Below are 57671 nucleotides of genomic sequence, written 5' to 3'. Positions count from 1 at the left end.
GCTGGACCTTTCGCAGCGTTCTGTCCAAAGAGGAAAAAGATTTCCTGAACACAGGGAAAGAAAAAACGATTCTGGATTGTTACTGATCTCTTTGCCAAATCCAGTATTTACACTCGTATATACCCATTCAATTTACCCATTCAAGACGCCTGAAACAGGGCGTCTTTTTTTCGCTTCCTTCCCGGCAGCCAGGTCAGAAAGGGAGTGAATTGATTTTCATTGACGAAACCAGACCGGGATTTTAAGATGATTTTAAACATATAAGCATTTGCTTAAATGATTAAATAACAGAAAGATAAAGCGTTTAATCCATCTTTCTTTTCTCAGTGGATTCAAATTCCAGAGGCAGATGATCCCCAGTCAGGGCCTGTGTGATTTGCTTCATAAAAGGGAAGAGAAAGAAAAGAAACACAGAAAGGAGACAGTGCTATGGCTTTACAGAACGTGCTTAAAACGTGTTCCGATCCGATTAATCGACAGATTCTGGATCTGCTTCGTGAGCAGTCCATGAACGCCGGAGAAATTGCCCGTCATTTTTCCATTTCCGCAGCAGCCGTTTCCCAGCATCTGAGCGCTTTAAAGACGGCTGGTCTTGTCCGCTGTGAGCGCAGCGGCAAGTTCCTGGTGTATGAACTGAACGCCTCCGTACTGGAAGAAGCGGCGATCTGGATCCAGTCGCTGCTGAATACCGCACCGGCAGAACAGATGGATTCGAATTCGGTTCCCTCCGAAAGTTCCGCTGCGAAAATCTGAATCGGAAAGAGAAAATGGAAAAGGCCAAAATTCCCAAAACGAAACAAAAGGAGCTTCTTTTATGAAAAATGCAAATTCCACTGAACCCCATGCACCGGCTTCGCTTACCCGAGGCAAGATCGCCTTTTCCATCGGCCTCTGTCTTCTTCCTCAGCTTGCTGGCATCTTCTGTCTCTCTTCCATGCCCGCTCAGATCCCCATCCACTTTAACTTTCAGGGAACGCCGGATAACTGGATTTCTTCCTCGCTTTTCTTTTTCGGATTTCCCTGGATGTTTGTCGCAGCGGACGCCTTCTGTCTTGGAACTACGTTCTTCTTCAAAAAAAGGCAGCGCCCAGTCTCCGTCCATCGAAAACCTGCTTCTGCTGACCATTCCGTTTATTGAACTATCGTATATATCGGCATCCTGCTCTTTATGAACACAGACGCCTTTCGGATCACAACCTGGATCAGCGGTCTGATCGGCCTTCTTCTCGTGATTTTGGGAAACCTGATGCCAAAAGCCAGACAGAACAGCTATTTTGGCTTTCGAACGCAAAGTACGCTTTCTTCCAAATCCGTATGGCAGAAAACGAACCGTGCAGCCGGATATGCTCTGACGCAGCTTGGCGTGCTGACGATTTTTGCGGCGTTCACTTACAATGAAGTTCTCATGTTCGCCCTTCTGATCGGCGGAAGTCTGCTCGTAACCATGGGACTGTCGATTTACGCACACCGATTAGCGGACCGGGAAAGCCAGAAAACAGAATAGGCGGCCGTTCCGAAAGAAAAAGATCCTTTTTCTGGCGAATCTGCCTGCAAGCTTCCTTGCTCAAAAAGTCTCTTTGCGTAAGCCGACGGACGAAAACGCATTCTTCGAATCGCCTGCAGTTGTTGATAATGCAAAAGGAGTCAGAATTCTGCATTTGTTTTGTGATAAAATTTCTCTGATGAGAAATATGTAGACAGAGGAGGATTTTCTGCATGTTAAAAGGAATCGCCGCCTCAGCAGGCGTATCTTGCGCAAAAGCGTACAAACTCGTTCAGCCTGTTGTGGTCATTGAAAAACGCACAGACGCTGATCCGGCAGCTGAAATTGAAAAGCTGGATGCGGCTCTTCGCAAAACCGTATCCGATATTGAAGGCGTAAAGGCAAGGGCAGCCAAACGCCTTTCCGATGAGGAACTGGCCGTATTTGATGCCCATCTGATGATGGCAAACGACCCGGAACTCTCCGGACAGATGAAAACGATGATCCAGAACGACAAAGTCAATGCGGAATACGCGGCGGATGTCGTTTCCAAAAATATGATCGCCATGTTCGAAAGCATGGATAACGATTACTTCCGTGAAAGAGCGGCAGACATTAAGGACGTTACGTTCCGTATGCTCTGCAACCTGCTCGGCCTGGAAATCCCGGATCTGAGCAGCATCAGCGAACCGACGATCATCGTTGCACACGATCTGACCCCGTCGGACACTGCACAGCTCAATGAATACGTAAAAGGCTTTGTTACCGAAATCGGCGGCAAAACCAGCCACTCCGCCATCATGGCCAACTCGCTTGAAATCCCAGCTGTTGTCGGAACTGCCGGTGCTCTCGATGCGATTAACAACGGCGACATCATTGGCCTCGACGCCATCGATGGAGAAGTCTTCGTCAATCCGGATGAAGAAACGACCGCTGCACTGAAGAAAAAAGAAACCGAATATCTCGAAGAGAAAAAAGAACTCCAGATTCTGATCAACGCCAAATCGATCACGACCGACGGTCATGAAGTTGAACTGGCTGGAAACATCGGAAACGCAAAGGACGCTGAACAGGTTATTACCAACGGCGGCGAAGGCGTAGGTCTGTTCCGTACCGAGTTCCTGTACATGGACAACGATCACTTCCCAACGGAAGAAGAGCAGTTCCAGGTATACAAACAGGTACTCGAAACGATGAAGGGCAAGAAAGTCGTAGTCCGCACGCTCGATATCGGCGGCGACAAGCGTCTGTCCTACTTCGAATTCCCGGAAGAAATGAACCCGTTCCTGGGCTACCGTGCCATCCGTCTGTGCCTCGATCGCACCGACATCTTCAAAACCCAGCTGCGTGCGCTCTGCCGTGCTTCCGTTTACGGCAAGCTCTGCATCATGTTCCCGATGATCGCTACGATCGGTGAATTCCGCGATGCCAAAGCCATCTTTGAAGAATGCAAAGCCGAACTGCTCACGGAAGGCGTAGCCGTATCGGATGACATCCAGGTCGGCATGATGGTCGAAATCCCGGCAGCTGCTGTACTCGCGGATGAATTCTCCAAATACGCAGACTTCTTCTCGATCGGTACCAACGACCTGATCCAGTACTCCATGGCTGCAGACCGTATGTCCGAAAAGGTTTCCTACCTGTATCAGCCGTTCAACCCCGCCATCCTTCGTCTGGTCAACATGACAATTCAGGGTGCGCACAAAAACGGCAAATGGGTCGGCATGTGCGGTGCCATGGCCGGCGAACCCAACGCCGTTCCAATCCTGCTCGGTCTCGGACTCGATGAATTCTCCATGTCGGCTACCCAGATTCTGAAAGCCCGCAAAATCGTCAACGGCCTTTCCTATAAGGAAATGCAGACGATGGCGCAGAACTGCCTGAATCTCGATACCGCCAACGAAGTTCTCGACTACGTGAAAAAAGAAGTTTCCAAATAAGCTGTACGGTCCGCGTGCTTCAATGCGCCGATTGTACTGAACCCAAATGGAATGTTTTAAGCCCGTTCGGCGATTTTGTAAGATTCGTCCGGACGGGCCTTTTCGTATACTGGTAAGCAGGGACAGTTCGCCAGCGGTTTTTGAACCGATGGGACGTGACCCTGTCCATAAAATGAAAAATGCGCAGAATTCTGCGCAGGAGTTAACTGTATGAACAAAAAAGAAAAAGCAGCCCGGAATGTCCTGATCGGCGGATGCATCGCATCGGTCATCGCCGGAATCGTTCTCTGGCTGACCCTCTCTTTATCGACCGGTCTGATCGTTGCCGGCGCCGGTCTGGTAGCCAGCGGCCTGCTGGCTTCCTTCCTGTTAAAAAGCGCATCCAGAGGCGGCAAGCCGGAAGAGACGAAGCTGGTCGATCGAAAAGTCATCGAAGAAGCGGCGAAAAAAGTTCGTAAGACGTCTCCAAAATCGATGAAAAAGGAAATGCGCGACTTGACGACGCAGTGCGAGCGCATGCTGCAGAAAGCGGAGCTTCTCGACAAAACGCTCAACGAACAGTTTGGCTCTTCCGTAACGACCAAAGCCCGTTTTGCCTCAATCATCAACGGCGTCTATACGCTTTATGCACAAAACGTAAACGACATCATCCATCGCGTGGAAATTTTTGATGAAGACGGCTATGAACAGCTGCATCGCAATCATGAGCAGTATACGGACGCCATTAAACCGTATGCCGAACAGATGGACGCCGTTCGTAAGGAAATTGCCGAAAACGAAGAAATCCTTTCGCGCATCGACCGGCTCCTCGCCGAGCTCAATAAGCTCTCCGGCAGCGACGCTTCCTTAAAGACCCTTCCGGAAATGGAAGAGCTCAGCGATCTGATTGCGCAGACGCCGCTTTACCGCCAGCAGAACTGAGCGGCTGTATGCACAGGTCAGGCGGTTGTCAAAATCGGCATCCGCAGGCGGTATGGATCGGCAGGCAATACCGATCCGTTTGGATTTATGTCACAATACGTTTGGATTTATGTCACAATAATTGATAAGACACACCCGTATGGGACAAAGGAGATATGAAGAATGGCTTTCAGCATGAATGTAGATGAGCTGGATAAGGAAAAAGTCACCGAACAGCTGGATCCGACTCCCGAGCAGAAAACCGCACTTGGCAGCATGGCTGCGGCCAATGCGAGCGAAGTAATGCAGATTAACCTCGATTCTCTGGACGAACGCCGCAGCATCGCGCAGACGATCGAATCGTTTGGCGAAGACGTCGTCGAAAAATCCGCCCAGAAAAACAAGATTCTGGAAACGACGCTCGGCGATCTGGCCAAAACCGGCAGCGAAGGCAGCAAGGTCATGGAATCGCTGGCCATGCTCAACCGGGAAATGAAGGAACTCGATCCGTCCGGCATCAATTTCAATAACAACGGCATTTTCGGCCGCATGTTCAACCCGGTCCGCAACTATTTCCAGCGCTATGAAAAAGCGGACGCGCAGATCGAAGAAATCCTGAAGTCGCTCGATGAAGGCCGCAAAGCGCTCGTCGCCGATAATACGACTCTGGAAATCGAGCAGGTTTCCCTGCGCGATCTGACCGTCAAACTCGGCAAGCAGATCGAACTGGGCATGCAGATGGATGAAGCGATTACCCGCGAACTTGAACAGGCCCAGGTCAACAACGAAGATCCGGAAAAAATCAAATACATTCAGGACGAAGTGCTGTTCCCGCTGCGCCAGAAAGTCATGGATCTGCAGCAGATGCAGGCGGTAAACCAGCAGGGTTATTTCGCCATGGAAATCGTTCGCCGCAACAACAAGGAACTCATCCGTGCAGTCGACCGCGCCAAGCACGTAACGGTATCCGCGCTGCGTACCGCCGTAACCGTAGCTTCCGCTCTGTACAACCAGAAAATTGTTCTCGATAAAGTCAAACTGATCAACCAGACCACCAACGATCTGATCCGCTCGACTTCTGTCATGCTCAAGCAGCAGGGCGCTGATATCCAGCAGCAGGCGATGGAAGCCAACGTATCCGTAGAAACGCTCAAGGAAGCGTTCCGCAATACGTACGAAGCGCTCGATGCGGTGGAAAGCTATCGTGAAAAGGCACTCCCGCAGCTCAAAACGCAGATCGATGCCTTCCGTGAACTCGCCGACGAAGGCGCAAGACGCATGGACCGCATTGAAACCGCGAAATCGTATCGCGAAGGTCTCGAAACCGATCCGAAAATCCAGTCCCTGCCAAAACTTCCGGAATAAGAACAGACGCGGTCAAAACCGAAGACAGAGAAGTTTCTGCATTTCGTTTTGAATCTGCGAAAACGTTTTAAAGACCATCGAAAGCCAGACGTCAGCCGAAAGGGAAGGCGTCTGGCTTTTTACAAGCCGGAATCTGAACAGCGCTGAATCGCGCCAGTGATAATCATCGGCTTTATATAAAGTAAATACTCGCCGGATTCATGCATGTTCAAAAATGAAACCGCAATGAACAGCCGAAGAAAAAGCGAAGGAAAAGGGAATTTCAAATCCAGGCAAGATGGTCTATGTAAACGAATGTAAATCCTGTAACAAAAATGTAACGAAGCATCCGAAAATGAGCGATTCCCATAAAAAGTGCTCAATCTTCTTTACAAGCGAAAGATGGCGGAGTACCATGCAAACCATAAAGAAACCAGCAAACCGATGCGGAAGAGATCAAACAGAAAAAGGGATTAAAGCGAATCCGGGAGGGTGCAAGCCGGAGAATTACCGTTCTGCAAATGGACTTCCAAGGGCGATGTGAATTCAGTAGCAAAGCCGGGCCTTTCCCGTTACAGAAAGTAGAATGTGTTCGCATTCGATGAGAGGGCGTCAGCCAATACAGGTGGTACCGCAGAAAATTATTCTGTCCTGTTTCGAAAGAGGAAAACTCTTTTGGAACAGGACTTTTTGTTTAATACGGGAAGTCCGATTGTCGAATCCAGTCAATCAGGAGGAAATACAGATGAAACGAACAACAACAGCGAAATTTGCGAGTGCTGCCCTCGCGGCGTCCCTGCTTTTTGCAGGCTGCTCCTCTTCCCCAAACAGCGCGTCCAGCAGTGCCAAAGGCTCCAGTACAGCCGCTGCTTCAAACGAAAGCTATCAGATCGGACTGGCGCAGCTGGTCGATCACCCCTCTCTCAATACGATTCGGGAGGCCTTCCTCGATGAGCTTGAAGACGAAGGCTACACCGATGGCGAAAATGTCTCCATCAACTACCAGAACGCGGCCGGAAAGACATCCAGTCTGGATTCCATCATGTCGAGCTACAAAGCCGACGGTTCCGAAGTCATCGTAGCCATCGCTACACCGACGGCCATGAGTGCCCAGAACTACTCCACCGAAATTCCAGTCGTCTTCTCCGCGGTCTCCGATCCCGTCGGCGCAGGCCTTGTCGAATCCCTCGAAAAACCAGGCGGAAACATTACTGGTACAAGCGACGAAGTACAGGTTGAACAGATCGTCGATCTGATACTTGAGCTTTCCCCGGAGATTCATAAAGTCGGCGTTCTCTACAATACCGGCGAAGCCAACTCCGTATCCAATGTGAAGCGCTTCAAGGATTACGCCAGGGAAAAAGGACTCGAAGTGGTTGAACGTACTGGAACCGACAATACGACGATGCAGCAGGCAGCCGTCGAACTCGCTTCTTCTGTCGACGCCATGTTCTCGCCCAACGACAACACGGTTGCAACCGGAATGGCGTCTCTTGGACAGGTTGCTGCCGATGCCGGCATTCCTTACTATGTCGGCGCGGATTCCATGGTACAGACCGGCGGCTTTGCGACGGTCGGCATCGACTATGAAGAACTTGGAAGAGAAACCGCGCGTATGACGATCGATGTTCTCAACGGAAAATCTCCAGCCGACATGCCGGTCAAAGTGTTCAAGGACAATCTGAACATTTACGTTAACGAAGAACTCCTCAATAAGCTTTCCGAAAACGGAAAAACCAAAGTAGCCCTCCCCGAAGATCTTTCCGGCAAGGAAAATCTGAAAATGGTCACTTCCTTCGAATAAAAAAGAAGTCATACTCGCGGCAAAGCGTCTTAACATTCCAGACGACACGCTCGTAAGCTGTCTCGAACAGGAAAAACATTTGTCTCAAAAGGCACGTCTAATAGAAGTACACAGAAATAGAAATACATAGAAATTCAGGAAATCTGCTGACCGCCCGAATCCGGGCGGTTCAGTCTGTAAAGAAAGGAACCTATGACTGCAGATCTTATTCTCAATGCCGTCCAGCTCGGTCTGATCTTCGCCATTCTCTCGCTTGGTGAATACATCACCGTCAACATCATGGACAACCCGGACCTTACGGTAGACGGTTCGTTTGTAACCGGAGCTGCCGCCTGCGCCATGATGACGCTCGCGGGCCATCCAGTCCTCGGTCTATTTGGCGCCCTGATCGCCGGCGCCCTCTGCGGATGCGTCACCGCATTTCTGATGACCAAAATGAAAATCCAGCCCCTTCTGGCCGGCATTCTGACAATGACCGGGCTGTATTCGATCAACCTGCGCATTATGAACGGCTCGCCGACCGTCAACCTGTTTTCCGGCGGCAAACCGGCGCAGACGCTCTTTTCCAACCCGTCGACAAGACTTTATGTTCTGCTTGCGGTTGTCGTTCTGATCATCGTCCTTCTGGCTTTTTTCTTTAAAACCAACCTGGGTCTTATGCTTCGCGCCAGCGGCGACAACGAACAGATGGTCCGCTCGTCCTCGATCAACACCTCCCGTATGAAATTTCTCGGTCTCGGGCTGTCCAACGCGCTCGTCGGTCTTTCCGGCGCCGTGCTCGCGCAGTTCCAGAACTTCGCAGACATTTCCGGCGGTACCGGCATGCTCGTTCTCGGTCTGGCCGGCATCATCATCGGCGAAGCCATTTTCCGTCCGAAAAACGTCACTATGGGTCTGATCGCTTCGGCGATCGGCGCCATTCTGTACCGAATTCTTTACACGATTGCGCTGCGTCTTGGCTTTGCGGCCAGCGACATGAACCTCGTTTCCTCGATTCTGGTTGCTCTGACGATCTCGATTCCAGCGATCCAGAAATACATGAAAGGACGGAAGAAAAATGCTTGAACTTCAGGACGTTTCGGTTCTGTTTAACGAAGGAACCACACTGGAAAAGAAAGCGCTCGATCACGTGAGCGTCACCATTCATCCCGGCGAATTCGTCACGATTCTGGGCAGCAACGGGGCCGGAAAGTCGACATTCTTCAATGTGATCAGCGGCAATGCGCCGGCGAAAACCGGAAAAATTCTGCTCGACGGAAAAGATCTGACGAACGAACCGGAATACGTTCGCTCCCGCAGCATCGGCCGTCTTTTTCAGGATCCGAAGCAGGGAACGGCACCGCATCTGACGGTGGAAGAAAACATGGGTCTGGCCATTTCCTCAGGCCGTAATCCGTTTGCGATCGCGGTCGGCAAAAAGCAGGAAGCCGAGTTCAAGTCTCTTCTCGGCCAGCTCGACATGGGTCTTGAAGATCGTCTGAAAACACCGATCGGCCTGCTTTCCGGCGGTCAGCGCCAGGCGGTTTCTCTGATGATGGCCGTTGCCCATCCGCCAAAGCTGCTTCTGCTCGACGAACACACCGCCGCGCTGGACCCCGTCAGCGCCAAAAAGATTCTCAAGATTACCAACGACATTATCGAACGCGATCACATTACCGCGCTGATGATCACCCATAACCTGCGCGACGCGCTTGAAAACGGAAACCGTCTGCTGATTTTCCAGGACGGCAAAATTAAGCATGACTTTTCCGGAGAAGAAAAGGCGCGCCTGACCCTCGAAGATCTGATTCACCTTTACGATATTTAAGGCTTCGCCTGGGTTCATTTTTCCATCTTGTACGGGTACGATCTGCAGTACATTTGTTCTTAAACGGACAGCCTCTCCTTTCTGGATGGCTGTCCGTTTTAAATGACTGCGGATCGAAAGCATTCGAAACCCGACGAAAATTGAAAGAAGATTTGTATAGCCCTGGGGATTTCGGCTTGTGTTTCCGATTGAAATGTTTACACTACTTATTAAATGCAAAGAACAGAAGGAGTACCTGCTCGCGGGACATGCAGAGAGCTTTCGGTTGGTGAAAGAAAGCCAGAAGCAGCAGGGAAGGTAGTCTGGGAGCAGCGGCTCTGAACTGTACAGTAGGAGCTGACGTTTTCGCCGCGTTAGGCTGAGCGGTCTTTCGATACGAAAAGACAATGAAGGTGGTACCGCGGGGTTTTCTCGTCCTGAACAGGAAGAAAGCCCCGCGTTTTTTGTTTTTGCATTCGGTTTTACTCCGGATTCATTTGCGGTGCAGGAGACAGTGCCGCAAACCCGCGGCCGGATCGTGTGATCCGCCTGGAGAGATCCGTAAAATAAAAAATTCAGCAAGGAATAGAAAAGGAGCTTGAGCGATGAAAGAACTTTCCAAGAAATACGATCACAAGCTGGTAGAAACGCCCGAAACCTATTCGAAATGGATCGAAAAAGGGTATTTCACAGCGGGTGACGCATCCAAAATCCCGTATACGATTGTGATTCCGCCCCCAAACGTAACCGGCAAGCTGCATCTCGGTCACGCGTGGGACAACACGCTGCAGGATACCGCGGCGCGCTATAAACGTCTGAAAGGCTACGATGTACTGTATCTGCCGGGTATGGACCATGCCGGTATCGCCACGCAGGCGAAAATCGACGCCCGCCTGCAGAGCGAAGGCATCAGCCGCTATGATCTCGGTCGGGAAGGCTTTTTAGAGCGCGCATGGGAGTGGAAAGAAGAATACGCTTCCTTTATTCGTCAGCAGTGGGCGCAGATGGGTCTTTCCCTCGACTACAGCCGCGAACGCTTTACCCTCGATGAAGGTCTGAACAAAGCCGTAAACAAAGTGTTTGTACAGCTGTACAACGAAGGCCTGATTTATCAGGGCGAACGCATCATCAACTGGGACCCGCAGGCGATGACCGCGCTCTCCAATATTGAAGTTATCCATAAGGAAATTCCAGGCAAGATGTACTACTTCAAGTACACCGTGCAGGAAACCGGAAAAGAACTCATTATCGCGACGACCCGTCCGGAAACGATGTTTGCCGACCAGGCGATTTTCGTTCACCCGGATGACAAGCGCTATTCCGATCTCGTAGGTCTGCACGCGATCAACCCGGCCAACGGCGAAGCGCTGCCGATCATGGCCGACGACTATATCGATATGGATTTCGGTACAGCCGTCATGAAATGTACGCCGGCTCACGACCCCAACGACTTTGCTCTTGCGAAGAAATACGGTCTGAAAATGCCGATCTGCATGAATCCGGACGGCACGATGAACGAACTGGCGCATAAATACGAAGGCATGGACCGTTTCGAATGCCGCGAAGCGCTGCTCAGGGATTTCGAAGCCGCCGGTGTTGTCGATCATATCGAAGACCATCCGCATCAGGTCGGCCATTCCGAACGTACTGGCGTCATCGCCGAACCGTATCTGTCAAAACAGTGGTTCGTAAAGATGAAGCCGCTGGCGCAGGCGGTTCTTGACGCACAGAAAACGGATGAAAAAATCAGCTTCATCCCATCGCGTTTTGAACACACCTTTACGCAGTGGCTTGAAAACATTGAAGACTGGTGCATTTCCCGTCAGCTCTGGTGGGGTCACCGCATCCCGGCCTGGTTTAATAAGGAAACCGGTGAAATTTATGTCGGCGAAGAAGCGCCGGCGGATCCGGAAAACTGGACGCAGGACGAAGACGTTCTCGATACCTGGTTCTCTTCCGCCCTCTGGCCGTTCTCCACGCTGGGCTGGCCGGATATTACCGAAGATTTCAAGCGCTACTATCCGACCGATCTGCTCGTTACCGGCTATGACATCATCTTCTTCTGGGTCGCACGCATGGCCTTCCAGGCGCGTCATATGACGAACAACCGTCCGTTCAAGGACGTTCTCATTCACGGTCTGATCCGCGATGCGCAGGGCCGCAAGATGTCCAAGTCCTTAGGCAACGGCATCGACCCGATCGATGTCATCGACGCCAAAGGCGCCGACGCCCTTCGCTTCTTTTTGTCCACCAACTCCGCTCCCGGTCTCGATACCCGTTTCGATGAAGCCAAGATCGACAAGGCCTGGAACTTCATTAACAAAATCTGGAACGCGTCCCGCTACGTACAGATGCAGATGGACGGAAAACCGGCAGCCGATCCGGATTTCAAAAAGCTTTCCGAAGCCGATCAGTGGATTCTGGCCCGCCTGAACGAAACGATCGACAATGTCGAACGCAATCTCGACCGCTACGAAATGGGTCTGGCCGGCAATGCGCTCTATAACTTTGTCTGGAACGATTTCTGCTCCTGGTACATCGAACTCTCCAAGGCAGCGCTCAACTCCGAAAATCCGCAGACGCGTGAAAACACCGTCGCCATTCTCGTTTACGTTCTGCGCGCCATTCTGATTCTGCTTTCTCCGATGATGCCGTTTGTGACCGATCACATTTATCAGGCACTCGAACTTGGCAAGGACAGCATCAACGAAGAATCCTGGCCCAAAAAAGTCGAATTCTACTCCGATGAGAAAACGGTTCGCGACATGAATCTGATCCTGTCGTCGATTGAAGCCGTTCGTGAAATCAAGACGCAGTACGGAATGAAACCGCGCGAAGTCATTGCTATCGATGTCGTAACGAGCGATGGAGACCGCTATCCGCTCAGCAACGAAGGAACGGCTCTGCTCGAAGGCATGGCGAAAGTCACCCTCACCCCGGTAGAAGCCGGCGACGATACGCTCGTCCGCGAAGTGGACGGCGCTCTGCTCCGTACGCCGATGGCCGGTCTGATCGATGTCGAAGCCGAAATGGCCAAAGCGGAAAAAGAAGTCGCCCGTCTTGAAAAAGAAGTAGCGCGCGGCGAAAAGATGCTTTCCAATCCAGGATTTGTCAACAAGGCACCGCAGGCCAAGATTGACCAGGAAAAGGAAAAACTCGAAAAGAACCGCTCCTCCCTCGAACAGGCCCGCAAAACACTTGCTGATCTGCAGGCCAAAAAAGCGGCGTAGTCTGCCGGTTCTCATTTTCAGCACCGCAAAATAAAATCAAAAAAATCAAAGATCTTCCCCAGCCCAGGTGCGGCCGAACGGGAAGATCAATTTTCGCTGAATCTATTGAAGAAGATGATAAAGTGCGCAAATCGTATATATTCTTGTCCTGTCCAAAAAAGTGGGTGTTCCTCTGCGCCGTTTTCAATTTATACTGAAAGCGTATTCAGCATTTTTAATGGGACTTTCGAATTGGGGAAAGTCCCCACATCTATAAGGAGGAAACTGCTATGTACACGCTTGATGCAGAACATGAAGCGATGCGCCAGAAAGTTCGTGCGCTTGGCGAAAAATCCATTCCGTCGATCGCCATGCAGCTCGACGAAAATAATGAATTTCCAAAAGCCTTTGTCGGCCAGATGAAAGACGCCGGCCTGATGGGCATTCCATACGAAAAGGAAATGGGCGGCGCCGGACTGGACGCGCTGTCCTATGCGATCGCGGTGGAAGAACTCTCCCGCCTCGATGGCGGAATCGGCGTTATTCTGTCCGCTCATACGTCTCTGGGCACCTGGCCGATCGCGGAATTCGGTACGCCTGAACAGAAAGAAAAATACCTCAAGCCGCTGGCTTCGGGCGAGAAGCTCGGCGCGTTTGGTCTGACCGAAGAAAACGCAGGATCGGATGCCGGCGGAACCGAAACGACCGCTGTCAAAAAAGACGGATATTATTTGTTAAACGGACATAAGATTTTCATCACGAACGCTCCGGAAGCCGATACGTACGTCGTATTCGCCTCGACCGATCCGTCCAAAGGAACGCGCGGCATCAGCGCCTTTATCGTCGAAAAGGGAATGGAAGGCTTCACCTGCTCCCCGCACTATAACAAGATGGGCATCCGCTCTTCCTGCACTGCGGAACTGAACTTCAGGGATGTCAAAGTGCCGGAAGAAAACCTGCTTGGTCTTGAAGGCCAGGGCTTCAAAATTGCGATGGCTACCCTCGATGGCGGCCGCATCGGCATCGCCGCGCAGGCTCTCGGCATTGCGCAGGGCGCCTATGAAGACGCGCTCACGTATGCCAAAGAGCGCGAACAGTTTGGCGCGCCAATCGCGGTAAACCAGGGCATTTCCTTCAAACTCGCGGATATGGCGACCCAGATCGAAGCCGCCCGCCTGCTCGTCTATAGGGCCGCTGAACTGAAACAGAAACACGAACCGTATTCCACAGCAGCTGCCATGGCGAAACTTTTCGCCTCGGATATGGCGGTTAAAGTGTGCGATGATGCGCTGCAGATTTTCGGCGGCAGCGGCTACATGAAAGGCATGGGTGTCGAACGCCGCTATCGCGACGCCAAGATCACTCAGATTTACGAAGGTACCAACGAAATTCAGCGTGTTGTTATTGCCTCCGGCATTCTCGGCCGTCTGAAGAAAAAAGACGCTGGAAAACCGAAAGCGGATGCGCCAAAACAGCCGGAAGGCCGTAAAGGCGTCATCATCGATGAACTGAGCGATGCCGCCAACGCCCGCAAACTGGCGACCATTCTGAAATCTTCCTTCGATTTCAAAAACCGGGAAGATCTCAATACGCCGATCGAGCATGCACAGAAAATTCTCGCCATCGGTCAGGGCGCGGAAACGAAAGAACACGCGGATGCGGCCATCGATGTGGCCAGAAATCTCGGCCTGGCGATTGCCTCCAGCCGCCCGGCAGCTGAAGTCCATCACTTCACCAGCATGGATCGCTTTGTTGGACTGTCCGGTCAGAAGGCCAATCAGGCAAAACTGTATATCGCAGCGGGCATCTCCGGTGCCAAGCAGCATTTGAAAGGCATCGAAAAAGCCGGTATGGTTGTCGCGATCAACACCGATCCAAACGCGCCGATTTTTAAAAACGCGGATTACGGCATCGTAGGCGATATGAACGTCATTCTTCCGCTGCTCGAAAAAGAGCTGGGCGAAGAAGAAAAGCCGGAAAAGAAGCTCGACGTTTACCAGTGCACCCTTTGCGGATACGTTTACGATCCGACCGTCGGCGATCCGGAAAGCGGGATTGCCCCTGGCACAGCCTTTGAAGATATTCCAGAAGACTGGTCCTGCCCGTACTGCGGCGCGGCCAAATCGGACTTCGTAAAAATTTCCTGATCCGACAAACCAGAACGCTCTCTCGATCTGTTTTCCTGAGTAAAAAGGGGAAATCGAGACATACGTGAATTGGATGTTCGGTTTAACGAACGCAAACCTCCTCTTCGCTTGCTTCATGCTGCAAAGGGGAGGTTTTTTCTGCGGACTGGGAAAGAGAAAATCGACAGATCTTCACCAATCGAACATCCAGCTGGATCCATTTGAACGTCAGGCTCTCAAAAGGAAATATCATCGTCCGCCTTTGTCGGCCCAGGCAATGTTAAAATATCGATATGAAATCTTTTGTTCTTGATGCCGCCAAAATCGAACCCGGCCTGAACGCCGTTCAGTTTTTTCAGCATTTTTATCATTTGAAAGACGAAACGATCGCCTCGATCAAGCGCACGCTGTTTGAGATGGAAGAGACAATGATTACAGAAGTCTTCAACTGGCCCGTCGATCATCCGGCCTGGAAGGAAATCAGTCTCGTTCTGGAATCCATTCAGCAGCACTCCCCAGATTTTTACGTGATCTGGGGACCGGAGACGATCAATGCCAGAGACTATCTTCTTACCAGAGAAGAAGAAGATTCCAAAGCTGAACTGACCGAACCTGCAGACCCAAAGACGGCGGATTTTTCCAAGATGACTGCGGAATGCAAAGTTCCTGAATAAGCCAGCCCCGAATAAGCACAGTCCAATACGTAAGCCCAATACGAAAGAATAAAGCGCACAGTCTCGAAACTGTGCGTTTTCTTTTTGGCCTGTCTGCTCGATCCAAATCGAATACCGGAACTTTCGCCCAAAGAAAAACGCAGAATTCAGACGAATCTGGATTCTGCGTGAAGATTGTGCGAATCATTCAAAATTGAAAAACGGTTTGCGATCAGTCGTTTTCTTTGGCCTGTGCGGACATCTTTTCGCGATACAGGTTCCGGCGATCCTGTGCGGTCAGTCCTTTTTTGCGCAGACGGATCGCATCTGGAGTCACTTCGACGAGCTCGTCATCGTTGATCCACTCGAGCGCTTCTTCAAGGGAGAACACTCTGGGCGGAGTCAGAAGCATGGCTTCATCGCGTCCGGAAGAACGGATGGCGGTCAGCTTCTTGTTTTTGAGCGGGTTGACGTCCATATCGATGTTTCTGGACGATTCACCGATGATCATGCCTTCGTATACTTCGGTCTGCGGGGAGATGAACAGGGAACCGCGTTCCTGCAGGTTCCAGAGGGCATACGTCATGGCTGTACCGGTATCGGTAGAAATCATGGCGCCAAGCATGCGCTGCGGAATTTCGCCCGCATACGGGATATAGCCCGAAATGCGGCGAAGCAGGGTACCTTCGCCATGCGTATCGTTGATGAACTCGGTGCGGAAACCAAGCAGACCGCGGGTCGGCGCATTGTACGTCAGGCGCACATAGCCGTTTTCTTCGTCCATGTTTACCATCGTGCCCTTGCGCAGGTTGAGCTTGGAGATGATGGTGCCGGAATATTCCGACGGCGCGATGCAGACAACTTCTTCGACCGGTTCCACCTTCTGGCCGTTTTCATCGCGGTGGAGAATGACTTCCGGCTTGGAAACCGCAAGTTCATAGCCTTCACGGCGCATGTTTTCAATCAGGATGGAAATGTGAAGTTCGCCTCGTCCGCTGACTTTGAAGCAGTCGGCACTTTCTGTCGGTTCTACTTCCAGACCGACGTTGACTTCGAGTTCCTTTTCCAGACGTTCCTTAATGTTACGGCTGGTTACGTATTTTCCGGAACGGCCCGCAAACGGGGACTTGTTAACGTGGAAGTTCATCGAAAGCGTCGGTTCTTCGATTGGAATGTGGGGGAGAGCTTCGATGCATTCGGGATCGCAGAGCGTATCGCCGATGGAAACGTCCGGCATGCCGGAAACAACGACGATATCGCCGGAATGGGCTTCGTTGACCGGAGTACGGGAAAGTCCCTTGTAAACAAAGAGATTGGAAATCGTTTCCTTTTCTTCCAGACCGTTCTGGTTGGTGCGAATATAGCTGCCGCCTTTTTTGAGGGTACCGCGGGTAATGCGTCCGATGCCCAGACGGCCGATATAGTCGTCATAGGCCAGAGCGGAAATCTGCATCTGAGCCGGTTCCTCGTCGCGGTCCGGATAAACCGGCGTATGTTCGAGAATGGTTTCAAACAGCGGTTCGATATTTTCCGAAGGCTCCGTTAAAGAGCGGGAAACGCGTCCTTCACGGGCGACGCCGTAAAGAATCGGGAAGTCAAGCTGTTCGTCAGTCGCGTTGAGATCGATAAACAGGTCGTACACTTCATCCACAACTTCTTCGGCGCGCTGGTCTTTCTTATCAATTTTATTGATCAGAAGAATCGGCTTCAGGCCGACTTCAAGCGCTTTGGAAAGGACAAACCGTGTCTGTGGCATCGGGCCTTCCGAAGCGTCAACCAGCAGAATAACGGTATCGACCGTTCCCATGATGCGCTCCACTTCACTGGAGAAATCCGCGTGACCCGGTGTATCGACAATATTGATTTTGACGCCGTTGTGAATAACGGAACAGTTTTTTGAATAAATGGTGATTCCGCGCTCCCGTTCCAGAGCGTTGGAATCCATGACACAATCTACAACTTCTTCATTATCGCGGAAGACATCGCTCTGACGAAGGAAGGCATCCACCAGGGTGCTCTTGCCGGCGTCGACGTGGGCAATGACCGCAATATTAATAATTTTTTCTTGATCTGACATTCGGTCCTCTTTCCATTTTCAGGATAAACGTATGATTTCATGCGGCGATCAGTCAGATTGGCCGTAAAAATCAAAAGAATTATAGTCCGGGCCATAGAGGATTTCAATTCGCACTCCCGGAAGCCTTTTTCACTCCATTTTGTAAGGGGATCCACTTTTTTAAAAGGGAAGGGTGCAGTCTTAGCCAAAAATGAGATAATGAAAAAGTTCAATAACATTTTAGCCGTCTGTATAACGCTTATTTTGCCTCTTCGTCTTTTTTCGCTCGGTTCGGGCGATTTACCAGTCGATGGAAAAGTCGGATACGCCGATAAAAAAATGACAGGCAGGTCGATAAAAAAGAGATATCGACAGAAAAGAGAAATGTCGATAGAAAGGGAAGAAGGACGGCTTCTGGAAACAGGATGGTGTTTTATGGAGATAAGATACTTTAAGGATTACTCCCGTTATCTCGATCGGGATATGGAATTTAAGATGTACGGAGATTCGGGCATTCTCTGCCTGATCATTCCGTGTCAGGACGGCCGCTTCTATGAATGGGAAGACCGCAAGATGTTTGAGCTGATGAAACCGTTCATGGACGAGGGAAGAGTCCAGTTTGTGACGATCGATACGATCGATAAAGAAACCTGGTCGGACTACGGTCCCAGCGATCACCGCATGTATATGCAGGAAAGCTGGATCAACTACATCGTGAACGAACTGCTGCCTTCCGTTCATGAAAAAGCCGGCAAGGATCCGGATGAGCCGATGATGGTCATGGGCTGCTCGCTGGGCGGAACGCATGCGGCCAACCTCTTCTTCCGCTTCCCGCAGAAGTTCAATAAGCTTCTCGCCATGAGCGGTGTCTACGATCTTTCCTGCTATATTCACGATAATAACTTTGACGGCAACTTTTATCAGAACAGCCCGTTAGCCTATATGCCCAATATGGAAGCTTCGCATCCGTATATTGATCTGTACAACCAGAACAAAGGCTTCCTGGTCGTGGGACAGGGCGACTGGGAAAGCCAGACCGCCAACGATCTGCGCCGTCTGGCAGATGTTCTGTATCAGAAAGGCATCTGCACGTCCTGCTATTTCTGGGGTACGGATACGCCGCACGACTGGCCAAGCTGGGAAAAGCAGATTCTCGAATATCTGCCGCAGCTTGTCTGAACATCGATACGAAAAAAAGGCACTGGACGTCTCAGTGCCTTTTTACTTGGAAAATCTGATGATTTTCCTCCGCCAGATATGATAAAAGGAGCGGATAAATATTAAAAAGAAAGGAGGTAGTCCAGTTACCCGGACAACATAAGTATAGCCCTTTTTTAAAGGCGAATTTCGGAAGATTTGCCAAAGACGATGCCCGATAGAGGATGAAAAATGCATACAGATCAGACTGTCGACCGGACAATTGGCCTTGTTTGTACGCGCAGGAAAATCTTACAATGAAAAACGTGCAGTCCGTATATTTTTCGACTGCCGAAAGGGGAGAGCAAAATGGCACTGACAAAAGAGAAGATTCTGGTCTGGATGTCCGCCGTTAAAGACGAGCAGATGCAGACGATCTGCCTGATGGCCTGGCCGGCAGGAAGAAAAAAGGATCTGTATGCCCGTCTGCAGACTGCTGCGGCGAAAAAAGTGCGCGGTCAGCGTCTGGACTCGCTTTCCTTGCAGGAAGCAGACGATGCCTCTATTCCGTATTTAATGGAATATGTGCAGGCGGTTCGAAACCTTCCCTCCCTGTTTGTCTTCGCAGCGAAGTGCGGACGAAAAGGTGCGCTGGCCATGGATGAGGCGTTAAAAGAAGCCGCGCAGGCACTGAAAACGCACTGGCCGCAGGCGCAGTTTGAAGTGTTCAGCGACGAAAAGCAGATTCGCTCTAGCCACGTTCAGTCGTGGATGCGCAAATACCAGCTCGATGGCCAGGCCGTCTCGATGGATGAGGAAAATTCGAGAGCGCTCAAAACGGCTGCGCTGCTCGGCTCTGTCCTTTTTCTCGAAACCAGACCGAATGTCCAGAAAGAGGATCCAGACGCTTTACTTGAATCGAATGAGCCTGCTTCGCGCTGGAGTGAGGAGAGCCTGAAGTCCTTGCAGGCGCAAAACGAAAAGCTTCGCCTGCACGTACAGATCGATCCGTCCTGGCATCTTCTGGATGTTGAAGATGTGTATGCGAAGCTGCTCGCACAAAATAACGGCTCCCATATGGCACAGGATAAGTCATCCAAAGCCCGCCCCATCAAAAAGGCGAGGAAAAAGAAAGCGACTCCCAAAAAGGAAAGCGACAGATCGGGAGAATCCCTTGCTGCAGGTACGCTTTCGAGCCATTCCGCTGACGAAAAAACGCTTCGGGCTCAATTCGCGGTGCTTTTTGCGTTGCAGCCGCAATGGAAAAAAGGGTCACTTCTCGAGCGCTGGATGAAAAAGGGCCTGCAGCCTGGAACACTTGAAGCGCTCGTTGAACTTGCCGGCAAGCAGATGCCCTATGAAAGTCTGTCGACGCTGAATCCCGCCAAAATCGAAGCCCAGTACGGAAAGCTGATGGAAGAGCAGGACCGGAAAAATCAGTCTCTGGATGAACAGGCTCTGAAAAAAACCGAAAGCCGGGTACTGACAGGTATTCAAAAACTGGAGAAAACGATTCTCGATGGTGCTCTTCCCAAACGGGCTGAATGTCTGGCTTCCTATTTTGAACAGGACGCGTTTCAAAACGATCTGAAAACCCGTGTCCGAACGGTCCTAACCGAATGGAGCGCGGCTTCGCTTTCAAACCCGCCGCGGAAAAGTCTGCTTCTGATTGAAGAAGAAAACGGTCTGTACGGGTACTGGCTTTATGACGCATTGAATTTTTCTATGCGTCTGGGCGATCCAGATGTTTTCAGAGAGATCGAAAACGAGCGTTCGATCCATATGGAATACGATCAGCTTGGCGACTGGATTTCAAAGATCAGTAAAATACGTCCGCTCTGTCGGATTTACGCCTGTCCTTCCGTATTAAAAGGCATTCGCCGTCATCTTCTTCTGGAAAATGCCTACCTTCCGCTTTCGGTCCTGACGGATGAACAGGAAAAACAGCTTCGTCAGATCCAGACAATTACCAAAGATGGAAACGACAGCGATCGCGCCGCCGGGACAGCTGATCCGCAAAACCTTCTGTTCTTATCGGATAAAGGCATGCAGACCGAAGGGCCTGCTGTGTCGTTTCTGGATCCGGAAACCTTTGATCGCCTGAGTCGGAAAGAGAAAAAGCGGCTGCTCGATCTGCCGCTTGAACTCGATGAACTTCGACTGACCGCCAGACTTCTGCTTGCGGGCGTTTCCTTTTTGGAAATGCAGGATACGCTGCAGCAGCAAGGAAGTCTGCTTCGTCTGGCCGATCGTGTGCTCCTGCCGTATCCAAAACGAAAATGGGTTGAAGAAATCCGTAACCCGGAAATCGCACAGATCTTCCTTTCCAAATCGCTGAAGCCTTCCGCAAGGCAGGAAATCATTTCGCTGGTCCACGGCGGACTTTCTGGAACGTGGATGAACGAGAATCTGCATTCGAATATGAGTGCAGCGAAAATTGAGCGGATCGTCAAGTGCTATCCCGGAAATCGCCTGCCCAGAGGCTGGATCGATGCCGCGCAAAAAGTCGAAGAAATCCAAACGGGAAAGGATCCCGAAAATGAAGGGGAAGAATATCCTTCCGCTTCTTCGAAATGGATCGTTCTGGATTCCGTTCTGGCCGGGCAGATGCTCGATAAACGCGCTGCCTTCTTTCCTGAATCGAGTGCTCTGCAGAGGATGGAACAGCTGGCCCTGCTGGATGCTTCGCTGGCTTCAAACGTCCTGCTCGAAACCATTGCCCAATGGGATACGAAACTACAAGACCAGACGGAAGACTGACCGTCTGGTTTTTGTTTTGCCAAGTTTCGATGAGCAGATCCTGGCGAGGAGGACGCTTGAATTTGAAACCGGGAAGCAGGAAAGGATAAAGAAAAGCCGGTCACATGGACCGGCCAGACTTTTAAAGGGACTGGGAAATCGAGCAGAACACAAGGAAAAAGGGTTTATCGATTAAGCGCCGACGAGTACGACTTCCTTAAGTTCCGGGAATTCATCCAGCAGAAGCAGACGGATTCCCGTCGAGAAATCTTCACCGGCCATCATGCATCCGGCGCACGCACCCAGGAAGGTGACGTAGGCGATGCCGTCTTCGTCAATGCCCAGCAGCTGCACGTCGCCGCCGTCCATCTGAATGTACGGACGAATCTTTTCGACAATGCCTTCGGCGCGTTCTTCCCAGACGTTGCGCTGTTTGCGGGTCAGCTTTTCGCCTTCCGCAAGCGGATGAATTGTATAGGTGCCGTCGTCTTCGCTGACGACTTTCTGCTCAGCCGATGCGGCAGCGTCTTCTGCGCTGGCGTTTTCACTGGCTTCTGCCTTCGCGTTTTCTGTATTTTCTTCAACGGATTCGGCTGCTTTGGGAGCAGCTTCCGTTTTTACTTCTTTTTCATCGGATTGAAGATCTTTTGTTTCGGACATGACAGTTCCTTCCTTTCCTTAAAAGACTGAATCATTGGATCATAAAAAAGATTTTAATCCCAAACTGGATTCCGGTTCAAAAAACTCTTTGAATGGATTTGGGCGAAAGGGGCGGTGTGACTGAATTGCCGGGTCTACATGGACCAGAGAAAGACTGGGGCCATAAGAAAGGGAATGAGCAGACCGAGAATAAAGCCGCCGACGACTTCGACAATTTTGTGACCAAGAACCGTCTTGAGTTTCTGCGTATAGAGCGGGCTGTTTAAAGAGAGCGTGCCTGAAGAGCGAAGATCCTTGATCAGCTCCTGAGTCAGTTCAATATTCTTGCCCGTGTAATAGCGAACATGGCACGCGTCGTACATGACGATCAGGGAAAATACTGCGGTAACCGCAAAGAGAGCGGAGTTGAAGCCTTCCTGCATGCCAATCGCAATCGACAGAGCGGTCACGGTTGAAGAATGCGAGGAGGGAAATCCGCCGGACGCAATCGCCTGACTCCAGTCCCATTGACCAGTACGGAAATAATGTACCGGAATTTTGAGAATCTGCGCGAGAAAGGCGGAAAACAGCGCGGTCAGCAGCGGGAAAAGAGATGAAGGAAGCATAATTTCTCCTCACGGCTCATCATGAACCGCTTTTATTGTACCCGCTCTGAAAAAATGCGGACGTTTTTTGCGCAGGTGCTCTTCGGCAGGCTGAGGGCGCTTTCCTTTGTTTTGAAAATGGTATACTACCCGTGTCAGTCAGGAGGAAAAAAATTTGATTAAACTTGATCTGTCTCACGCAAAACTGAACGAGTCCTGCTCAGCCTGGAAAGACCAGGTTGCCATGTACGACAAACAGCTCGTCGAAGGCACCTGCAAAGGCAACGACTTCATCGGCTGGATGACCTGGTTCGAAGACTATGACCGCGATGAATTCGCCCGCATCAAAGACTGCGCAAAGCGCATTCAGAAAAACAGCGACGTTCTCGTTGTCTGCGGCATCGGCGGAAGCTATCTCGGCCCGCGTGCTGCAATTGAAATGATCAACGGTCTTTACCCCGAAGACCAGAAAGTAGAAGTCATCTACACCGGAAACACTTTCTCTTCTACCTACATTGCTCAGGTGATGAACTACATCAAGGACAAACGCGTAACGGTAAACGTTATTTCCAAGTCCGGAACTACGACCGAAACATCCATCGCGTTCCGTATTCTTGAACAGTTCATGCACGAAAAATACGGAGATGAAGCGAAAAACCGCATTGTCGCAACGACCGACCGTGCCCGCGGCACCCTCAAAACGCTTGCCGACAAAAAAGGCTACGAAACCTTTGTCATCCCAGATAATATCGGCGGACGCTTCTCTGTAATTACTCCAGTCGGTCTGCTTCCAATCGCCGTTGCTGACATCAGCATCGATGATCTGATGAAAGGTCTCGCTGACGGCATGAAAGAATACGGCGACGCCGATGTCGACAAGAACCCGGCTTACCAGTATGCCGTTGCCCGCCGCATTCTACAGAACATGGGCTACGATGTAGAACTTTTCGTAGAATACGAACCGCAGATGCAGAAAGTCGCTGAATGGTGGAAACAGCTCTTCGGCGAATCCGAAGGCAAGGACGGTCTGGGTATTCTCCCGGATTCCGCTGTCTTCTCGACCGATCTGCACTCCCTTGGCCAGTTCGTTCAGGACGGCAAGAAAGTTCTGTTTGAAACGAACCTGTACGTCGATCAGCCAGCCCTCGACATCACCTTCCCGCACGATGACGAAAACCTGGACAACATGAACTATCTCGCCGGCAAGAGCATTGACTGGGTCAACAAGATGGCTGCCAAAGGCACCCTGCAGGCCCATGAAGTGACCGGAAATGTTCCAAACATTCTCATGACTATGCCAGGCATGACCGCTTACGATTTCGGCAACATGTGCGCCTTCTTCTTCAAGGCCATCGCTATGACTACGCTGCTCAACGGATCCAACCCGTTCAACCAGCCAGGCGTTGAAGTCTACAAGAAGAACATGTTCAAACTGCTCGGCAAAGAATAGTCGAGAGTTCAGGCAAGCACGTTTCCATTTCGAAAACCCGTTTTGATTCCCCAGAGATGAGCAGACTGTCTTCAGTTCGCTCATTTTTTTTGCGCTTTCTTAAAAAGACAGCCGGATCCAGGAAGGATGCGTTCGATCCGGACGCAGAAAAGCGCAAAATGGAAATCCGGCAGGGCTGCTTTCAAAAAGCCGGCCTAAGCGCGGGTTCAGCGAATGGAAAACGTCAAAAGTATGGAATACGTTTGACATAAAATACAACGTGACATGTAAAAATAAACAATCTGCCCATTTTCCTCCTTTACCGGGTATCTGTTGGATACGTATTGCCCGGCTATGGATTTGACAATCCGGAAAATGTGCAGATTTTTCCTTTGGGTAAGGCAGAACAGGCATCTTCGAGGACTTCGAAGAATATGCCCTTTTTGTGAACTGCAGGATCACGAATGACAGTCCGGGAATACAGAGAGGAAAAGGAGAAGAAAGGATGAAGAAAAGGAAAATGCCGCTTGCCGAATGGCTGTCGATTAAAGTGGCGAAAAATCCGTCGCAGGTCGTACTGGCGATCATTTTGCTGTTCAACGTGATTTTCTTTCTGGTCGCCGCTCTGATCATCGACAACCTGGCGCTGCCGGGAACGGAAACGCTTGGCTTCTGGGAGTCGCTCTACTATTCCGTCATGATGGTACTCGATGCGGGCAACGCGGATACCGTTGTGGATATGGCGACCGGATCCAAGAAAGTTCTGGCGGTCGTATGCATTGTGATTGTCATCATCGGCATGGTGATTTTTACCGGCGCCGTGATCGGTTACATTACCAACTACATTTCCGACTTTGTGGACAACTCGCGTACGGGAAATCATGCACTGAACATTTCCGGTCATCTCGTCATTCTGAACTGGAATAACCGGGCTTCGGAAATTATCAACGACCTGCTGTTCTGCCCGACTCCGCAAAAAGTTGTCGTTCTGACCGACGGTCAGGTGGAAGAGATCAAAAAGGAAATCAGCGAACGCATACAGGATACGATTCACCGGGAAAATACCAGGCTGCACAGAAAATGCCAGAAAATGGGATGGCTGGAAGGGAATATGTATTACCGGCGCAACCGGATTTATGACAATCTGACGGTGATCGTTCGGCAGGGCGATGTCTTTTCTTCCAAGCAGCTCAACGATGTTGCCTTAAAGCACGCCCGTGCGGTCGTCATTCTCGTCAATGACACAGCAGGGCGCGTATGCAAGTTTGAACAGAGAGATCTGGAACAGGAAAAGCAGAAAGGCAATCCGCAGATCATCAAGACGCTTATGCAGGTAGCGGACATCACATCCAGTCAGGAATCGGATGACGATCAGATAATTATTGTCGAAATTTCCGATCCCTGGACGGAAAAGCTCGTAGAAAAAATCATTCATTACAAACAGGTGCGGGGCAAATGCAATATCGTACCGATTCGCGTCCACGAAGTGCTCGGCCGCATTCTCTCCCAGTTCTGCCTGATGCCTGAACTCAATAAGGTCTATACCGAACTGTTCTCCAACCAGGGAACTACGTTTCAGGTCGAGGAGCGAACGGTGTTTGATGATCCAGCCTATATCAGCGAATATCTGCCGTCCCATCCCTGCGCGATTCCGCTCAGTTCGATGGACTCCGGCGGCCGTCATTATTTCTTCTATTCGGCTTCGGATGAGAAGTACATGAAAGTCACCGAACCGGCCCGGAAATGCCATGTCACGGCTAAACTCAATCCCGATTACTGGATTGAGCAGAAAAACGTCATTATCCTCGGGCACAATTCCAATTAAACTGTACCCCGTAATCTGGACACAAAATAGAGAGTAACCCTGTCCTATGGACAGACAAAACAGAGTGTTCCCCGATTACAGTACAGTTCTTCTTTTTCTAAAACGCTCTCGTGTCTGATCCGTGTAAATGAGACACTACCTGTATCAACTATCCGCTGCAGGAGGTAATCAACATGACACGTCGCCGTTTTACTGATGAGGAGATCAGACTCCTCGAAGCCAATCCCAATACTCAGTTCGTTTCCGATTCCATGATCCGTTTCACCCAGGAATTCAAAGACGAACTCTGGCAGGCTCTTCAAAATGGATCCAGCCCTAAAGCCTTCTTCAGGAATAAGGGGTATGATCCCAAAATTCTTGGAGATTCCAGAATCTATAACGCTGCAGACAGGTTAGCCCGTAAGAAAGCTAAGCAGACCGTTTCTCCAGACCAGTCAAAGGATGTTGAAAGCCTTTCTGCTCAGATCAGAAGTCTAAAAGCAGAGCTGAATGCTCTAAAAAAATTATCTTACTGGCCAATTCCAGGAAGTAGAGGCACTTGTCATGAATGTACCCAGCAGTAGATTTCGGCTGATTCAGTCAATCTGCAGTGATCCGGATAACCATATGTCTGTCTCTGAGCTCTGCGCCCTGAACAATGTCAGCCGCTCTGGTTATTACAACTGGCTGAAACAGGAAGAAGCCCGGAGAGCCCGTGAAGAGCAGGATCGCAAAGACTTTGAGCTAATTCTTGGAGTGTTTACCTCAAACCGATATCCAAGAGGAGCACAGGGCATTTACATGGGTTTGCAGCACCAGGGGATTACGATGAACCTCAAGAAAATCAGACGTCTTATGAAGAAATTCCATCTTGTCTGCCCGATACGTAAGGCAAATCCGCACCGCCGTATGGCCAAAGCACTGAAAACCAGTAATGTCGCACCTGACCTGGTAAAGCGGGAATTTGAGCTGCATGGTCCCCACTCAATCCTTCTGACAGACATTACTTATATCCAGTATTCCGGATCCACCTGCTATCTCTCAACAATTCTGGATGCGTATACCAAGCAGATTCTGGCATGGCGTCTCAGCCCTTCACTGGAAGTGGATTTCGTCATGGAAACGGTCAAAGATCTGATGAAGAACCACGGATCTGAACTTAATACAGACTCCATCATTCACTCCGATCAAGGCTGCCACTATACCAGCTACAGCTTTATTGATCTGGTAAGGAGCCACAAGCTGCGCCAATCGATGAGCCGCCGTGGAAACTGCTGGGATAACGCACCAATCGAGAGTTTTCACGGCCACATGAAGGATGACCTTAAAATCAGAATCAAGGCGATGTCTTCATTCGATGAGGTAAAGGCCGCAATCACAGAATGGCTCGACTACTACAACAACAGACGTTATCAGTGGCAGCTGGCCAAGCTGGCTCCCAACGAGTTTTACCAGTACCAGGTAACAGGTGTATATCCGATTTCCGGAGTTACCGTTCCCTCAGAACACCTGGATTCCTAAGGAGTTCTGAGGGGAAAAATCGGCGGTGCCCCTCCCGGAAGACCCAGTGCAGTTCGCTTAACCAAAAGACCAGTCATTGACCAGAGGTAAAGATACAGATAGTTTTACTCTCTTTTAAATTGTCCTTGACTTGGGGTACCCTTCATACCACTTCTCATACCACTTCCTTTCTGCTTGTTCGAGTTTTTTTAACAGAAGATTCTCCCTTCGCAGAAGTTCATTTTCTGACTCCAGCTGTTTGATTCGTCGTGAAGCCATTTCCTCATTTGTCAGATCCGCTTCCTGCTTTCGCTTTCCTCGATGGTCTTCCAGCGCTTCGTTGCCCTGGCTGGCAGCCTTCCGGACCCAGTTATAAATCTGTGTATACGTGCAGCCAAAATGATGAGCGGTTTTCTGATAATCCTTATCATTTTCAAGACACCACTTTACCGCTTCGATTTTCTGCTCTTTGGTGAATGATTTTGCGGATTGCTTCTTCTTACGATTTGCCACTTTAGTTCCTCCTTTATTTGGAGAAATAGTATCGGCTTTCATCCAGTCTCGGATTACTGAGACAGCAGAAATATGATATTTCAGACAGAGTTGACTCAAAGATGCTTGCCCTGAACGATATTCCGCAATCACTTTCTGTTTCAGCTCAGAAGAATATTCTTTATTTACGCTAGGTGTGATCAATCCCGTGGCAGCATCACGCATATAGATCCCAACCCATTTGGTGATCGTTTGCGGATCAAGAATGCCGTACTGTTTGCAGAGTTCACCAGACCCCACACCGGAGATATATTGTTGAACACATTCCAGCTTGGTTTCAGGAGAAAATTTGGATTTTCGTCCCATAAGAAAAGCTCCCTTTCTAGAAGAACACGTTTGTATAATTCACGTGTCTGTTCGCCGGGGAGCTTATCAAACTGCTTCCGCAGAAGTGGGCATGCGTTCTTCTTTCTGAGTTTTATTTTTTATGGTCTGGAAGACGATTTTTGCGGACAGGTTCTAAGCCGAATCGAGCACGTAAATCATCCGATTCGTACAATGGACAGCCCGGCTGAGGAAGGGGCAAAAAGGGCATGGGCTTTCAATTTTTTCAATGTCTGGCGTGAGAATTTCGAATCCTGTAAAGAAGAATGGCCGGAACGTATAAAGATTTACCATTGTTCGAAAAGATTACAGTAAATGTAAAAACAACTGTATGTAAAGGCTTACAGATATTTACACTTTTGTGCAGTCCGAAGAAAGCGCATAAAGACACCCTGTGTTAAGTTGGACTAACCGCGTGAACGGGCCGGCCAATTGAATTCACTTTCAAAAAGAATTGCGTTGCGTCATAATAAACACGTATGTAGATACATTCAAAAGGAGGAAATACTCTACATGGCAGAAAAAGTAGAAAAAATTTTCCAGTCCATGGATGGTAACACAGCTGCTGCCCATAACGCCTATGCGCTGACGGACATGAGCTGCATTTACCCGATCACACCATCTTCCCCGATGGCTGAATCCATGGATGCCTGGGCTAGCCAGGGCCGCAAGAACACTTTCGGTGAAGTCGTTAAAATTGCGGAACTGCAGTCTGAAGCCGGTGCATCCGGTGCCGTTCACGGTGCTGCACAGGCCGGTGTTCTCCCAACAACATTTACCGCATCTCAGGGTCTTCTTCTGATGATCCCGAATATTTACAAATGGGTTGGTGAAAACCTTCCAGTTGTACTTCACGTTGCGGCTCGTTCCCTTGCAAGCCGTTCTCTGAACATTTTCGGTGACCACTCTGACGTATATGCTGTTCGTCAGACCGGTATCCCAATGCTGGCCAGCCATTCCGTACAGGAAGTTATGGACCTTGCCGGTGTTGCTCACCTTGCCGCCATCAAGGCACATACACCGTTCCTTCACTTCTTCGACGGTTTCAGAACTTCTCACGAAGTAGACAAGATCGAAGTTTTCGATACAGACAAATACAAAGATCTGATCGACTACGAAGCTCTTGCTGAATTCAAGAAAAACGCTATGCAGCCGCATACGAACCCTGTTACACGCGGTGCCAACGAAAACGATGACATCTTCTTCCAGGGCGTAGAAGCTCGCAACGCACACTATGCAAACGTACCTGCAATCGTAGCTGACTACATGAAGAAAATCAGCGAGATCACAGGCCGTGAATATGCTCCTTTCACTTACTATGGTGATCCAGAAGCAGAAAACATCATCATCGCTATGGGTTCTGTAACCGAGACCGCTAAGGAAACCATCGATGAACTGAACAAAGCCGGTGAAAAAGTCGGCATGATCAAAGTTCATCTGTTCCGTCCGTTCTCCACAGAATACCTGGTTGACGTTCTTCCTTCCACCGTTAAGAAAATTGCTGTTCTTGACCGTTCCAAAGAAGGCGGCGCCCTCGGCGAACCTCTGTACCTCGATGTTGTAGCTGCTCTCAAGGACAAAGACATCCAGATCATCGGCGGACGCTATGGTCTTGGAAGCCACGATACAGCTCCAAAACACATCAAGGCTGTATTCGATCACCTCAAAGGCGACGAACTCAAAAACGGATTCACCCTCGGTATCGTGGACGATGTTACCAACACATCCCTCCCGTTCGATGATTCCTTCGTAATTGATGACGGCAAGACAACCGAGTGCCTCTTCTGGGGTCTTGGATCTGACGGTACTGTATCCGCCAACAAGTCTTCCATCAAAATCATCGGTGACAACACCGACATGTACGCTCAGGGCTACTACGCTTACGACTCCAAGAAGGCCGGCGGCGTAACGCGTTCCCACCTGCGTTTCGGAAGCGAACCAATCCATAAAACGTACTACATCAACAACGCCGACTTCATTTCCGTATCTCTGGACTCCTACATGTTCAAATACGATCTGGCCAACAACCTGAAGAAAGGCGGAACCTTCCTGCTCAACACTTCCTTTGACAAGGACGAAATCGTTAAGCACATGCCTAACCGTCTGAAAAAGGAACTCGCTGACAAGGATGCTAAGTTCTACATCATCGATGCCAACAAGATTGCCGGCGAAATCGGAATGGGTCGTCGTACCAACACCATTCTGCAGTCTGCATTCTTCGCGCTGAACCCTCAGATTCTGCCATACGACACAGCTGTTGATCTGATGAAGAAAGCAGCGAAGAAATCCTATGGCAAGAAGGGCGACGATATCGTTCAGCTCAACTACAAAGCCATCGACATGGGTAAAGACGGACTTGTTGAAGTTGCAGTAGACAAAGCCTGGTCTGACCTGCCTGTAAGCGAACTCCGTCAGCCAACCGGCAACGCTTACTGGGATGAATATGCAGCTCGCATCAACGGCCTCGAAGGCTACAACATGCCTGTTTCCTCCTTCACCAAACACGGTGTTCTTGACGGAACCATGCAGAACAACGCTGCATTCAACGAAAAACGTGCCATCGCCGTTAAAGTTCCGGAATGGGATCCTGAAAACTGCATTCAGTGCGGATTCTGCTCCTTCGTCTGCCCGCATGCTACAATCCGTATCTTCGCGCTGACACCGGAAGAAGTAAAAGACGCTCCGATGGAATTCGCTACGCTGCCTCTGATGGGCAAGAAAGATACCGACCTGCGTTTCCGCGTTCAGGTATCTCCAAGCAACTGCGTAGGCTGCGGTCTGTGCGTTTCTGAGTGCCCGGGCAAAAAAGGCAACAAAGCCCTCAAGATGGTTGATGTCAACTCCCAGCTCGAGTACGATCCGCTGGCTGACTACCTCTTCAAGCACACCGAATACAAATCCGATCTGTTCCCGAAATCCACAATCAAGGGTTCCCAGTTCCAGATGCCTTACTTCGAAGTACCTGGATCCTGCCCAGGATGCGGTGAAACGCCTTACTACCGTCTGGCTTCCCAGCTCTTCGGTAAAGACATGCAGATTGCCAACGCTACAGGATGCTCGTCCATCTACTGCGGTGCCAACCCGTCTACTCCGTTCGTAAAAGACAAAGACGGCAACGGAACTGCATGGGCAAACTCCCTGTTCGAAGACAACGCTGAATTCGGTTACGGTATGGCTCTTGCCAACAACCTGAACAAGGCGAAGATCCTGAAGATCATGGAAGACAACCTGGATAAGGTTGCTCCGGAACTGAAGGAAAAAATGGAAGCGTACATCGCTGCAGGCAACGATCGCGACAAACAGAGAGCTCTTGAACCAGAAATCAAGAAACTCGTCGCAGAAGCTGACTACGATGAAGACGTTAAGTCCCTCGCTGGATATGACCTGGTTGACAAGTCCAACTGGATCGTCGGCGGCGACGGATGGGCTTACGATATCGGATACGGCGGACTTGACCACGTTCTGGCGAACAACGTAAACGTAAACGTCCTCGTTCTGGATACCGAAGTTTACTCCAACACAGGCGGACAGGCTTCCAAGTCTACTCCGAGATCCTCTGTTGCTAAATTCGCTGCTGGCGGTAAGACCACTGCGAAGAAAGACCTTGGCCAGATTGCCATGACTTACGGACACGTATATGTTGCTTCCGTCTGCATGGGTGCTGACAAGAACCAGACTCTGAAAGCCTTCCAGGAAGCTGAAGCTTACGATGGACCATCCCTGATCATCGCTTACGCACCTTGCGCTGAGCACGGTATCAAGGGCGGCCTCGGCAACCATCAGCAGGTTCAGAGAGAAGCTGTTGAATGCGGATATGTTGACCTGTACCGTTACAACCCGGAAAACAAGGAACACCCGCTCACAATTGACTCCAAGAAAGAACCTGACTACTCCAAGATGGAAGCCTTCATGCTCAAGGAAGCTCGCTATGCACAGCTGGCTAAACTGAAAGGCAAAGAAGAATCCGATGCAATGTTCGCAAAAGCTGCTGCTGATGCAAAACGTCGCAGAGATCGTCTGAAAGCCATCGAAAAAGAAGGACTCTAAGTCGAACGTTTCGCTGAATCCTACTGAATAAACAACTGGACCGATTCTTTTCGTAAGAAACGGTCCTTTTGTCGTTTTCTGAAAAATCAGTCCATTCGCGGATCGGAAAAGCGGGTAGGCTGATGTGTAAGTCTGTGGTATAAATTCCGTATGCGGATAGATTTGAAATCCATATCCGATACAAAGAGGAATCTGAGATATGAAACGAAACAGAGACGTTTTAAAACGAGATAAAAAGAAATACAGAACATCGTCGACACAGCGGCTGAGGGCACTTTCGCTGTGTCTGTGCGGTGCGCTCATTCTTATGAGCGGCTGTTCGAATGCATCGTCCAGTACGAACACGGCCAGTTCTTCGAGCAGTGTCTCCAGCGCACAGACCCAAACTCCAAAATTGGGCTCGAGCGAGGATTCGGGTACAGAGAAAGGGAAGACCGGCAAACGGGTTCGCCTTACACTCGATCAGGCTCTGACAAAGAAAAATAAGGATGAGCAGTTTGTTCTGCTCTATGTCAAGGACGACTGTTCGTACTGTGCCGAGTTCGATACCGTCCTCAATGAATTTCTGAAAGACCACCCGCTGACGGTTTATGAAGTATCTCTGACCCAGGCAGAAGAAATGTACATTCCGGAAGATCGGGAAACGATGCTCGAGTATCTGACCGCCGGCGTCGGTCGAACACCTGCGCTCTATTACATTGAGTCTCAGGATAAGGTCAATCTTCTCGACCATACCGCAGATAATTATTCTCTCGACGGACTCAGACAGTTTGTAGAAAAATACGATCTGGAACGGCTGAACTAGCCGATCTTTTTATTTGAGCGCAAGAAGGCGGGAACTGGTAAGCCGTTCTAATCAAAATCGACAGCGACAAGTCCAGTGCAATTTTGAAAAACTGTTAAATAAAACTGCATACGCGTGATAAAAAATGGAAAAGACTGTAAAAAGATGAATTTGTATACCAGTCGCTGAACGTATGTGCAGGATAAATAGACACGAACATTTGCACTATTTGTAGAAATTAATAAAAATCCTTACCGATTCAATACATTTTACACTTTTTGTGAAAGCGCTTTTTTCCGTTTGAACTATTGTTTAAAATAGTCGTAGGTCTCAGACCGCTTTCAGTTTTCCGGATTCGGGCAAATTATGACGGAAAACAAACCTAAGAAAGGAAGGATTCTGTGAAATTCCATAAAAGATTTGCGCTGGCTGCACTTTCTGCTGCGACTTCTTTAGGAACGGTTGTTACCGCTATGCCGGTGACGATTCAGGCTGAAGAAGTGAATTCCAACGCAATTTCCAAAGTTGAAAAGGGTTCGAAAGACAACGTGATTAACGTTACCTTCGCGGATGGCAATCAAGGGCGGATTACATTTCTCGAAGAAAGCATCTTCCGTTACAACATCGACCCAACCAAGCAGTTCTCGAAGTATGCAACGGACAGCGGCACTGCCAAAATCCAGGCACAGCCGGATGAATCGGGTACGTATACGCATCCAGCCGCTTCGATTGCAGAAGATGATGCTAAATTCACCATTTCCTGCGGCACTACGAAAATTGAATTTTCAAAAACCGACGGCAAAATGACCGTCAAATCCGGCGATAAGACGGTTATGCAGGAAAAGGAACCGCTTATCCTTTCGCCAAGCGGAACCGCGCAGAAACTCGTCTCCAATGAAGGCGAAGATTTCTATGGCGGCGGTACCCAGAACGGACGTTTCGTTCATACCGGCGAATCGATCTCCATTTCCAATACGAACAACTGGACCGATGGGGGCGTCGCTTCGCCAAACCCGTTCTACTGGTCCACAAACGGTTACGGTGTTCTGCGCAACACCTTCAAACCAGGTACGTATGATTTTGGTAAAACTACCGACGGCACCGTTTCCGCTCAGCATGAAGAGCGGGAATTCGACGCCTACTATTTCGTATCTGGCGCCGATGAAAAGGCACAGGTGTCCAAAGACCTGCTGCAGGATTACTTCAAAGTTACCGGCAATCCGGTTCTGCTTCCAGAATATGCGTTCTATCTGGGCCATCTGAACTGTTACAACCGTGACTCCTGGGATACAACCGGCAGTAAAGGATGGACAATCAAAGGCAGCGAACCTTCAACTTCTGCGGGAACTACGCTTTATGAAAACGGTATGGCATCCGGATACATTTTGCCAGAAGGAACTCATGCGGAATCTCTGAACGGCGTAAAACCGACCGTCAATGCAGACAAATTCAAAGCAGCGGATGCGCCGCTTGAGTATTCAGCTCGTGCGGTTATCGACCGTTATCAAGCTAACGATATGCCATTTGGCTGGTTCCTGCCAAACGATGGTTATGGATGCGGCTATGGCCAGAATGGTTACGATCAGTCAGGCGGAACAGAAGCCGAACGACAGGCTTCTCTGGATGCCAACCTGCAGAACCTGCACGATTTCACCGAATATGCCAATGCACATGGCGTATCGACCGGTCTCTGGACACAGTCCAACCTGTCTCCAATCGCTTCCGAAAAACAGCAGCTCGTTCGTGACTTCAGGGGCGAGGTAAACACAGGCGGTATTACTACGCTTAAAACCGACGTAGCCTGGGTAGGTTCGGGCTATACCTTCGGTCTGAACGGCATCAAAACCGCTTACGATATCGTAACGGGCGACGTTTCCACTCGTCCAAACATTGTTACCCTAGACGGCTGGGCCGGAACACAGCGTTACGGTGCAATCTGGACCGGCGACCAGTACGGCGGAAACTGGGAATACATCCGTTTCCACATTCCGACATATATTGGTCAGTCCCTCTCCGGAAACCCGAACATTGGATCCGATATGGACGGTATTTTCGGCGGTGCACCAATTATCGCTACTCGTGACTACCAGTGGAAGACGTTCACCACGACTATGCTGGACATGGACGGCTGGGGCTCCTATGTTAAATCTCCATACACCCATGGCGATCCGTATACCGGCATCTCCAGAATGTACCTCAAGCTGAAAGCTCAGCTGATGCCATACATTTATACATCTGCCGCTTCGGCTGCCAACATTGAATTTGGCAAGGACGGCACCGGCAACAATGACCAGGGTCTGCCAATGATCCGTGCCATGATGCTCGCGGATGATTCCGACTATGCCGCTTCCAAAGCAACACAGTATCAGTATCTGTTTGGCGACGCGTTCCTCGTTGCTCCAGTTTATCAGGATACCGAGATGGATGAAGAAACCGGAAATGACGTTCGTAACGACATCTTCCTGCCAGGCGACGAAAACGATACCTGGATCGACTACTTCACCGGCGAACAGTACAAAGGCGGCCAGATCATTTCCAACTTTGACGCACCGCTCTGGAAACTCCCGCTCTTCGTTCGCGGCGGAAGCATTATTCCAATGTACGAAGAAAACAACAACCCGGTAGCCATTTCCGAAGACAACCCGGATGGTCTCGACAAGACAAAACGTATTGTTGAATTCTATCCGCAGGGAACAACAGACTACACCTTGTACGAAGATGACGGCATGACCGCCAACTCGACCATTACAGAAGATGATGACTACGGCACGATCAACTCCATCAACTACGGCGATCATGTCGAAACGCACTTTACTTCCGCTGTAAACGGCGATAAGGCAGTATTAACCGCTGAAGCCAGCAAGGGTACATACGAAGGCTACGATTCCAACCGCCAGACCAAGTTTGTTGTGAACGTATCCAAGAAGCCGACATCCGTTCAGATCAACGGTGCGGCAGGAAATGAAGTCGCTTCGCTTGATGCGTTTGAAAAGCTTGGCGAAAACGAATCCGGCTGGTTCTACGATGCAGAGCCAGAAATGAACAAATACGCTGGTGATGAAGACTTTGCGAATATGCATATCATCAATGCACCGAAAGTTTACGTGAAGTTTGCGAAAACGGATGTAAACAAAAACGCGCAGACCGCAACCATCAACGGTTTCGAAAATACGCAGGCATCCGGCAAGGATGTTCTCGTTGAGTCGATCCCGGCTCCAGTTCTGAGTGCTCCGGCAGAAGATAAAATTACTTCTTCTTCGATCGAACTTTCCTGGCCGGCAGTAGACGGCGCAACTGGTTATGACGTAATGGTCGGCAGCCAGATCTACCACACAGAAAAACCAAAACTGAAACTCAGCGATCAGCCATTCAATACCGCGTTTACGTTCAAGGCCAGAACCAGAACGGCAGACGGCTATTCCAACTGGTCCAGTGAACTCACCGTTTCTACTCTGGATGACCCGTGGAGAAATACCCCGACACCAGAAAGCATTACCTGGACTGGCGATATTTACGGCAACCACGATCCAGAACTTGCCTTTGACCACATTTATCAGTCCGGCGACGGCGGCTTCCACTCCGGCGGAAAAGCCATCGGCGAAAGCATGACCGTAGATCTTGGTCTGATCTATGATCTCGATTCGATCGAATACTATCCGCGTGACGACCGCGGCAACGGTACCGTAACGTCCATGGATATCGCCCTCTCTCTGGATGGCGTACACTGGACCGATCTGGAGCGCCAGAACTGGGAACGCAGTGCCGAGACAAAAGTTGTTGACCTGAAAACGGCCAGCAATTCCGCAGCACGTTATGTCCGTCTGATTCCAAGAGCTTCGGTAGGCAATTTCTTCTCTGCCAGCGAAATCCGCATCAATAAGAAAGACGGAACCAACGGCTGGGCATTAGGAAGCAACCTGCAGCGTGCAGAAGTCAGCGATGCAGACTACTCGAACATGAAGAACTATCTGGGTCTCCAGAAATCCGAACCAGACACTTCGACATTCGACAGTCAGATCGCAGCGCATCATGCGGACCTGAACAACAACAACATTTACGACGTATACGATTACTCTTTCACCATGAAGGCACTCGATGGCGGAACGACCAAGGCAGGCGAACCGTCCGGCAACCTGTTCTTCATGGCCGACAAGACGACCTTCAATGCAGGAGATATCGTTACCGTTTCGCTTTACGGCAACAATATCCAGAATGCCAATGCTCTGGGTGCTCTCTTCAATTACAGCACGGACACGTTTGAAGCCCTCGTTCCAGGCGGAACATCCGGTGTAACCGGTTCACCGTTCCTTGGCGATATGGAAGACCTCAGCCGTGTAAGAACGTATACTAACAAGCACGGTACAGTCAACGTGGCCTTCGCTAACCGAGGAGATAAAGCCCTCTATTCCGGTACCCGTGTAGTGGCTGCCTTCCAGCTGAAGGCGAAGAAAGCCGGCACCAGTGCGGATATCAACCTGGCGCAGAACACAATGGTGATCGGCCCGACCGGTTCCTGCATCGATCGCACCTACGAGCATGGATTTGATCCAGATTCCGTTCCTGCTCCGCAGGATAAAGTGCTCGCACGTTCGGATCTGAACATGACGATCACCAACGAAGCCCTGCCAACGGATAACGGTACAAACGTACAGACTCTTATCCAGCAGGAAAACTTCGACGGACTCTTTAACGGCTCGGACGGCCGCGACTTTGAGTTCACATGGAAAACGGATGGATCTGCATGGGATGTAAATACCCATAAAGTTCCAGTGACCATCCATATGGGCTTAAAAGAACCGGCTCCGCTCAAGAGCTTCCGCGTGACGGCTGGCGCGCTTACCTTCAATGGTAAAGTACGTAAAGTCAGTGCAAAAATCACCTTTGCGGACGGATCGAAGGAAACCTATTCCGGCGGCAATTACGATCAGCCATCGACGGAATACACCTTCACTATCCCGGATGCTAAGAAAAACGTAAACGTTACAAACATCGATTTCACCGTTGAAGAAAGCGGCAGTGCAACGGCGAGTGATGCGGATCCGACCAACGGAACCCTTACGCTCTGCGAGTTCTACATCATCCAGCCGGGTGCAATCGCGGTTGAATCGATTACAGCCGATTCCACGAACAAAAAACAGCTGAACCTCGGTTCCATCAGTGAAGTGAACGCAACGGTTACTCCGTCGCAGGCTTCCGGCGTATTCACCGTTTCCTCTTCTGACGAAGATGTAGCTGCAGTTGACTGCGTACAGGATGGCGGCGACGTTACCTGGTATGTTATCGGTAAGAAAGCGGGTAAAGCGACCATTACTGTGGCTTCCGCAACCGACTCAGCTAAGACAGCGTCGTACGAAGTAGAAGTTGGAAACTTCATTGATCTTACTGAGCTGAACGCAGCCATCGCCCGTGCCAAAAAGACACTGGCAGACGGCATCGTTCTGGATTCTTCCAAACCGGATCTGGAAGCGGCTATTAAAAAAGCAAAAGACGCTCTCGCTTCCGATTCGCAGGATACAGTCGACTATGCGACCGTTGAACTGCTTAACGTTCTGAGTTCTCTGCAGTATCGTGCACCGATGAAGTCCCATCTGATCAACTACACCGGCGATGAAGGCGTAGTCGTAGACAGCGGTTCTTCCCAGTGCAACGATGAAATGGAAGGTGACGGCTTAGGTACATTCGACGCTTCCCTCGATAAGGATGAGTCGACCTACTGGCATTCCAACTGGTCGACCGCAAGCGGCATGCCGCAGTACGTACTCTACGATCTGGGCAAGTCCTATGATCTGACGGACGTATCGTTCCTGCCGCGCGTAGGACGCTACAACGGCGACATGTTCGAAGTGGAACTCCTTGCTGGAAATGACAAAGACAACCTGACTTCGGTCGGTACCTGGACATTTGAACACGGTGCAAAACAGCTGACCGACCGCGGATGGAAGACAATGACCTTCTCGAGCATAAATGCACGCTATGTTGAAGTGAAAGTCCTCAAGTCCGGCGGTGACCAGCTCGATTCCTATGCATCCATGGCAGAAATCAACTTCTATGCAGCAGAAGCCTTCAAGGCGGACGATGTGGATACCACACAGCTGAAACTGGCTGTCGATACCGCTAAGGCTCTCAATGCCGAAGATTACGTCCAGAACGCAGCATGGACTGCACTGGAGGATGCCATTGCCGAGGCCGAAGAAATGATTGAAAGCCCGAGAAGCCAGGCTGTAGTCAACAGCATTGCTCTCAAGCTCAACCAGGCTCTGCTCAATGCCCGCATCAAACCAAGTGCAGAAAAACTTGCCTAACTGAACTAACCGGATTTCATCGAAGCGCTTCGAAAATCCAATTCAGGCTTTATAAATGGCGGCAGCCCCAGACGGGACTGCCGCTTTTTTGAATGGAACGACAAAGACCGTACATCCGGAATCAGGGAAACGGGAAAAGCCGGCTGCCCCACAGGGCTGGACATCGACATTGTCTCTGTATGTAATAAAATAAACATACACAGGCAAAAATCATGAAAGCTTTGTGCAAATCGCGATCAGCCTGACAGCTGCTTCTGTTCTTGGAGTTCTTACGATCGTTTCGAACGGACCCAACGAGAAAAATCAGAACGGTCGAACGATGCCCGAAGCTTACATGTGATATAAACTGCTCTGTCTGGATCGGTTTTATGCGGAAAGACTGGACTTAAAAGGATTCCTTGAATTCATTATCGTTCCGGATTTATGAAATACTTCGTCTTCCGATGCACAATGCAAGGGCAGAGCCGCTTTGGATAAGGAGAAAAGCTTAGTTATGAACGTTTCCATAAAATGGCTGGAAACCCCAAATGTGACCCAGGTCAACCGAAAACCGCCGCACGCTTCGCTCAAGCGTTCCATTCCTGAACATACGGCCATTCAGTCTTTAAACGGTGTCTGGAAAGGCGCCTACAGTGAAGAACAGGATGTTTCGCCCACGCTTTCGGAAAGTTTCGTTTTGAATTCGACGGATGTTTCGGATTTTGACGATGTCCTCGTGCCGGCCCATTTTCAGACGCAGGGCTATGGAAAAAATCAGTACACCAATACTGCCTACCCATGGGATGGACAGGAAGAGGTACCGTATGGAAAAGTCTGGTCCCGCAATCCGCACATGCGCTATGTTCTGGACTTTGATCTGGATGAAACGCTGGCCAGAGAGCAGGTGGATCTCGTTTTTCATGGCGTGGAAAGCGCCTTTTACGTGTGGCTGAACGGGGAATTTGTCGGCTATTCGACTGATTCGTTTACACCGTCCGCTTTTGACGTTACCTCGCTTTTAAAAGAGAAGGGGAACCGTCTGGCGGTTCTCGTCTTCCAGTTTTCGAGCGGATCGTGGCTGGAAGATCAGGACTTTTTCCGCTTTGGAGGCATTTTCCGCAATGTAGAACTTCAGGGACATGGGTCGGCGTATGTGGAAGATCTTTCCGTACGCACCCGCATTTCCGATACCGACAGCACGGCCTCCATTCTTGTACAGATTGCGGATCACGACGCGCAAAGCTTCGCTCTGCGTCTTTTCGATCCCGCTGGATCGCTCATGTTTTCGCAGACCGTTGAATCGCGTTCCATTAAGCTGACGCTCGATGATTTCCATCCCTGGTCCGCAGAACGGCCGGATCTGTATACCCTTGAAATCGATGTACTCGATGCCGATGGTCAGATCGCCGAAACGATTCATCAGAACGTCGGCATCCGCTCCATCGAAATTAAGGACGGCATCATGCTTTTAAACGGAAAGCGTCTGATGCTTCATGGCGTAAACCGGCATGAGTTTTCCTATGGCAAAGGCCGCGTTCAGACTCCCGAAGAAATCGAAGCGGATCTGATTTTGATGAAGCAGAACAACATCAATGCCATCCGGACTTCGCACTATCCGAATCAGGACGCTCTGTACGATCTGGCGGATCAGTACGGTCTGTACGTGATGGATGAAGCCAATCTGGAAACGCACGGGACGTGGCAGGCTGGCTTTACGGAAGAGCCGACCAATCCGCTGCCCGGCGATTCGCCCGAATGGCGCAAGCCGGTTCTCGAACGCGCGCAGGCGATGTACGAGCGGGACAAAAACCATCCGTCCATCCTGATCTGGTCTTTAGGCAACGAAAGCTGGTACGGCGACAATCTGCTTGAAGAAGCCGCCTGGCTGCGTCTGGCCGATCCGGATCGTCCGGTTCATTATGAGAGCTGCTTCCGCAATGAGGATTACAGCGGTTGCACCGATATCATCAGCCGCATGTACGCGTCACCGGCAGAAATTGAATCGATCCTGCTTTCCAAGCCGGAGAAACCGGTCATTCTTTGCGAATACGTGCACGCGATGGGCAACTCTCTGGGCGGCATGTTCCGCTATGCCCAGCTCGAGACGTACCGCCAGTATCAGGGCGGTTTTATCTGGGACTTTGCCGATCAGGCTATGCCGACCGAAAAGAACGGGGTTTCGATGATTGGGTATGGCGGCGACTTTGGCGATTTTCCCAACAACGGCAGCTTCAGCGGCAACGGCATTTTGTTTGCGGACCATACCCCTTCTGCCAAAATGCAGGAAGTCAAAGCGCTGTACGCCCCGATTCGCATTGTTCCTAACGAAACCGGCGTCGATATTCTCAATAACAATCTCTTTGAAAACACAAACGGCTACCGCTTTATCGCGACCCAGAAAGTCCGCGATCAGATTGTCGGACAGACCGAATTTGAAGTCCGGATCGAACCGGGCCGACATCGCCATATCCCGCTGAACTGGGAACAGTATCAGGGAGAAAGCGTACTGACCGTTTCCGCCATTTTGAAGAACGATCAGCCCTGGGCCAAAGCCGGTCATGAAGTCTCGTTTGGACAGCACGTTCTGTCTGGACTCCGCCATTCCACGCTGCTTGGCAAAGGCATGAAGTTTGTGCAGGGCAAAGAATACTTCGGTGCGGAATTCGAAAACGTCCGCTTCCTGTTCAGCCAGAAGGGACTTGTATCCATGAAAAGCGGCGATCAGGAATGGCTGCAGGCCATGCCTCGACCCGTATTCGCTCACGCCTGGACCGATAATGACCGCGGCAGCGACTTCGATCAGGGATCGGCGATCTGGTACAGTGCATCGCTCTTTTCGAGAGCCATCAGCCGGGAAATCCAGATTGACGAAGAACTGGGCTATGCGCAGATCACGTATGAAATCGGCCTGCCGTATCCGCTCAACAATAACAAGTGCACCCTGACGTATCTGGTCAGCGCGCCAGGCATTCTTGGCGTGAAACTGGAAATGTCGCCAAGCCGCTATTTGCCGGATCTGCCGGTCTTTGGCATGGAATTCAAACTGCCGAAAGCTGCGGATCATTTCCAGTATTACGGCTACGGGCCGATGGAAAACTACTGTGACCGTTCGGTCGGTGCCCGTCTGGATGTTTTTGAAGATACGGCGTCCAACAACGTACAGCCCTATCTTCGTCCGCAGGAAACTGGAAACCGTACCGGCGTGCGGGATCTGACTCTGTTCGACCACGACGAAAAGATCCGCTTCAGCCGGATCGCACAGCCGCTGGAAGTTTCGGTATTGCCGTATTCGTTTGAACAGCTCGAAGAAGCCGATCACCAGGAAGAACTTGGATTCTCCACCGGTACGTATGTCCGGATTGCTTCCGAACATATGGGCGTGGGCGGCATCGATTCCTGGATGACGCCGACCGATCCGCGCGATCGCCTGAGCGCCTCGAAGTATCGTATGGTCAACTTCATGATTACGTTTGGCGACCTCCCGGATCGTCAAAGCGATCTTCAGAAAATCGAAGAAGAAACACCGAGTGCGTCTTCGGATTCGTCTGAAATCGAAGAAGAAGGAACACTGGACGATACGACGACGCCTGAAGAGCAGATCAGTACGCAGATCTTGAGCAAAGAAGAAGTGAAAGAAACCGATGAGACAAAGGTCGAAACGGCTGAGATGGATACAAGCAGTTCCAAAAAGACGGAAACCGAATCCGTTCTGGTCGATCTGACTCTGGAAAAGACGAATGATGAAGATCAGCCCTCCCCGCTCGAAGCCGATCCGCAAGAGGAACTGACGTTTGACGTGCTGCAGATCGCCCAGAAAATCCTCGAAGAACCTAGCGAGGAACAGAATGCTGAAGAGACGGCAGCAACGCCTGCATCCAATCCGAACGAATCGAAAACGGACGAAGACACGTCCGCTCAATCGACAGAGAAAATGGATGCGAAAGAAGAGAAGTCCGACGAAGCTTCAGCAGATGAGACTTCTGGTAAAGTCGAGTCCGAAGAAGATGCGGTTCCTGCCGCAGCAGATGAGAAAGCCGATTCCGCAAAAGATGTCGATTCGGTGAAAGAGCCTTCCCAGCCGGAAACAAAAGCAGAAGAAGGACCGGTGAAACATGAGCCTTCGATTGCCAAGGAGAAGGCAAAGCGCCGTCGTCTGTTCAAGGCCCGCCGAAAGAAAAAGTAAGCCGGAGCCGATTAAAATCCTGCTTAGAAACAAGAATTAAGCGACGATTCAGCCCCAAATGAAAACAGCCGGTCTCCCTTGCGGGAAGCCGGCTGTCTTTTTGGCAGGAAATCATTATTTCGTATAGAAACGATACAAAATTTCTTCGTGGAACGGTTCATCCTTTTTGAGGATGACATCGGGATGTTCCTGATTGTGAATGGAGTCGGGGAGCATTTGCGGTTCGACCGCTACGCCCCAGTGCTGGTTATAAGTTTTGCCGTCGCGGCCCGGGTGATTTTCCACGTAGTTGGCGGAGTAGACCTGAACGCCCGGCAGAGTCGTTTCGACTTCTACGGTTCGTCCGGATTTCGGATCGGTGAGGATCAGAGCCGGGGATCCGGTTTCGAGAACAAAATGGTGGTCGATGCCGTTGGCGTTTTTCACGTTCCAGTCGCTCTGATCAAAGCCCTGTTTCACGGGTGCAAAGTCGCGGAAATCGAGCGGTGTGCCTTCCACTTCCCGGAACTTGCCCATGCAAAGGCCATCCGGATCGACGAGACCATGACGAATGGCCGAAATTTTCATCAAATGATCGCCCGCATCTTCCTCCATGCCGTTGAGGTTGAAGTAGGTGTGCTGGGTGAGGTTGAGCAGCGTATCGGCATCGGACTTGGCATCGTAGGAAATACGCAGAGTATTGTCGACAAGTTCGAGCGTGCAGTGGAGCGTGAGCGTTCCGGGATAGCCTTCTTCGCCGTCTTTGGAAACGTAGGTGAAGATCAGCTTGTCGCCTTCGATTTTTGAATCGAAGTTTTTGTAGGAAAATCCTTCCAGACCGCCATGCAGGGAGTTGGGACCGTTATTAACGGCAGCATGGTAGTGCTTGCCGTTGAGCGTGTATTCGCCGTTGGCCAGACGATTGCAGACACGGCCGACCAGCGCACCAAAATAGGTGCCGGATTTTGCCATATAGTCATCGATCGTTTCGTAACCCAGAATGACATTCGTCTTCTTCTGGTTTTCGTCTTTCATGTCGATCTCAATCAGCGTTACGCCATAGCTGGTAACGAGAACGCGCAGCTGATCGTTTTCCATTTCGTACAGACAGATTCCGTCCGGACGTTTTTCAAGCAGTTTAATCATGAGCATGCAGCTCCTTCCTTTTTCTATCCGTCTATCATTGTAGCCAGATCTGTTCAGGAAAAGTACAAAAGGTTGAAAAGGCTTTCGAAAAACGGGTTCGCAGTCAGACTGTCGCTGCCCGATCCGTCAGGCGACTGAGGCAAAGACAAGACAATCCCAGATGAATAAATATTGGAATGTGCCAGTACGACCAGACTCGGACGGGTCGGGGTACAGGGATGGAAAAGCGGCCGGTCTGTGAAATTGGACAGGCTGAAGTCAGTAATTATAATGGAAAGGAAATGGAGGAGTCCGTATGTTCATTCTTGCTCTGGACAGTCTGGAAGATCTGGAGACCATAATCGAAGCCAGACCCGATGCGATCGTTCTTGGCATAGAACCCTTTTGCGCCCGTACGCGAGCCGTAACGGATTGGAATCAGCTCCCCGCGCTGGTCAGGCGCATGCATGAAGCGGGAATTCAGGTGTATATCAACCTCTTAGCCATGATCGAGCAGCCCAGACTGCAAGCCTGCACAGAGGCGTTTGGACAGCTGGCGAAGATGGGTGTCGACGGCCTGTATGTCGCGGATGACGGCTGGCTGGAAATTGCGTACGCGTACAATCCAGAAACGCTTTCTCTTCTGATTGTTCAGCCGGAAACGCTGCTTTGCAGCGGGGAAGACGCCAGTTTCTTTGCCAGACAGGGAACACAAGCGCAGTCGCTTTCGCATGAACTAAGTGAAGCGGAACTGATTGCCTGCGTAAAAACGTGTCCAAGCTGCGAACTGCTTTGTGCCGGCCATTATTCCTGGATGGAAAGCCGAAGAGGACTGCTCTCCAATTATCTCCATCAGATCGAAAAGCCTGAAGACTTTCAGGAGGGCCGTCTGTATACCCTTCGGGAAATGAACCGTCACGGACGCATGCCGGTTTGGCAGGATCATCTGGGAACTCATGTTCTTTCCGATGAAGTGTTCCAGGCGGGCGAATATCTGCTTCCTTTGCGGGAAGCCGGACTGCAGCGCTATCGCATTGACTGTCTGCTCATGGGCAACACCTGGGGACTCGACATGCTTAAGGCGTATCGAACGCTGCTGACTGAAGGAACGGATGCTCTGAGTCCCAAGCAGAAAGAGGCGATTTCCAGTACGATTTGGAAAAGCTCGTCATTAATTCGAAAGGAGAAAAGCCATGGAACACGTTGAACTGCTTGCTCCGGCCGGCAATCTTTCGAAAGCAAAAACCGCAATCCTTTATGGAGCCAACGCGGTCTATATCGGCGGCCAGTCGTTTTCTCTGCGCTCCAGGGCTTCGAACTTTTCTCTGGACCAGATCGCCGAGCTCTGTACGTTTGCCCACGAGCACCATTCGAAAGTGCATGTCACGGTCAATATCATTCCGCATCCGGACGATCTGCAGGGACTGGACGACTATTTGCGTGCGTTAAACGACGCGGGAATTGACGCGATCATCAGCGCTTCGCCTACGATCATTACGCACGCGCTCCACATGGACGGCCGCCAGTTTGAAGTGCACATTTCCACGCAGCGCTCCATTCTCAATTCGGCTGCCGTTCGCTTCTGGAAAAGACAGGGCGTTGAACGTGTTGTCTTAGGACGCGAAACGAATCTGGACAGTATCGAGGCGATTTGTGCGCAGGACATTATGCCGATTGAAGTTTTCATTCACGGCGGCATGTGCATTTCCTATTCCGGGCGCTGCGTGCTATCCAATCATATGACGGACCGCGATGCCAACCGCGGCGGCTGCGCGCAGAGCTGTCGGTGGAAATACGAACTCTTTGACGAACAGAATGAAAAAATCAGCCGCGACGAAACCCCGTATTCGATGTCGAGCCGGGATTTGCAGGCAGCAAAATATATTGAACGCCTGATTCATGCGGGCGTCGCTTCGCTCAAAATCGAAGGACGCATGAAGTCGGATTACTACCTGGCCGTGGTGGTCGGGGCGTATCGCCGCCTGATCGATGCCATCGAAAGCGGACAGACGATTACGCAGGAATTTTTAGCCGAGATTTCCGCGGAACTGGCCCGGGCGGAAAATCGTCCGGCGGGTCCAGGCTTTTATAATGGACTGCCCGATCAGAACGTACAGCTGTATCGAAGACACGATGAATCGGTCACCCAGGAATACATTGGCTACGTTCTGGAAGAGCCAAGAGATGGCTGGATGAAAATTCAGGTCAAAAACCATTTCGAAGCCGGAACGCCGGTCGAACTGTTTGGACCGGGAATCGCTCCGTATCCGCAGACGATTGACGAAATCCAGACGCTCGACGGTCTGCCCAAGTCCGTATGTTCCCACCCGATGGAAATCGTACGAATTCGCTGGAATCAGCCCGCCAGACCGGGAAGCATGATTCGCAAGCAGCGCTTATCGATGCCGGACAAACCGGAAACGGAAGCCAAAGACGGCAGCTGCGGCAAGCCAAATCCCCTGCGGGGGTAATGTGCTCGATTCTTTTTATAATTTGATAAATCCTTTGTTCGTCTTTTCATAAAGGAAAAGATCAGGCCGCTTTCGGTTTTTTGGCTCTTTCTCTCTTCTTTTTTGAAGAGTCAGAGGCTAAGAAAGATTCGATTTTAAACCGGTTTATGAAAAAATGCAGCCCGCACCCGCACAGGACGAACAAATTTCGATAGACTGAACAGGCAGACGATTTCAGGATCGCATTAGAAGAAAGGAAAGTCTGCCTGAAAAGATCCTGAACAAATATGAAATTATCCAACAGCTATTTCTTTACTCTGCGTGAAAACGTGAAAGATGAAGATTCCGTATCGTCCAATCTTCTCGCCCGCGCAGGGATGATCAAGAAACTTTCCAATGGTATCTATATTATTCTGCCGATGGGAAAACGCGTTCTTGCCAAAATTGAAAATGTAGTCCGTGAAGAGATGGACAGCCATGGCGCGCAGGAACTGCTCATGCCGGCGCTGGTCCCGGAGGACGTTTATGTTTCCAGCGGACGCCGCGAGGCATTTGGCGCGAACATGTTTGCCCTGAAAGACCGTTATGACAAAAAATACGTGCTTGGTCCTACGCATGAAGAACTGTTTGCGATGTGCGCAGCGATGGACGGCAAGTCCTGGAAAGATTTCCCGTACAACCTGTACCAGATCCAGACCAAATACCGCGATGAAACCAGACCGCGCTACGGTCTGATCCGTGTGCGTGAGTTTATCATGAAGGACGCCTATTCGTTCGATAAGGATCTCGAAGGTCTGGACGTTTCTTATGCCAATATGTACGACGCCTACTGCAAAATTTTCGACCGTCTGGATCTGAACTACAAAATCGTTAAGGCCGATACCGGTTTGATGGGCGGTCTGCTTTCGGAAGAATATCAGGCGATTTCCAGCATCGGCGAAGATATTGTTGTCGGATGCGAAAGCTGCGATTTCTCCAGCAACGAAGAAATTACCGAAGTCATCGATACGATGGAAGACGATCCGGCTGAAGAGCTCGAAATGGAAAAGATCTATACCCCGAATGCGGGTACGATCGAAGAAGTCAGCACATTCCTGGGCAAGAGACCGGAAGACTTCATTAAAACGCTCATTTACAACGCAGACGGCAATCTGGTTGCTTTCGTTCTCCCGGGCGACCGCGAACTGAATGAGACCAAAGCCGGCAAGCTTCTTGGCGCGATCGAACTGAATCTGGCTACTCCGGAAGAAGTTAAGGCAGCTACCGGGGCACGCATCGGCTTTGCAGGTCCTGTCTGCCTGAACCTGCCGATTTACATGGATCGTCAGGTTGCCCATTACAAAAACTTCATCGTCGGCGCCAACGAAGACGACTACCACTTCAAAAACGTCAACCTTTCCCAGTTCACACCGACGGCGGTAGCGGATCTGACACAGGTTCGTGAAGGCGACCTCTGCCCGAAATGCGGTCATAAACTGACATTTGAGCACGGTATCGAAGTCGGCAACCTGTTCAAACTGGGTGAGAAGTATTCCAAGGCGATGGATCTGTACTATTCCGACCAGAACAACCAGCTCAGACCAGTATGGATGGGATCGTACGGTATCGGTCTGGAACGCTGCATGGCAGCGGTTGCGGATCAGCACAATGACGAATACGGCCTGATCTGGCCGGATGAACTTGCTCCGTTCCGGGTAGCGCTCGTTATCGTTTCCATGAAAGACGAAGAACAGAAAGCGCAGGCGCTCAAGCTCTACGACTATGCTCGTTCCAAAGGCTACGATGTTCTCCTCGATGACCGCAGTGAGCGTGCCGGCGTTAAGTTCAAGGATATGGAACTGATCGGCATTCCGCACCGTATCACGTTCGGTAAAGGCGTTAAGGACGGCAAAGCCGAATACGTCATCCGCAAAACCGGAGAAAAATCCGAAGTGGAACTCGATCAGCTCGAAGCGCTGCTCGATTCGATTTACGGTGCATAATTCAAATTCGCTCATCTGGCCAAATCGGCCATTTTGAAAAAACAGTAAACCAAAAGCGGTTTTCGCTGAAGGCACAAGCCAGAGTATTGGATCTGGCCGGTGTTCTTGCGAAAACCGCTTTTTTCATGGAATGTCGATGGATGAAAAGAAAAATCGAAGAAAGAGAACGGATCCTATTTTCGAAAGCCAAAAAATCCGCGTCTGAACTTTACTTCATGGCTTTGAATGCCGCGCAGATCGTAGCCTGCCTGGCCGATTACGGACTTGATCTGATCCTCATCAAGAGGCTTTTCGGAAAGAATTTCAATGGTGCCTTTACGCCGGGACGCGGTTACTTTCTTAACCGTAAAGTTTTTGCGAACGGTGTCAGCGAGATGGCTTTTACACATGCCGCACATCATTCCATCTACTTTGAGAACGGTCTGAATCATATTGGGGGCCTCCTTTTTCAGATGAGATCTTTCTGGTAGGCAATGCGGGGCGTACCGTCATCGGTATAAATGATTCCGCATTTTGTAAAGCCGTTTTTTTGAATCAGGTGCTGCATGGTGAGATTGTCCGCATGGGTATCGATACGTAAAGACGGATTGCGGCTTTCGCAAAATTCGATCAGCGTTTTAAAAACGCCTGGACGGGTTCCGGACGAAGCAATTTTATGAATGGCACTGTAGGGAAGATCGCTCAGCCAGCTTCCGTTTTCGATCACCGCATACGTGGGATCTGGTCCGGGAATCATGGAAAAGGCGCCGATGATTTCGCCGTCTTCTACAAGGACATAGGCGTTGTGATGTTCAATATCGGAAACGATGGAAGACTCTGAAGGCCGATTGTCTTTCCACTGGTTTGGATTGCCATTGGCTTTCATATAGACGCGCGCATGGGCGTAAATGGCCTGGAGTGCTTCCAGATCGTCCAGTGTTGTATTTCGTACGATACGACTGGATGGATGGACAGGATTTGTTTGATCGGACATGGACAGGACTTCCTTTCTGTTTTTTTCGTTTTTTGAGACGCTGTGCAGAATTGAGTTTTTCTGCAGAGCGGAATGGACTGGAAAAGCATGCGTTAAGACAGCGAAAAAAGTGTAGCATTGCCCATGGATTTCTTACAAATCAAAGAAGCTTTGATAAGAAGACTGAGGCGATTTCAAAGAGATTTCGGCCTCTGAAACGGTTCCAAAAACCAGAAAAAATGAAGTACAGAAAAACGCTCCGGCCTTTGGATGAGCGGAGCGTTCGAATATCATATCTGGATTTTTGTGTGCGCAATGCACCAGAAAATTGAAATACCGTAAGGGATAGTTCGATCAGTCTGCCGGCTTCATCTGCATGGATCCGGAAGCCTTGTTGTCATCCTTCGGCTTTCTGGATGTCGAAGACTTCGCATTCGGATCGTTGACAACGGTAGAAGGCAGCTCGGAATCGGACGTGCCCATGCGTACGCTGTCAATATAGTCCTGTACGCTTTCTTCAATAATGCTGAAGTTCATGTTGCCTGCATTGAGAAGAGCCGTATGGAATTCCACCGGATCGTAGTCTTCGCCAAGAGATTCTTTGGCGATGTCGTTGAGTTCCAGCAGTTTCATGCAGTCAAAGTAGTAGGCGTAGAAGACGCCTGGATCGAGGCAGAGACGATCGTAAATGCTGTCGGTGCCTTCGCCCCAGTTTTTCGCGAACTCCTCACGGGAGATGTTTTCGTAATTGACCTGATAGTCCATGAGCAGAACGGTGTAGTTGGAGAAAAGCTCGGACAGCTCCCACACTTCCAGCTTATCTTCATCAATACCCGTCCAGGGCAGCGTCTGGAGCGCCGCATACGTGGCGTAGCCTTCCTGCGTACCCAGCGTGCCGAGAATGTACTCGAGCGGGTGTGCGGCATGTTCCTTTAAATACTGCGTCTGGTACATGTGACCCGGGATGCCCTCATGAGCAAAGGTGTCATACAGAGAAAGGCTTTGCGGATTTGAGCCGTAATCGCGCTCGTTGTAGCGGATTTCGTACGTGTCGGTGCTGTCGATTGGAGGGACAAGGAAATAGGCGAGAACGCCGTCCTGCGACTGTTCGGGCGCCAGCGGTTTTACCTCATAGTCCATTTCATCCACGAGAGGGAAGACAGCCGGATAGCGTTCGTTTAAGAACGGGATAATTTCCGAAATGGAACTGAACGTTGTTTCCGGCTCGCTCATCAGGGAAGCTGCATCTTCCTTTTCATTAATAATGCGCGAGTATTCCGTCAGACAGTTCTGCACGGCTTCCGTAACCTGCTTGTTGATTTCGACGGGCGACATATCCATGCCCGTGTACATTTTCAGAATCTCTTCGTAGGCTTCCTTGCCGTTTGGAAGGGAAGCCATGCCAGAAAGCGGCTTATTCTTGTCCTTGAGTTCTTCCAGGCCTTTTTTCATGGTTTCGTACGACGGGAAGAAAGACGTGTCCAGCGCTTTTTTAATCCGGGTTTTCCACTCTTTCTTCTCGGCGTCGTTCAGATCGGTCAGTCCGTCAATTTCTTCTTCAAGCGATTCTGTAACTGGAGAATCGTCTTTGGTTTTCAGAACGTCGTCAATCGTCTTCATCGTGCTGTCGTATGAGATCGAAAACAGATCCTGCTCGGCCTGCTTGCGCGTATATTCGAGATTTTCCTCGACATAGCGCGGCATATCATTGATCAGTTTTTCCAGCGGTTCCAGATCGTCCTTTGTGTAGAGGGAGTATTCGGAAAAAAGCGTGACCATGCTCGAAGGCATTCCGTTGACCATGGACCAGGGCGTTCCAATATAATCGAATTTCTCATCGGAAGTCTTTTCGAACCGTTCGCATTCCCAAAGAAGCTGTTCGTACATCCAGCGGTTCTTTTTGGAAAGCGCAGATGTATTCCACTTCTTGAGCTGATCGTATGTCTTATCGTTCAGCTCGATCCGTTTGGACTCCGGAAATGGAGAACCCAGCGTGATCGGGCATTTGGAAAGATCGATTCCATAGTTTTCCGGATGAAGGAAATACTGATGCACGCTCAGATAGCTTAATTCACAGTAATCGACCAGATAGTCGTCGAGAAACTGTGTAAATTCCGCGTCCGGTACGGCTTCCGTATTCTGACCCGGAGTCGGTCCATTCGTGGAAGGCCCGCAGGAGCAGGCGGCCAGCGAAAGGGCGAGAAACGAAATTAAGAAAACTTGTATCCATTTTTTCATATAAATCTCCTCAAACGGGAACACGCCCAGTCCGGTCGCAATTCCCATCAGTATTCCTATGATAGCGTATCCGTTCAAAGAATTGAGAACGGGGGCGGTTAAATTTTTCCAAACTCAGACGGCTTGGATAAGGGAAAAATTCGGAATTCGCTGTGTCAAAATGCGCTTCTTTTCTACATACGGTAAAAATCTGGATTCGAATCCGGGAAGCATGCAAAAAACCTGTCTGCTTCGCTGTTTGAAGACAGACAGGTTTTTCGTAAGAGATTTTGAAAGACCAGAGAAAGGGGTTCTGGTATGGACAGTGGAATGCAATCGAGAAGAGAAAATTTTTCAGGAAAGCCGGATTTGTATGGATATAGATTTGTATGAATATATTTGTATGAATATAAGGAAACGCGGTCATCTCGAAAGGCAGCCGCCGCCGAGTGAGAGCGACAGGCAATGGTATGTATTGCTGAGCCGGGAAGAAAGGGCTTGCCCAAAAGAGAAGCTTTCGTAACCGGGCGTCTTTCATTTTACGATGACGATTAGAACAGACGGGTGAGCAGGATGATGCCTTCGGCTGCAACCGCGATGATCAGAGCCAGGCGTCCAGCTTCTTTGACGGTCAGCGTATCGTTTTCGACTTTTTCGCAAAGATCTTCACAGAAGAGGAAAAAGCGATCTTTCAGTCGGGCAAAGAAAGTGCGTGTATAGGAATCCGTGTTGGTAACGGGTGTGGAAGCGGCAGATGTTGAATTGAAATGATTCATAACTATTCTCCTTTGATTGAATAAGAATCATCGCGAATGATTTTGACAAGGATATGATAACAGATATAATTCATGTGTGCAACATGGACGCACCAAAAATAAGAAAAACGCATCTCGTGCACATTTGCCTACTCAGAATGTGAATAGAAGGTGCATGCGCAGGGATTAGGCGGGAATGACGAGTCAGTCTTAATGCCTTTGTTCTGTCATAGGCTATACGATCAAAGAGGGAAGCGGACTTAATTAAAAAAGCAAAAATGCATGGATTATTCTAAAAAAGTGGAACAATAACTCTTGACATACGTAAATAATTTGTTCATCCCTATCGTATTCGCATGGAAAATAAATGAAAAAGCATATCCCTGTACAATTTGCTGATCCCTGTGGTTTTCTATAGGGCAGTCTTTGAAAAGGCTTTCCTTTCGATGAAGCAGATCGCGCATGCACGAATGGTGCATGAAAGAAACACAAGTTCGTACTCGCATTGAAAGGACACCTGCACATTTTACGCATTTTTTGGCGGAACGCTCTTTTCAGCCATAAAGACCGCTGAAACCGCTCGTAATACGGTGCTGAAGCGGATGCCGTATGCTTTATTCTCCGTAAAGGATCGAAAGAGAAGGAAAAAGGAACAGGACGCCTGGACAAATCCGGCTTCAATTTTGTGCAAATCCAGTCTGGTGTGCAGGCGCAAAGCTGTAATTCAGTTATTAATGTTTTGTTTTTGTTTAGCCCGTACTGTTTTTGCCTACCATATGTAAACGCTTGTCCATGATCCATACATGATCCGTTTTACAGAAACAATGAATTAGGATATTATTTGGATATTGTTTTGACGCGCTAACTCAAACGGATTCCGATCTGCATTTTTGCACAGAGGATTTCGACAGTTTGAGAGCAGCGGTCCAGAAAGGAACGAAATGCTTAAAAAAATCAGCATCTATAACGGCCAGGTGATTCTGAATTACGACCGTGCCTACCCGAAAGATCGTGCGACTCTTCTGAAAAGCCGTACTTTTGAAAAGTTCATCACTTACTTTGTTCGCATCACAGAAGAAACGAACCCGGCGGTTTACCTCTATCTGACTCAGGATGGTACGCTTACTCCTAAAAAAGCGGCCCAGGAGCTGATTGAGTTCTTCCGTCTGCTCGTTGTTTTCGATTACGAAGAACTTTCCGATAATCCTCTCGAAAGAGACCGTCATCAGCTGCTGGATGTTATCGAAGAGATTTACCACAGCTGGCGTTCCCTGCAGCGTTTTGGATTCATGAACTCCAACAATATGCCGGACTTCGGAATCAACACGCTCGTTCGCCGCGACTCCAACCTGAATGACCTGATTCTGCGTACGTACCGTCTGTATCAGGAAAAGATCGCCGGACGTCCAAATCTGGTATATCGCCAGGTTCAGGCCGGTACCATCGCCTGCTTCTCCATTCATGAAGTACGCAATTCCTTCTCCGAAGACTATCTCCCGCTGCATAAGATCCCGATGATCGATACCGTAATGCTCCGTACTCCGATGATTCTTCATCCAACGAGTTCCAAGCGTACTGGCATGTTCACAGAAACCGATGTCAACCCGCTCGATATGCTGTATATCAATACGGAAGAATGGTTCTGCCTCCCGATCAAAGTCGGAAAACTGCTCTGCTTTGTTTACTTCAACTGCAAATACATCGCGCTCGCCCTTTCCATGGTCAACCTGTTTGAGCTGGCTACTGTGGAAGAGTCCGAAACCAAACCGGATCTGATCATGATTTACGGAAACGAAGACGGACTGAACGAGACCAAGTACTACCACGATACCGACAACGATATCTGGATCGGCCGTATTTCCGACCATCCGCGTATGGAATACTTCGGCTACCTCAAGAAAATGGCACTGACGCTGCACAACCTCGCTATGATGGAACGCGGCTGGCTGCCAATTCACGGTGCCATGGTCAACGTTGTTCTCAAGGACGGCCGTTCCAAAGGCATCATCCTGATGGGCGACTCCGGTGCAGGCAAGTCCGAATCCATTGAAGCCCTCAAGAGCGTCGGACGCGATCTGATCAAGGACGTTCAGGTTGTCTTCGATGATATGGGAACTATTCATATGGAAGACGGCGTTCCATACGGTCAGGGTACAGAAACCGGTGCCTTCATTCGTCTGGACGACCTCGATCCAGGTACGCCGTATAAAGATATGGACCGCTCCATCTTCTTTGCTCCGGAAAACCCGAACGCCCGCATGGTCGTACCGGCAAGCTCCTATTCTTTCATTACGAAAAACCATCCGATCGACCTGTACTGCTATGCCAACAACTACACTGACAAGTGCGGTATGGATGAACTCCCTGCAGACGAGTTCAAGGCCACCTGCAAAGCCGGAACCCGTATGGCTCTGGGCACAACCCAGGAAAAGGGTCTGTCCAAAACGTACTTCGCCAACCCGTTTGGTCCAATGCAGCGTCAGGAAGTCTGCGATCCGCTGATCGACGATACCGTTAAGGCGCTCGAAGACAACGGCGTATTCCTCGGTCAGGTTTACACCCACCTGGGCTTTGACAAGACCAACCGTGCCGGCATCGAAGATGCAGCCAAGGAACTGCTCGACTTCATCCTCGATCAGGCTGCTGAAACAGAAGCAGCTGAAGATGTCGATGTGCAGGAGGCTGCGGCTGAAGACGCCGAATAAATCCCGATCGGTCTGAACTGGATTCCTGAATCCTCAGACTGACTTCGTTTTAAGCATTGAGGCATTCGAAAAGACAGCTTCGGCTGTCTTTTTTGATGTCTGCAGGGAAAACTGATGCTTCTTGACAGGGAAGAGGGTAAGGATTATTTTCCGTACATACCCAAGGAAGCCATGTATTTCCAGCCTTTTTTCGCAGAACGGTCTGGATGGATCCGGTTGAACGCCCCATAAAAGCATTCAAATCGCATCCAATTGAAAAAGAAGTCTTTAAAGAACGGTTTTTCTGGTTATTCTGAAAGGACGAGCACGCAGGATTGTTATCCAGCCCGATTTGTCTTCGGATCCGTTCCGCATGAACAGCACGGTTCCGGGCAAGCCGAAAATCAAACCAAAAAGAAAGGGATGGATTTTTGATCCATCCAGAAAGTGGAGAAATGAAAAGTGAAAGAATACCCAATGCCGGCCGTACTGGATCCGGAGCGTGAACATACGATTCATCAGCACATCATTCAGCCCGATCAGGCCGCTGTACGAAAAGCGTTTGCGACGACGTATGTATGGATGATTCTCGGACTGCTCGTCAGTGCGGCTGTAGCCTTTATTTTCGCTCAGCCTGAACTTTACCCGATCGTCGATAATCCCTTTGTTCTTCTGGCCCTGTTTCTGGCCGAGCTCGTTGTCGTAGTCCTCTTTACGCGAAAGCTGAATACGGCCACGATTGGAACTTTGCGCGGCATGTTTCTGCTGTATTCCGTTTTAACCGGAGCAACCCTGGCTACACTCGCCACGGTATGGAATGGATCGACAATTTTTGCGGCTTTTCTGGTCAGTGCCATTTATTTTGGCTGTCTGAGCCTGATGGGCTTCTTTTCCAAAATTCGTCTTGATAAGATCGGTCCGATCTGTCTGGTCGGTCTGGTGGCTCTGATCATCTGTGAAGTCATTATGTTGATTTTCCGCTTTTCAGCAGCCACGCAGCTCTTTTCCGCGATCGGTCTGATTCTGTTTACCGGAATTACCGCCTGGGATGTTTATCGTATGAACAAAAAGATGCAGGCGGTCTGTGCATCGCAGGAATGGCTCGACCGGCTTGGCATTTCCTTTGCGCTCGAACTCTATCTGGATTTCATCAACATTTTCCTGCGCGTTCTGGCGCTGATCGGCAACGGTTCTTCGTCTTCACACAAATAGCGGCAGGCCATCCTTTCCAGAGAAATCTTTTTGTGACAGGCAGGTTTTCCGATTCCTGTCGTCCTTAAGCCATGCGCTTTTACTTTTTGGCGGATGATTTTAACAAAACAGCCATTCGCCTGTACTCACGATCCAGATTTCCAAATGAAAAAGACGCCGGCATTCTGGCGTCTGATCCCCATGTCCAGCAAGGCATGGGGTATTTTTTTCGTTATTTGAACGGATCCAGAAGTGCGCAAATCGAATTGCATTGCCAGGAAATTGGACCCGCATCCGAATGCGGCGCTGCTGGTCTGGAAAGTGGAGAAGATCATTGTTCTGGCTGGCTTTTGTTCGGAGAGACCAGATTCCAGATGCCGAGTAAAAGAATGAGAATACAGGCAGCCTGTGAACAGGGAGAAATGGATTTCACTGTGGCTTGTAAGAGCAGAAGCCCGATTCCGGTAAGAAAATGCAGCCATTTAAAAACGCGGATCCATTTCCTAAGGCTATCAGCACGCCTGCGTATTACAGGAGAGAGCTGACGAATTGCGAATGTTGCGATGAAGAAAAAAATGGATACAGCCATCATATAGTTCTTCCAGACTGCATAGGATAAAGCAAGTACGAACCAGACAACGATAAGAAGTATGAACTCAAGGGGATTGAATTCTCTCGCATTTTTCCTCATAAACATACCGATTGCCCTCGCTTTTTCTGTGGAAAATATCGAAACTGTCCGATTTTCCAGTTATCGATCCGGACCGTGTCTTTGATGCGGAAAAACGCTTCATTCCCTGCATGTCAGCAGCGGACAGGGATAACACGAAATTCAGTACAGGTACTGCATCTGCTGTTCCTGTATCTTCTTGCACCGGAGCTCTAAGGGAACGGTTAAGTCTATTGTATTTGCACATCTGAAACATCGAACGCTGAATATTGAAATGAACAATTGGATCAATGCTGTTCACTTAAGCTTCACAAGCTCACTTACAAATCAGGTTAGTTCCT

The 57671-nt window shown here is 50.0% G+C and carries 37 protein-coding genes, 1 pseudogene and 1 other annotated feature; of the genes and pseudogenes, 29 read left to right on the top strand and 9 right to left on the bottom strand.

The features are described from left to right. The first annotated feature begins 429 nt into the window (after nt 1–429). The 13 genes and pseudogenes from Q2J39_RS00800 (at nt 430) to Q2J39_RS00740 (ending at nt 15266) form a co-directional block, all read left to right on the top strand. Nucleotides 430–753 carry an autorepressor SdpR family transcription factor gene (locus tag Q2J39_RS00800; protein WP_230266835.1) on the top strand — a complete coding sequence of 108 codons (324 nt, stop codon included), beginning with the start codon at nt 430–432 and terminating at the stop codon, nt 751–753. Nucleotides 754–814: 61 nt separating this feature from the next. Then, nucleotides 815–1138 (top strand): DUF1648 domain-containing protein, encoded by a 324-nt coding sequence (locus Q2J39_RS00795; protein ID WP_288338813.1) that lies wholly within the window; start codon nt 815–817, stop codon nt 1136–1138. Between the two features lie 30 nt (nt 1139–1168). Beyond that, on the top strand, nt 1169–1504 hold the full coding sequence (locus tag Q2J39_RS00790; protein ID WP_288338814.1) for an SdpI family protein: 336 nt from the start codon (nt 1169–1171) through the stop codon (nt 1502–1504). 212 nt (nt 1505–1716) lie between these two features. Beyond that, complete coding sequence (ptsP, locus tag Q2J39_RS00785) at nt 1717–3423, top strand: phosphoenolpyruvate--protein phosphotransferase (RefSeq protein ID WP_288338815.1); 1707 nt, start codon at nt 1717–1719, stop codon at nt 3421–3423. Between the two features lie 210 nt (nt 3424–3633). Continuing rightward, complete coding sequence (locus Q2J39_RS00780; protein WP_230266838.1) at nt 3634–4344, top strand: hypothetical protein; 711 nt, start codon at nt 3634–3636, stop codon at nt 4342–4344. Nucleotides 4345–4506: 162 nt separating this feature from the next. Next, nucleotides 4507–5688, top strand: coding sequence for a toxic anion resistance protein (locus Q2J39_RS00775; RefSeq protein ID WP_230266839.1), 1182 nt, complete (start codon nt 4507–4509; stop codon nt 5686–5688). Between the two features lie 724 nt (nt 5689–6412). Continuing rightward, entirely contained in the window at nt 6413–7471 is a 1059-nt protein-coding gene (locus Q2J39_RS00770) for an ABC transporter substrate-binding protein (protein ID WP_230266840.1), read from the top strand. A gap of 192 nt (nt 7472–7663) precedes the next feature. Next, nucleotides 7664–8536 carry an ABC transporter permease gene (locus Q2J39_RS00765; protein WP_288338816.1) on the top strand — a complete coding sequence of 291 codons (873 nt, stop codon included), beginning with the start codon at nt 7664–7666 and terminating at the stop codon, nt 8534–8536. Continuing rightward, a complete protein-coding gene (locus tag Q2J39_RS00760) occupies nt 8529–9278 on the top strand; it encodes an ABC transporter ATP-binding protein (RefSeq protein ID WP_230266842.1) in 750 nt (249 codons plus the stop codon). The genes Q2J39_RS00765 and Q2J39_RS00760 overlap by 8 nt, the downstream gene beginning before the upstream one ends. 209 nt (nt 9279–9487) lie before the next feature. Beyond that, nucleotides 9488–9700 (top strand) — a binding site (T-box leader). Between the two features lie 162 nt (nt 9701–9862). Then, on the top strand, nt 9863–12487 hold the full coding sequence (locus Q2J39_RS00755) for a valine--tRNA ligase (RefSeq protein ID WP_230266843.1): 2625 nt from the start codon (nt 9863–9865) through the stop codon (nt 12485–12487). Nucleotides 12488–12756: 269 nt separating this feature from the next. Continuing rightward, nucleotides 12757–13893, top strand: a pseudogene (locus tag Q2J39_RS00750) (acyl-CoA dehydrogenase); the annotation flags it as partial. After that, a complete protein-coding gene (locus Q2J39_RS10765; RefSeq protein ID WP_353887473.1) occupies nt 13870–14613 on the top strand; it encodes a rubredoxin in 744 nt (247 codons plus the stop codon). The pseudogene Q2J39_RS00750 and the gene Q2J39_RS10765, both read left to right, overlap by 24 nt. Nucleotides 14614–14885: 272 nt before the next feature. Next, complete coding sequence (locus Q2J39_RS00740) at nt 14886–15266, top strand: hypothetical protein (RefSeq protein WP_288338817.1); 381 nt, start codon at nt 14886–14888, stop codon at nt 15264–15266. A 211-nt stretch (nt 15267–15477) separates the two neighbouring features. On the opposite strand, the gene typA is transcribed toward Q2J39_RS00740, so the two are convergent. Next, on the bottom strand, nt 15478–17322 hold the full coding sequence (typA, locus tag Q2J39_RS00735; protein WP_230266845.1) for a translational GTPase TypA: 1845 nt from the start codon (nt 17320–17322) through the stop codon (nt 15478–15480). A 414-nt stretch (nt 17323–17736) separates the two neighbouring features. Between typA and Q2J39_RS00730 the strand changes: the two genes are divergently transcribed. Together Q2J39_RS00730 and Q2J39_RS00725 are read left to right on the top strand one after the other, a co-directional pair. Then, a complete protein-coding gene (locus Q2J39_RS00730) occupies nt 17737–18480 on the top strand; it encodes an esterase family protein (protein ID WP_230266846.1) in 744 nt (247 codons plus the stop codon). A gap of 327 nt (nt 18481–18807) precedes the next feature. Continuing rightward, nucleotides 18808–21198: a hypothetical protein gene (locus Q2J39_RS00725; protein ID WP_288338818.1), complete on the top strand. Its 2391-nt coding sequence runs from the start codon at nt 18808–18810 to the stop codon at nt 21196–21198. A gap of 171 nt (nt 21199–21369) precedes the next feature. On the opposite strand, the gene Q2J39_RS00720 is transcribed toward Q2J39_RS00725, so the two are convergent. After that, the gene (locus tag Q2J39_RS00720) at nt 21370–21837 is read right to left on the bottom strand and encodes a NifU family protein (protein ID WP_288338819.1); all 468 of its coding nucleotides are present in this window, start codon (nt 21835–21837) and stop codon (nt 21370–21372) included. 134 nt (nt 21838–21971) lie between these two features. Next, complete coding sequence (locus Q2J39_RS00715; RefSeq protein WP_230266849.1) at nt 21972–22442, bottom strand: divergent PAP2 family protein; 471 nt, start codon at nt 22440–22442, stop codon at nt 21972–21974. Between the two features lie 154 nt (nt 22443–22596). On the opposite strand from Q2J39_RS00715, the gene Q2J39_RS00710 reads away from it, so the two are divergent. From Q2J39_RS00710 to Q2J39_RS00695, 4 genes are all read left to right on the top strand, one after another. Further along, the gene (locus Q2J39_RS00710) at nt 22597–23871 is read left to right on the top strand and encodes a glucose-6-phosphate isomerase (protein ID WP_288338820.1); all 1275 of its coding nucleotides are present in this window, start codon (nt 22597–22599) and stop codon (nt 23869–23871) included. Between the two features lie 484 nt (nt 23872–24355). Next, complete coding sequence (locus Q2J39_RS00705) at nt 24356–25675, top strand: hypothetical protein (protein ID WP_288338821.1); 1320 nt, start codon at nt 24356–24358, stop codon at nt 25673–25675. 173 nt (nt 25676–25848) lie between these two features. After that, on the top strand, nt 25849–26238 hold the full coding sequence (locus Q2J39_RS00700) for an HTH domain-containing protein (RefSeq protein ID WP_288338822.1): 390 nt from the start codon (nt 25849–25851) through the stop codon (nt 26236–26238). A gap of 43 nt (nt 26239–26281) precedes the next feature. Further along, nucleotides 26282–27175, top strand: coding sequence for an IS3 family transposase (locus Q2J39_RS00695; protein ID WP_288820703.1), 894 nt, complete (start codon nt 26282–26284; stop codon nt 27173–27175). A gap of 114 nt (nt 27176–27289) precedes the next feature. Here the strand turns inward: Q2J39_RS00695 and Q2J39_RS00690 are convergent, their stop codons facing one another. Then, complete coding sequence (locus Q2J39_RS00690; protein WP_288338824.1) at nt 27290–28012, bottom strand: transposase; 723 nt, start codon at nt 28010–28012, stop codon at nt 27290–27292. Between the two features lie 531 nt (nt 28013–28543). Between Q2J39_RS00690 and nifJ the strand changes: the two genes are divergently transcribed. The 4 genes from nifJ to Q2J39_RS00670 all read left to right on the top strand — a co-directional run bounded on the left by nifJ (nt 28544) and on the right by Q2J39_RS00670 (nt 43325). Continuing rightward, nucleotides 28544–32077, top strand: coding sequence for a pyruvate:ferredoxin (flavodoxin) oxidoreductase (gene nifJ / locus Q2J39_RS00685; RefSeq protein ID WP_230266855.1), 3534 nt, complete (start codon nt 28544–28546; stop codon nt 32075–32077). Between the two features lie 199 nt (nt 32078–32276). Continuing rightward, nucleotides 32277–32882 (top strand): conjugal transfer protein TraF, encoded by a 606-nt coding sequence (gene traF, locus Q2J39_RS00680; RefSeq protein WP_230266856.1) that lies wholly within the window; start codon nt 32277–32279, stop codon nt 32880–32882. A 380-nt stretch (nt 32883–33262) separates the two neighbouring features. Continuing rightward, nucleotides 33263–39163 (top strand): discoidin domain-containing protein, encoded by a 5901-nt coding sequence (locus tag Q2J39_RS00675; RefSeq protein WP_288338825.1) that lies wholly within the window; start codon nt 33263–33265, stop codon nt 39161–39163. Between the two features lie 493 nt (nt 39164–39656). Beyond that, a complete protein-coding gene (locus Q2J39_RS00670) occupies nt 39657–43325 on the top strand; it encodes a glycoside hydrolase family 2 TIM barrel-domain containing protein (RefSeq protein WP_288338826.1) in 3669 nt (1222 codons plus the stop codon). A 114-nt stretch (nt 43326–43439) separates the two neighbouring features. Here Q2J39_RS00670 and Q2J39_RS00665 read toward each other — a convergent pair whose 3' ends face one another. After that, nucleotides 43440–44456, bottom strand: a complete 1017-nt coding sequence (locus Q2J39_RS00665; protein WP_288338827.1) for an aldose epimerase family protein — start codon at nt 44454–44456, stop codon at nt 43440–43442. A 289-nt stretch (nt 44457–44745) separates the two neighbouring features. Here Q2J39_RS00665 and Q2J39_RS00660 point away from each other — a divergent pair, with 289 nt between their 5' ends. The 3 genes from Q2J39_RS00660 (at nt 44746) to Q2J39_RS00650 (ending at nt 48861) form a co-directional block, all read left to right on the top strand. After that, the gene (locus Q2J39_RS00660) at nt 44746–45636 is read left to right on the top strand and encodes a U32 family peptidase (protein WP_230266860.1); all 891 of its coding nucleotides are present in this window, start codon (nt 44746–44748) and stop codon (nt 45634–45636) included. After that, nucleotides 45623–46900, top strand: a complete 1278-nt coding sequence (locus Q2J39_RS00655; protein ID WP_288338828.1) for a U32 family peptidase — start codon at nt 45623–45625, stop codon at nt 46898–46900. The genes Q2J39_RS00660 and Q2J39_RS00655 overlap by 14 nt, the downstream gene beginning before the upstream one ends. A gap of 266 nt (nt 46901–47166) precedes the next feature. Then, on the top strand, nt 47167–48861 hold the full coding sequence (locus Q2J39_RS00650) for a proline--tRNA ligase (RefSeq protein ID WP_288338829.1): 1695 nt from the start codon (nt 47167–47169) through the stop codon (nt 48859–48861). Nucleotides 48862–49034: 173 nt separating this feature from the next. Here Q2J39_RS00650 and Q2J39_RS00645 read toward each other — a convergent pair whose 3' ends face one another. The 4 genes from Q2J39_RS00645 to Q2J39_RS00630 all read right to left on the bottom strand — a co-directional run bounded on the left by Q2J39_RS00645 (nt 49035) and on the right by Q2J39_RS00630 (nt 52806). Further along, nucleotides 49035–49292, bottom strand: a complete 258-nt coding sequence (locus Q2J39_RS00645) for a heavy-metal-associated domain-containing protein (protein WP_288338830.1) — start codon at nt 49290–49292, stop codon at nt 49035–49037. A 17-nt stretch (nt 49293–49309) separates the two neighbouring features. Then, on the bottom strand, nt 49310–49834 hold the full coding sequence (locus tag Q2J39_RS00640; RefSeq protein WP_288338831.1) for a GNAT family N-acetyltransferase: 525 nt from the start codon (nt 49832–49834) through the stop codon (nt 49310–49312). A gap of 333 nt (nt 49835–50167) precedes the next feature. Continuing rightward, complete coding sequence (locus Q2J39_RS00635) at nt 50168–52051, bottom strand: DUF885 family protein (protein ID WP_288338832.1); 1884 nt, start codon at nt 52049–52051, stop codon at nt 50168–50170. A gap of 530 nt (nt 52052–52581) precedes the next feature. After that, complete coding sequence (locus tag Q2J39_RS00630) at nt 52582–52806, bottom strand: hypothetical protein (RefSeq protein ID WP_230268057.1); 225 nt, start codon at nt 52804–52806, stop codon at nt 52582–52584. 920 nt (nt 52807–53726) lie between these two features. Between Q2J39_RS00630 and Q2J39_RS00625 the strand changes: the two genes are divergently transcribed. From Q2J39_RS00625 to Q2J39_RS00615, 3 genes are all read left to right on the top strand, one after another. Continuing rightward, a complete protein-coding gene (locus tag Q2J39_RS00625; RefSeq protein ID WP_288338833.1) occupies nt 53727–55490 on the top strand; it encodes a hypothetical protein in 1764 nt (587 codons plus the stop codon). Between the two features lie 441 nt (nt 55491–55931). Next, nucleotides 55932–56681 (top strand): Bax inhibitor-1/YccA family protein, encoded by a 750-nt coding sequence (locus Q2J39_RS00620; RefSeq protein ID WP_288338834.1) that lies wholly within the window; start codon nt 55932–55934, stop codon nt 56679–56681. 71 nt (nt 56682–56752) lie between these two features. After that, nucleotides 56753–57205: a hypothetical protein gene (locus Q2J39_RS00615; RefSeq protein ID WP_230268060.1), complete on the top strand. Its 453-nt coding sequence runs from the start codon at nt 56753–56755 to the stop codon at nt 57203–57205. Nucleotides 57206–57671 lie beyond the last annotated feature (466 nt).

This window comes from uncultured Allobaculum sp. (assembly GCF_948576815.1).
In the GTDB taxonomy this organism is placed as follows: domain Bacteria; phylum Bacillota_I; class Bacilli_A; order Erysipelotrichales; family Erysipelotrichaceae; genus Allobaculum; species Allobaculum fili.
This window is presented reverse-complemented; position numbering and strand designations above follow the sequence as displayed.

Coding starts and splice junctions, on each gene's coding strand:
- Q2J39_RS00705 (WP_288338821.1), top strand. CDS start 24,356: ATGAAGAAAAGGAAAATGCCGCTTGCCGAATGGCTGTCGATTAAAGTG.
- Q2J39_RS00690 (WP_288338824.1), bottom strand. CDS start 28,012: ATGGGACGAAAATCCAAATTTTCTCCTGAAACCAAGCTGGAATGTGTT.
- Q2J39_RS00660 (WP_230266860.1), top strand. CDS start 44,746: ATGTTCATTCTTGCTCTGGACAGTCTGGAAGATCTGGAGACCATAATC.
- Q2J39_RS00635 (WP_288338832.1), bottom strand. CDS start 52,051: ATGAAAAAATGGATACAAGTTTTCTTAATTTCGTTTCTCGCCCTTTCG.
- Q2J39_RS00650 (WP_288338829.1), top strand. CDS start 47,167: ATGAAATTATCCAACAGCTATTTCTTTACTCTGCGTGAAAACGTGAAA.
- Q2J39_RS00645 (WP_288338830.1), bottom strand. CDS start 49,292: ATGATTCAGACCGTTCTCAAAGTAGATGGAATGATGTGCGGCATGTGT.
- Q2J39_RS00655 (WP_288338828.1), top strand. CDS start 45,623: ATGGAACACGTTGAACTGCTTGCTCCGGCCGGCAATCTTTCGAAAGCA.
- Q2J39_RS00725 (WP_288338818.1), top strand. CDS start 18,808: ATGGCACTGACAAAAGAGAAGATTCTGGTCTGGATGTCCGCCGTTAAA.
- Q2J39_RS00630 (WP_230268057.1), bottom strand. CDS start 52,806: ATGAATCATTTCAATTCAACATCTGCCGCTTCCACACCCGTTACCAAC.
- Q2J39_RS00700 (WP_288338822.1), top strand. CDS start 25,849: ATGACACGTCGCCGTTTTACTGATGAGGAGATCAGACTCCTCGAAGCC.
- Q2J39_RS00665 (WP_288338827.1), bottom strand. CDS start 44,456: ATGCTCATGATTAAACTGCTTGAAAAACGTCCGGACGGAATCTGTCTG.
- Q2J39_RS00760 (WP_230266842.1), top strand. CDS start 8,529: ATGCTTGAACTTCAGGACGTTTCGGTTCTGTTTAACGAAGGAACCACA.
- Q2J39_RS00780 (WP_230266838.1), top strand. CDS start 3,634: ATGAACAAAAAAGAAAAAGCAGCCCGGAATGTCCTGATCGGCGGATGC.
- Q2J39_RS00715 (WP_230266849.1), bottom strand. CDS start 22,442: ATGCTTCCTTCATCTCTTTTCCCGCTGCTGACCGCGCTGTTTTCCGCC.
- Q2J39_RS00795 (WP_288338813.1), top strand. CDS start 815: ATGAAAAATGCAAATTCCACTGAACCCCATGCACCGGCTTCGCTTACC.
- Q2J39_RS00740 (WP_288338817.1), top strand. CDS start 14,886: ATGAAATCTTTTGTTCTTGATGCCGCCAAAATCGAACCCGGCCTGAAC.
- Q2J39_RS00765 (WP_288338816.1), top strand. CDS start 7,664: ATGACTGCAGATCTTATTCTCAATGCCGTCCAGCTCGGTCTGATCTTC.
- typA (WP_230266845.1), bottom strand. CDS start 17,322: ATGTCAGATCAAGAAAAAATTATTAATATTGCGGTCATTGCCCACGTC.
- Q2J39_RS00695 (WP_288820703.1), top strand. CDS start 26,282: ATGTCTGTCTCTGAGCTCTGCGCCCTGAACAATGTCAGCCGCTCTGGT.
- Q2J39_RS00775 (WP_230266839.1), top strand. CDS start 4,507: ATGGCTTTCAGCATGAATGTAGATGAGCTGGATAAGGAAAAAGTCACC.
- Q2J39_RS00790 (WP_288338814.1), top strand. CDS start 1,169: ATGAACACAGACGCCTTTCGGATCACAACCTGGATCAGCGGTCTGATC.
- Q2J39_RS00720 (WP_288338819.1), bottom strand. CDS start 21,837: ATGTCCGAAACAAAAGATCTTCAATCCGATGAAAAAGAAGTAAAAACG.
- Q2J39_RS00615 (WP_230268060.1), top strand. CDS start 56,753: ATGCGCTTTTACTTTTTGGCGGATGATTTTAACAAAACAGCCATTCGC.
- nifJ (WP_230266855.1), top strand. CDS start 28,544: ATGGCAGAAAAAGTAGAAAAAATTTTCCAGTCCATGGATGGTAACACA.
- traF (WP_230266856.1), top strand. CDS start 32,277: ATGAAACGAAACAGAGACGTTTTAAAACGAGATAAAAAGAAATACAGA.
- Q2J39_RS00640 (WP_288338831.1), bottom strand. CDS start 49,834: ATGTCCGATCAAACAAATCCTGTCCATCCATCCAGTCGTATCGTACGA.
- Q2J39_RS00625 (WP_288338833.1), top strand. CDS start 53,727: ATGCTTAAAAAAATCAGCATCTATAACGGCCAGGTGATTCTGAATTAC.
- Q2J39_RS00800 (WP_230266835.1), top strand. CDS start 430: ATGGCTTTACAGAACGTGCTTAAAACGTGTTCCGATCCGATTAATCGA.
- Q2J39_RS00755 (WP_230266843.1), top strand. CDS start 9,863: ATGAAAGAACTTTCCAAGAAATACGATCACAAGCTGGTAGAAACGCCC.
- Q2J39_RS00730 (WP_230266846.1), top strand. CDS start 17,737: ATGGAGATAAGATACTTTAAGGATTACTCCCGTTATCTCGATCGGGAT.
- Q2J39_RS00770 (WP_230266840.1), top strand. CDS start 6,413: ATGAAACGAACAACAACAGCGAAATTTGCGAGTGCTGCCCTCGCGGCG.
- Q2J39_RS00670 (WP_288338826.1), top strand. CDS start 39,657: ATGAACGTTTCCATAAAATGGCTGGAAACCCCAAATGTGACCCAGGTC.
- ptsP (WP_288338815.1), top strand. CDS start 1,717: ATGTTAAAAGGAATCGCCGCCTCAGCAGGCGTATCTTGCGCAAAAGCG.